Source organism: Frigoribacterium sp. PhB107, from assembly GCF_003751515.1.
Lineage (GTDB): Bacteria > Actinomycetota > Actinomycetes > Actinomycetales > Microbacteriaceae > Frigoribacterium.
Window position 1 is genome coordinate 961541 of sequence record NZ_RJKU01000002.1, and the last position, 56443, is coordinate 1017983.

Below are 56443 nucleotides of genomic sequence, written 5' to 3' on the forward strand. Positions count from 1 at the left end.
CCCGACGCCGGGTCGACCGCCGCGTCGTCGACCGCGTCCGACTCCGCGCCCACCGCCTCCTCCGCCGGCACCCAGCCGACGGCGCGCTAGGCTGGACCCTCTGCCCGAGGTGAAGGGAACCCCCCGAACGTGACGTATGTGATCGCACTGCCCTGTGTGGATGTCAAAGACCGTGCCTGCATCGACGAGTGCCCCGTCGACTGCATCTACGAGGGCGAACGCTCGCTCTACATCCACCCCGACGAATGCGTCGACTGCGGCGCCTGCGAGCCCGTGTGCCCCGTCGAGGCGATCTACTACGAGGACGACCTGCCCGACAAGTGGGCCGAGTACTACAAGGCCAACGTCGAGTTCTTCGACGAGATCGGCTCGCCCGGCGGTGCGGCGAAGGTCGGCGTCATCGCGGGCGACCACCCCGTGATCTCCGCCCTGCCCCCGCAGGGCGCGCAGGCCTAGGCCCCGGTCGATCGTGGCGCTGTCGCTGCCCGACTTCCCCTGGGACTCGCTCGCGGCGGCGGCCGCCGTCGCCCGTCGGCACGAGGGCGGCATCGTCGACCTCTCGGTCGGCTCGCCCGTCGACCCGACCCCCGAGGTCGTCGCCAGGGCCCTCTCGGCCGCGACCGACGCCCACGCCTACCCCCAGGTCGCCGGCACCCCCGCGCTGCGGGCGGCCGTCGCCGAGTGGTACGAGCGCAGGAGGGGCGTGTCCGGCCTGCAGGACGCGAACGTCCTGCCCACGATCGGCTCCAAGGAGCTCATCGCGGGCATGGCCCTCTGGCTCGGCCTCGGCCCCGGCGACACCGTCGTGCACCCCGTCGCCGCCTACCCGACCTACGCGCTCGGCGCGGCGCTCGTCGGCGCCGACGTGCTGGCCAGCGACGACCCCGCCGAGTGGCCTGGGTCGACCCGGCTGATCTGGGTGAACAGCCCCGGCAACCCCGACGGAGCCGTCCTCGACCACGAGCACCTGCGTGCCGTCGTGGCGCGCGGCCGCGAGCTCGGCGCCGTCGTCGCCGGCGACGAGTGCTACGCGGAGCTCGGCTGGGAGGGCGAGTGGGCCGACAGCCCGACGCCCTGCATCCTCGACCCGAGGGTCGTCGGCGACGACCTGCGCGGCGTCGTCAGCGTCTACTCCCTCAGCAAGCAGTCGAACCTCGCGGGCTACCGGGCCGGCTTCGTGGCCGGCTGCGACCACGTGATCGGCCAGCTCCTGGCCGTGCGCAAGCACGCCGGCCTCATGCCGCCCGCCCCGGTGCAGGAGGCCATGCGTGCAGCCCTCGGCGACGAGGCGCACGTGCGTGAGCAGAAGGAGCGCTACCGGGCCCGTCGCGCGGCCCTGGCACCGGCGCTCGAGGCCGCGGGGTTCCGCATCGACCACAGCGAGGCCGGGCTCTACCTGTGGGCCACCCGCGACGAGGACTGCTGGACGAGCGTCGACTGGTTCGCCGAGCGCGGCGTGCTCGTCGCCCCGGGAAGCTTCTACGGCGTGGACGGCGGGCGCCACGTGCGGGTCGCCCTCACGACGACGGACGAGCAGATCGCCGCGGCCGTGGAGCGCCTCCAGGGCTGACCGCTAGGGTGACAGGGTGACTGATCCTGCCAACGACGCCCAGAAGGCCACGCTGCAGTTCCCGGGGGGGACGGCCGAGTTCCCGATCGTGCCGAGCACCCAGGGTGCCTCGTCGATCGACATCTCGAGCTTCACCAAGCAGACCGGCTACACGACCCTCGACACGGGGTTCGTGAACACGTCCGCGACCCGCTCGAAGATCACCTACATCGACGGTGACGAGGGGATCCTGCGCTATCGCGGCTACCCGATCGAGCAGGTGGCCGAGAACTCGACCTACCTCGAGACCGCGTGGCTGCTCATCTACGGCGAGCTGCCCACCGCCGACGAGCTCGCCGACTTCGACGCCCGCATCCGCCGCCACACCCTGCTGCACGAAGACCTCCGCCGCTTCTTCGACGCGCTGCCGCACAACGCGCACCCCATGTCCGTGCTCTCGAGCGCCGTGGGCGCGCTCGGCACCTTCTACGAGGGGTCGATGAGCGTCAGCGACCCTGCCCAGGTCGAGCTGCAGACCATCCGCCTGCTCGCGAAGTTGCCGGTCATCGCCGCGTACGCGCACAAGAAGAGCCTCGGCCAGGCGTTCCTCTACCCCGACAACTCGCTGAGCTTCGTCGACAACTTCCTCAAGCTGAACTTCGGCACGATGGCCGAGCCGTACGAGGTCAACCCCGTCCTCTCGAAGGCGCTGGAGCGCCTCCTCATCCTGCACGAGGACCACGAGCAGAACGCGTCGACGTCGACCGTCCGCCTCGTCGGCTCGACGCAGGCGAACATGTTCTCGTCCATCTCGGCCGGCATCAGCGCGCTCTACGGCCCGCTTCACGGCGGCGCGAACGAGGCCGTGCTCACGATGCTCGCCGAGATCCGCGACAGCGGCCAGGGCGTCGAGCGCTTCGTCGAGCGGGTCAAGAACAAGGAAGACGGCGTCAAGCTCATGGGCTTCGGCCACCGGGTGTACAAGAACTTCGACCCCCGCGCCCGCCTCGTGAAGGAGAGCGCGACCGAGGTGCTGGCCGCCCTCGGCGTCAAGGACGACCTGCTCGACATCGCCATGGAGCTCGAGGACATCGCCCTCGCCGACGACTACTTCGTCGAGCGCAAGCTCTACCCCAACGTCGACTTCTACACCGGCGTGATCTACAAGGCGATGGGCTTCCCTCCGCGCATGTTCACGGTGCTGTTCGCCATCGGCCGCCTGCCGGGCTGGATCGCCCACTGGCGCGAGATGAACCAGGATCCCGCGACCAAGATCGGCCGCCCGCAGCAGCTGTACCTGGGCGAGACCCAGCGCGACTGGCCGCAGCGCTAGCAGCGGCACCAGCAGCGCAGACGGGCGGGTCCGTCGTGACCGGGCGTCGACGACGACCCGGGGACGACGGACCCGCCCGTCCTGTCCTCGCGGCTACGCGTGCAGCTGCGAGTTGAGCGTGATGCCGTGGCCCTTGCGCGGCAGCACCTCGACGGCGCCGGTCACCGAGTTGCGGCGGAACAGCAGCCCCGGGCGGCCCGAGAGCTCGACGGCCTTGACCGTCTGCTGCTTGCCGTCGTTCGTCGGCGTGCCGCCCACGACGACGACCTTGGTGCCCGCCGTGACGTAGAGGCCGGCCTCGACGACGGTGTCGTCGCCGATCGCGATGCCGATGCCGGCGTTGGCGCCGAGCAGCGCGCGCTCGCCGATGGTGATGCGCTGGGTGCCGCCTCCCGACAGGGTCCCCATGATGGAGGCGCCGCCTCCGATGTCCGACCCGTCGCCGACGACGACGCCCTGCGAGATGCGGCCCTCGACCATCGACGCGCCGAGCGTGCCCGCGTTGAAGTTGACGAAGCCCTCGTGCATCACGGTGGTGCCGGGCGAGAGGTGGGCGCCGAGGCGCACCCGCGAGGCGTCGGCGATGCGCACGCGGTCGGGGGTGACGTAGTCGAGCATCCGCGGGAACTTGTCGATGCCCGTGGTCGCGATCCCGGCGCGCTGCAGCGACGGGCGGAGGCGCGTGAAGTCGTCGGGGTGCACCGGTCCGGCGTTGGTCCAGACGACGATGGGCAGGTGGCCGAAGACGCCGTCGAGGTCGATGGTGTTCGGCGCGACGAGCAGGTGGCTCAGGAGGTGCAGCCGCAGGTAGGCGTCGGGGGTGGACGCCGGAGGCGTGGCGAGCTCGATCTCGACGGTCACCGGGACGAGGTCGACGCCTCGACGGGCGTCGGGCCCGGCGGCGTCCGCGATCTCGGCGGGCACGAGGGCCGGGTCGCGGTCGGCGGGCAGCCGGCCGAGCGACGGCGCGGGGAACCAGGTGTCGAGCGTGCTGCCGTCGCTGGCGACGGTGGCGAGCCCGTACCCGTGGGCGTGGGTGGCGGCGGGGGTGTCCGTGGTCATGCCCTCGATCGTAGGGCGGCGGGGAGGCGCCGCCCGGCGACCTGCCGGGCACCGGCCCTACACTCGGGTCCATGCCGCCCTTCGACCTGAGCGTGTCCGCCGTCGACGTCACCCGCCAGCTCTGCGACGTCGAGTCCGTCTCCGGGAACGAGCAGGCGGTGGCCGACTCGATCTGGCAGACCCTCGAGGGGCACGAGCACCTCACGCTGTTCCGCGACGGCGACGCGATCGTCGCCCGGACGGAGCTCGGCCGCGACAGTCGCGTGGTCATCGCCGGACACATCGACACCGTGCCGCTGAACGACAACCTGCCCACCCGGTTCGAGACCGACGACGACGGGGTCGAGTACCTGTGGGGCCGCGGCACCGTCGACATGAAGGCGGGCAGCGCCGTCCACCTCCGCCTCGCGGTCGAGCTCACGGAGCCCGTGGTCGACGTCACGTGGGTCTGGTACGACCACGAAGAGGTGTCGGACGCCCTCAACGGGCTGGGGCGGCTCGCACGGCTGCACCCGCACCTCCTCGAGGCCGACTTCGCCATCCTCGGCGAGCCGACCCGCAGCGAGGTCGAGGGCGGCTGCAACGGCAACCTGCGGGCAGAGATCCGCACCTTCGGCGCCCGGTCGCACAGCGCGCGCTCGTGGGTGGGCTCGAACGCCATCCACGCGGCCGCCCCGATCCTCGACCGCCTGGCCGCGTACGAGGCGCGCGAGGTCGAGGTCGACGGCCTCGTCTACCGCGAGGGGCTGAACGCCGTCGGGATCACGGGCGGCGTGGCCGGCAACGTCATCCCCGACGAGTGCATGGTGCACGTCAACTACCGCTTCGCGCCGAGCCGCAGCGCGGACGAGGCCGTCGCGCACGTCCGCGAGCTCTTCGCCGACTTCGACGTGACGATCGTCGACCTCGCCCCGGGCGCCCGCCCCGGCCTCGACGCCCCGCTGGCCCGGCAGTTCCTCGAGGCCGTCGGCGGCGAGGCGAAGCCGAAGTACGGCTGGACCGACGTCGCCCGCTTCTCCGCCCTCGGCGTGCCCGCGGTCAACTACGGCCCCGGCGACCCGCTGCTGGCCCACCACGACGACGAGCGCGTGCCCGTGCAGCAGATCCTCGACAACGAGCGCGGACTGCGGGCGTGGCTGACGGCCTGACCACGCGGCCGTCCCCGGCGTCGTCGACCCGTCCGGCGTCGTCGGGCCGTCCGGCGTCGCGTGCCTCCGACGCGCGCCGCTGGCTGACCGTCCGCTGGCGGCTGCTGCCGTGGTGGGCCCGCGTGCTCGGCGTGTTCGTGCTGTCGCGCGTCGTCAGCACGGCGCTGCTGGTCAGCTTCGCGCAGCGGCAAGGCGCCAACGCCTGGACGCTCGCGAGCCCGGACTACGCGAGCTTCGCCAGCATCTGGGACGGCCACTGGTACTACATCATCGCGGCCGTGGGGTACCCGTCGGCCCTGCCGCTCACCGAGACGGGCCACGTCGCCGAGAACGCGTGGGCGTTCATGCCGGCCTACCCGTTCCTCGTGCGCGGTCTGATGGAGCTGACCGGCGCCTCCTTCGCGACCCTCGCCGTCGTCGTGTCGACCGTCTTCGCGGGCGGCACGGCCCTCCTGTTCTACAAGCTCCTCCGACGTGTGCTGCCCGAGGGCACCGCGCTCTTCGGCGTGGTGCTGTTCTGCGCCTCGCCGCTGTCGCCGCTGCTGCAGGTCGCGTACGCCGAGTCGATGTTCCTGTTCCTGCTCTGTGCGGCCCTGCTGCTGCTCCTGCAGCGGCGATACGTGGCGATGCTGCCGGTGGTGCTGGTCATGTCGTTCACGCGGCCGGGCGCCCTGCCGCTGGCCCTCGCGCTCGGCCTGCACACGATCTGGCGCTGGTGGCGCCGACGCGACGACCCGTTCCCCGGCCGCGAGATGCTCGCCGCAGGGACGGCCACGGTGGCGACGGCGGTCTTCGGGGTCGGCTGGCTGCTCGTCGCCGGACTCGTCACCGGCAGGCTCGACGCGTACACCGAGACGGAGCTCGCCTGGCGCTCGGCGTACATCGGCTACGGCCCGCTGGTGCCGTTCACGCCCTGGATCGAGGGTGCGAACTGGTGGTTCCCGGGTGGTCTGGGGGTGGCTCTGCTGGTGATCTCGGTGATCGCCCTCGGAGTGCTCCTGCTCAGTCCGTGGGGACGCCGACTCGGTGTCGACCTGCGGCTCTGGAGCCTCGCCTACGCGCTCTACCTGCTCGCCGTGTTCTTCCCGCAGTCGAGCACCTGGCGCCTGCTGATGCCGCTGTTCCCGCTGCTCGGCGTGCTCGCGCTGCCGCGCTCGAGGGTCTGGCGAGTCGCGATCGTGCTGCTCGCCGTGGCGGGCCAGTGGCTCTGGATCGACTGGTGCTGGTGGGTGGACGGGTACGACTGGACGCCCCCGTGAGCCGGGTGACGCCTCCTCTTGTTTAGGTGTCAGCCGCAGAATCACGGATAATGGGATCTGAATCTTCGCGAAAGGGGACTATCTGATGGCAGCCATGAAGCCGAGGACCGGCGACGGGCCTATGGAGGCCGTGAAGGAGGGCCGTCTCATCATCGTGCGCGTTCCGCTCGAAGGTGGCGGCCGCCTCGTGGTGTCGGTCAACGACGACGAAGCACGAGAGCTCCACGACGCGCTGGCGAACGTCGTCGGCGACTAGGCACGACCTCCCGCATCACCCTCGACGCCCCGTCGGCCCAGGCCGGCGGGGCGTCGGCGTGCGTGCGGACGGCGTCGGCGTGCGTGCGGACGCCGTGCGCCCAGCGACGGGCTCGGGGCCGTCAGCGCTTGACGAGCTGGAGGAGGCCGTCGCCGGCCGTCGACAACGAGCTGATGACGGCGGGCGAGGTCGAGACCTCGGTGAGCAGGGTGCGGAACCCGGTCGTCGTCGCATCGCGCCTCGCCGGGTTGGCGACCGCGCCGTGCCACAGCGCGTGCGCGACGAGCACGAGGCCGCCGGGGCGGGCCATCCGGAGGCCGTGCTCGACGTACTCGATGACCGAGCCGGGGTCGGCGTCGACGAAGACGACGTCGTAGCTGTTCTCGTTCATGCGCGGCAGCACCTCGGCGGCGCGGCCGGTGATCAGGCGCACCCGGGCGGCGGGCACGCCGCCGCGCAGGTAGGCGTCGCGCGCCGCCTGCTGGTGCTCGATCTCGCGGTCGATGGAGGTGAGCGTCGCGTCGGGCGCGCCGGCGAGCAGCCAGAGGCCGCTGACGCCGACCCCGGTGCCGATCTCGATGATGCTGCGGGCCCGCGACGAGGCGGTGGCGACGGCCAGCTGCGCGCCGACGGCGGGGGAGACGGCCTCGACCCCGACCTCGAGCGAGTGCTGCCGAGCCTCGGCCAGCGGTCCGCTCTCCGTCACGAGTTCTTCCGCGAACTTCCAGCTCGATTCGATCTGCGACACACTCACTCCTCGGTGCCCAAGCCTAGGGGCTGGCTGTCGGGGGCAGACGTTAGTCTGCATGCGTGTCCCTGTTCGGTCTGACGTTCGACAAGCTCTTGGTGATCGGCGTGCTCGCCGTCTTCCTCCTCGGCCCCGAGCGGCTGCCCGGCTACGCCTCGAAGCTGGCCCAGCTCGTCCGCAGCCTGCGCGACATGGCCAACGGTGCCAAGGCCCGCATGCGCGACGAGATGGGGCCCGAGTTCGACGAGGTCGAGTGGCAGAAGCTCGACCCGCGGCAGTACGACCCGCGGCGCATCATCCGCGACGCCCTCCTCGACGCCCCCGAGGCCGCCACCAAGCCCGTGTCGGGCGCGATGGCCCCGGCGACGGCGGCTGCCGTGTCGGTCGGGCTCCCGGGCGGCGGCCCGCGGCCGGCGCCCGAGCCGCTCGCCGTCGGCGAGGTCCCCCCGTGGGACGCCGAGGCGACCTAGCCCTGCCCCGCCCCCGGTCGCGCAGCTCGGGTCCTGCAGCACCGCGTCAGACCCCGCCGTGCAGTGCGGCGACCCGCGAGGCCTCCGCGCGCAGGGCGTCGACGACGCGGCGGACGGACGGGCGCTCCGCCCGGTCGCGACGCATCAGCACCGAGACGTAGCGGACGGCGCGGATGCTCTCGAGTGGCAGCAGGACCATGTCGTCCCGCGCCTCCTTCGCGGTGAACCGCGGCAGCACGGCGATGCCGAGGCCGGCGCCCACCAGCGACTCGGTCACCTTGGTGTCGCTGAAGCGCTGGGCGACGCGCACGGGGCTGCCCGTGACGCGCTCGATCTCGCGGTAGACCCACTCGAACGGGAAGTCGGTCGGGACCCCGATCCACGTCTCGCCCTCGAGGTCGCCCGGCGAGAGCGAGGCTCGTCCCGCGAGTCGGTGGTCGGCCGGCAGCGCCACGTCGAGGGGCTCCGTGAGCAGCGGGACCGTCACGAGTCCGCGCCCGCGCCAGGCGCGCCCATCGGGGGAGTGCGCGACGACGACGTCGTGGTCGGCGGCGAGGTCGGCGAACTCGAGGATGGACGGGTCGTGGTCGGTCGCCACGACCGTGAGGCCCGGCGTCTCGGCGATGGTCCGGAGCAGGCCAGGCAGCAGCATCTGCCCGCCGGTGGGGAAGGTCGCGAGGGTGACCTCGCCCTGGGGCGTCGCGACGAAGTCGGCCCAGACGGCCTGGGCGCGCTCGAGGGCCACGGCCACGTCGGTGGCGGTCTGGGCGAGGACGCGGCCCGAGCCCGTCAGGACGACGCCGCGGCCCACCCGCTCGGTCAGGGCGACCCCGGCCTCCTTCTCGAGGACCTTCAGCTGCTGCGAGACGGCCGAGGGGGTACGGTGCGTCGCCTTGGCGACCGCGGCGATGCTGCCCCGCTCGGCGAGTTCCCGGAGCAGTTCCAGCCTCTTGACGTCCATGTAGTGATTCTACGGTGTCACGGTAGAAAAGCATGGTTGTACTTCCCTTTGTGAGGGCGCAGACTTGACCTTGTCATCAGAGGGACCCCATGCCCTCTCCGCTCGGTCGACCTGGTCCCGAGCATCCGCAACGAGGCTGACCGACCGCCTACGAGACCCGTCGTCGTGCCCAGCACGACCTGGTCCAGGATGCGGTCGATCGTCCTGCCCACACCGCGCGACAGCGCAGACAAAGAGAAGAACATGTTCACCGGAATCATCGTCCTGGCCGTCGCTGCGAGCATCGGCATCGTCGGATCCGTCGTCGCGGTCGCCCGCGACGGCTACCGCGCCATCCCGACCCGCACCTTCACCCGCTGGTCCTAGTCGGCTCGTCGCCGCCTCCCCTCGCCGTCGGTCCGTGCTGGAACCGATGACGAGCCGGCGGGCAGGCCGCGTCTCCTCCTGAGCGCGCCAGCCCGCGAGAGGCGAGCGATCGAGACACCCGAGAGGCCCCCGTGCACCTGCACGGGGGCCTCTCGTGCACCCGGATGCCGTCCGCCGACGCCGTCAGCTGACGCTGAGGCCCAGCCGGCGACCGACGAGGCTGCGCGGGCGCACCGCGAGCGTGCCCGCGAGCGCGTCGATGACCCGCGCCGCGGGGTCGTCGGGCGCCGCGACGACGACGGGCGCGCCCTGGTCGCCGCCCTCGCGCAGCCCGAGGCTCAGCGGCACGCTGGCGAGCAGCGGCACGTCCGCCTCCTGTCCGGCCGAGAGCCGGCGTGCCGTCTCGGCGCCGCCGCCCGTGCCGAACAGCTCGAGCACGGAGCCGTCGGGCTGAGCCAGCCCGGCCATGTTCTCGACCACGCCGAGGAGGCGCTGGCCGGTCTGGCGGGCCACCACGCCGCTGCGCTCGGCGACGTCGGCCGCCGCCGGCTGCGGCGTCGTCACGACAAGCACCTCGGCGTGGGGCAGCAGCTGCCCGACCGAGATCGCGACGTCGCCCGTGCCGGGCGGCAGGTCGAGCAGCAGCACGTCGAGGTCGCCGAAGAACACGTCCGTGAGGAACTGCTGGATGGTGCGGTGCAGCATCGGGCCGCGCCAGGCCACCGCGACGGACGAGTCGTCGACGAACATGCCGATCGAGATCACCTTCACCCCGTGGGCCACGGGGGGCAGGATCATGTCGTCGACCTGCGTGGGCTTGACGGCGGCGCCGTCCGGGCCGACCAGGCCGAGCAGGCCCGGGATGCTGAAGCCGTAGACGTCGGCGTCGACGATGCCGACCGAGAGGCCGCGGGCCGCGAGCGAGACGGCGAGGTTGGCGGTCACGGTCGACTTGCCCACCCCTCCCTTGCCGCTCGTGACCGCGATGACGCGGGTGAGCGAGTCCGGCCCGAACTGCTGCACACGGGCGCCCCGGCCGGCTCGGAGCTTCTCGGTGAGTGCGTGCCGCTCCTCCTTCGTCATGACGGTGACGGCGACCGTCACGTCCGTGACGCCGTCGACCGAGGCCGTCGCGGCCCGCACGTCGCGCTCGATCGTGTCGGCCGCGGGGCAGCCCACGATGGTCAGCTTCACCGAGACCGTCGCCGCGCCCGCCGCGTCGACCGACACGTCGCCGATCATGTCCAGCTCGGTGACCGGTCGGCGGATCTCCGGGTCGAGCACCGACCCGAGCGCGGTCCGCACGCGATCGGCGGCGGAGCTCGTGCCGGCAGCCGAGGAGGCGCCTCCTGCGAGCCCGGTGCCGGTGTCAGCCACGGGACGCGTCGTCCGTCGTGGTCGCCGCCGCCGACTCGTCCTCGCGGCGGTCGATCTCGTCGAGCAGGCTGCGCAGCTCGGCGCGGATGAAGTCCTTGCTGGCCATGTCGCGGATCGCGATCCGCAGGGCCACGACCTCGCGGGCGAGGTACTCGGTGTCGGCGAGGTTGCGCTCGGCGCGCTGGCGGTCCTGCTCGAACTGCACGCGGTCGCGGTCGTCCTGCCGGTTCTGCGCGAGGAGGATCAGGGGCGCGGCGTACGACGCCTGCAGCGACAGGATCAGGGTCAGCGCCGTGAAGCCGATCGCGGCGCTGTCGAAGCGGATGCTCTCGGGCGCCGTGGTGTTGTAGACCATCCAGAGGACGCAGAAGCCCGTGAGCGCGAGCAGGAACTGCGGCGTGCCCATGGCCCGGGCGATGGCCTCCGTGGCGCGGCCGAAGCGATCGCGGCCCGCACGGCGCCGTCCCGGCAGCACCCGCGTGCGGAGGCCCTTGGGGGAGTCGAGTCGGACCGTGCTCCGGTTATCGCGTGCCACCGGTGGTCCTCCTCGGGGTCGTCGTCGGGGTCGTGGTCAGGGGGGCGCGGCGGGCACGCGCCCGGGACCGGCTGAGCGGTCTGTCCTGGTCGTTGCTGCGCCAGTCGTCGGGCAGCACGTGGTCCAGGACGTCGTCGATGGTCACCACCCCGACGAGGCGGTGGGCGGCGTCGACGACGGGCACGCTGACGAGGTTGTACGTCGCCATGACCCGCGTCACCTCGAGGGCCGTCGCGTCGACGCGGACCGGTTCGAGCTGCTGGTCGAGCAGGGTGCCGAGGCGCTCGTTGGGCGGGTAGCGGAGCATCCGCTGGAAGTGCACCATGCCGAGGAACCGGCCGGTGGGCGGCTCGTACGGCGGCAGCGTGACGCAGACCGCGGCGCCGAGCGCCGGCGCGAGCTCGTGGCGGCGGATGAGCGCGAGGCCCTCGGCCACCGTGGCGTCGGCCGAGACGATCACCGGCTCGGTGGTCATCAGGCCGCCGGCGGTGTCGGCGTCGTAGCTGAGCAGCATGCGGACGTCGTCCGCCTCCTCGGGCTCCATCAGCTGGAGCAGCTGCTCCTTGCGCTCGTCGCCGAGCTGGGACATGAGGTCGGCGGCGTCGTCGGGCTGCATCTGGTCGAGCACGCCCGCGGCGCGCTGGTCGTCGAGCTGGGAGAAGATCTCGACCTGCTCGTCCTCCGGCAGCTCCTCGAGCACGTCGGCCAGGCGGTCGTCGGACAGCTCGGAGGCCACCTCGAGGCGGCGCTCGGGGGTGAGGTCGAGCAGCGTGTTCGCGAGGTCGGCGGGCACGAGGTCGGAGTAGGCGGCGATGAGGTGCTCGGCGCTCTGGGCCTCGCCGGGCTCGTTCTCCTCGACGACCTCCTCCCACGTGGCGAACGCGGTGGGGCCCTTGCCGAAGGGCGACGGCGTGGTCTTCGGGCGGCGCAGGAACAGCTGGCCGATCTCCCAGTCGCCCTCGCTGACCTCGTCGATCGCGACGTCCTCGACCACGGCGCGGCCGCCGTCACGGCGCAGGGAGACCCGTCGGCCGAGCATCTCGGCGATGACGCGGGTCTCGCCGCCGCGCTGCTCGAAGCGACGCAGGGTGATCGTGCCGCTCGTGATGATCTGCCCCGAGCCGATGCTCGTGACGCGGCCGATGCTGACGAAGACGCGGCGCTTGCCGGGCACCTCGACGATCAGGCCGACGACCCGAGGCGGGTCCTCACGGCGGTAGACGACGAGGACGTCCCTCACCTTGCCGACCTTGTCGCCGGCGGGGTCGAAGACGGAGCACCCGGCGAGACGGGCGACGAAGACTCTGGTGGCGCTCACGCCTCCAAGTTAGTCGCTCAGCCCGACCGCGCCGCGTGCTGCCGTCCATGCCGACGTGTTTCACTGCTCTCATGACGAACCCGAGCCCGTGGGGCCGCCGAGCGCCGAGCATCCCGACCCTTCCCCGCGGCGACGTCCTCGGGACGTACGCCAGCTACCCCGAGGCCCAGGCCGTCGTCGAGCGCCTGTCGCACGCCGACTTCCCCATCAAGCAGCTCGCGATCATCGGGAACGAGCTCACCACGGTCGAGCGGGTCACCGGCCGGCTGACCTACGGCCGTGCGGCGCTGGCCGGCGCCGTCACGGGCCTCTGGATCGGCGTCTTCTTCGGGGCCGTCATGCTCCTCTTCTCGCCCGACACCGCCTCCGTCACGACGATCCTCGCGGCCTCGCTGATCGGCGCCGGCTTCGGCATGCTCTACGGCCTCGCCAGCTTCGCGATCAGCCGGCGCCGCCGCGACTTCACCTCGACCCACCAGGTGCTCGCCCGCAGCTACCAGATCGTCGTCGACCCGGAGCTCACCCACCGCGCGCAGCAGATCCTGGCCGGGCCGCAGACCGGGCGCTGAGGCGACCAGGCGGTCGGCGGGCCCGGTCAGCCGCGCAGCAGGCCCGCGAGGTCCTCGGGGAGGGACCTGGCGCCTCCGTCGCTCGTCAGCAGCCGCCCGCACCCGTCCAGCTCCGCGGTGAGCCGCGGATCCGTCGGCAGGGAGCTGCCCGGCGCGTGGTCGGGGAACGTCACGAACGACGTCGCGGTCGCGTCGCACCGCTCGAGTCCGGGCGTCGACGGCTGCCCGGCGGCGAGCACCAGCCGCGGCCCGACGCCGTCAGCGAGCGGCACGACCCGCGTGAACGTCCCGCTCGTGACCGACTTCGTGGGCATCCCCGGCGCGGCGGCTGAACCAGAACCGGCGCCGAACGGGCTGTCGGCAGGCACGGTCGGGTCCGGGAGCGGCGGGGCGACCGCGTACACGCACGCGCGATCGAGGTCGGAAGGGTCGGGCAGCTCGGTCGCGATCCCCGAGCCGCCGAGCATCCACGGCAGTGAGGCCTGCATGCTGCAGCCGGCGTCCAGCGCAGCCCGGCTCTGGACCAGCGAGACGCGGACGAGCCGCTCCTCCTCGACGGGGAGCGCGTCGAGGACGTCGTGCGTGCCGGGCAGCGTCTTGCCGCACGCGGTCAACGGCCACGCCGCACGCATCGACCGCCCGTCGGCGGAGGTCAGCCAGAGGTCGGGCACGATCTCCATGTCGGCGGTGCACATGCCCGACCCGCCGGTCTCGTCGGGCACGGCGAGGGCGGACAGCAGCCGGTCGAGGTCGTCCGTCCAGGTCGTCTCGAGCCGGGCGGACCAGCGCCCGTCCGCGTCGTCGACGCTGTCCGTCGTCCCCGCGCACCGCACGGCGGAGTCCGGCGTGAAGCCCTCCGGCACCGACCCGGCCAGGGGAGGCGGAGGGGCCGACGGCGCGGTGCCCGGCTCGGGCACGATCCACGCGTCGGCGCTCAGCGCACAGTCGGGCGCCCCGTCGACGACCTCGGCCACGGGCCTCGGCGGGGCCGTGGTGTCGAAGGCGCAGCCCGCCGTGGCCAGCAGCACGGCGAGCACCGCCCCGGTCGTCGTGGTCGTGCTCAGCCGCCCCATGGGCCGAGCGTAGGAGGCGCCCGACCTGTCGTGCGGGATCGTTGCCGTCCCGTGACCCCGCTGTCCCGCAGCGGCAGCGGCAACGGCAACGGCAAAGGCAGGTGCCGCCCTCGCCGGCCTCCCCGCCGCGACAGGCAGGCGAGGTCGTTCGGCGTCGACGGACCTGCCTCGTCCCGGCCCGTGGCCGACCCCGGCCCCCGGTAAACTGGCGCCACCGTCCCCGACCCCGAGAGAGCGCCATGGCCCCGAGATGGACGCGGTTCGTCCGCGGCTGGCTGACCGCCGGCTTCTCCGTCGTCGTCGCCGCCTTCTCGCACGTCGCGGGCGGCGGTGCCGAGCCCGGCACGCTCGGGGTGGTGCTCGCGCTCGCCTTCTCGGTGCCCCTCTGCATCGCGTTGACCGGCCGCCGGGCCTCGCTGCTCCGTCTCGCCGTCTCGGTCGCCGCCAGCCAGCTCGCGTTCCACCTCCTGTTCTCGCTGGGCTCCGCCGCCGGCTCCGGCGCCTCGTCCGTGGGCGGGCACCACTCGCCCCTGGTCGTCACGGTCGGTGCGTCCGACGTGCTCGCCGCGCCCGACGGGCACCACATGGCCATGGCCGGCGGGCTGATGTGGGCCGCCCACGCGGCCGCCGCGCTCGTCACCGTGGTCGGGCTGCGCTGGGGCGCCCACTGCCTCGAGCGCCTGGCCGTCGTGGCCGCCCACGGTCTCGCCCGCGTGCGCCGCGCGCTCTCCGGGGCCGTGCCGCCCGTGAGCACGGGCCCGCGCCTCCGTCCCGTCCTCGCCCTGCCCGGTCGGCGCGCGCCGCCCCTCCGGGCGATCAGCGCGAGGCCCCTCCGCGGTCCGCCCCTGCCCGTCTGACCACCGCACCGGCGTCGACTCCCGACGCCGGTGCCCGGCCCGCCGTCCGCTCGACGACGAGGCCCGAGACCAGACGACACCGGCCGCCGCCGCGCGGCCAGACAGGACCACCACCATGACCACCACCCGCTCCTCCTCGCGTCCGGCCGCAGCCGCGCGCGTCGCCGCAGCCCTCGGCGCGGCGGCACTTCTCACGCTCGCCGCGCCCCTTGCGGCGTCGGCGCACGTGCGCGTGAACCCCGCCCAGGTCGACGCCGGCTCGTACGCCACCCTCACCTTCAAGGTGCCGACCGAGTCGGCCACGGCCGGCACCGTCGGGCTCACCGTCGACCTGCCGACCGACACGCCCTTCACGTCGGTCACCTACCAGCCGCTGCCGGGCTGGACGACGGTCGTCACCACGAGCACCCTGCCCGAGCCCGTCGAGCTCGACGGCGCGACCGTGACGGAGGCGCCCACCGAGGTCACCTGGACGGCCGACCCCGGCACGCAGGTCGGCCCGGGGGAGTTCCAGCAGTTCGTCATCTCCGCGGGCGCGGTGCCGGAGACCGGCTCGATCACGCTGCCCGCTCACCAGACCTACTCGGACGGCTCGGTCGTCGACTGGGCGGACGAGACTCCCGCCTCGGGCGAGGAGCCGGAGTTCCCGGCCCCGGTGCTGTACGTCGAGGACGCCCCGCCCGCCGACGAGCACGGCGGCCACGACATGTCGGACGAGGCGGACGGCGCGGCCGTCGCGGCGGGCGACGACTCGTCGTCCGGCGACGCCGGCTCCGCCTCGGACTCGGTCGCCGTGGGCCTCGGCATCGGCGGTCTCGCGCTCGGCGCCGTCGCGCTCGTCGTGAGCGTCGTGGCGCTGACCCGACGGCCTCGCGCCGCGGGTGCGACCCGACCCGGCACGGACGCGGCGGGGGAGCGCCGGTGATCCGCGCCTCCTCGACCCTGCCCGGTCGCGCGCCGGCCGGCCGGCGACCGTCCCGTGCCGCTCTCGTCGCCGGTGTCGTGGGCGTCGGGGCGGCGGGCCTGCTCGCGCTCGCACCGGTCTCGTCCGCCTCGGCGCACGACTACGTCGTGAGCAGCACGCCCGCCGAGGGCAGCACGCAGTCCGCCGAGCTGACCGAGGCGTCGATCACCTTCAACGACGTGATCCTCGACCTGTCGGGAACCGGCTCGTCGAACGTGCTCGAGGTGACCGACGCCTCCGGGCGGCACTTCGAGGACGGCTGCTCGGCCACCAGCGGGGCCACCCTCAGCACCGGGGTCGCGCTCGGCGCGGCGGGCGACTACACGATGACGTACCAGGCCGTCTCGGCCGACGGCCACACCGTGTCGGCGTCGCTGCCCTTCACCTGGGCGCCGCCCGCGGGGGCGAGCGTCGCGGAGGGAGCCGCCACCCGGCCCGCCTGCGACACCTCGGACGAGGGCGCGGGCGGGGACGGTGCGGGGCAGCCCACTGCCTCGGAGGAGCCGGGAGGCGCGGAGTCGACGGGCGCAGTCGTCTCGTCGGCCTCGGCCGACCCGACCGACGCCGCCACCGGCGAGGCCCTCGTCCAGAGCGCCGACCCGGACGAGTCGAACCTCGGCCTCGTCGTGGGCATCGGGATCGGCATCGTCGTGCTGGCCCTCGTGGCCGTGGTCGTCGTGCTCGTGACGAGCCGGCGACGCGGCGACGACGTCGCCGGTCCCGCGGGCGAGGTGGACCGGACGGACGGGGTGGACGGCGCAGGACGCGCTGACGGCGTGGACGGGGTGGACGGCACGGAGTCGGGGCCCGGCGCCGGACGCGACTGACGCAGCTGCCCGGCACGCGCCTCCTGCGGGGCCCGTGCTCCGGGCACACGAGAGCCCCGGCCCCCTGAGGGGACCGGGGCTCTTCTCGTGGGGGCCGGGGCTCTCCCCGCGGACACGGTGCTACGGGCGAGCGATCCAGGCCTCGACGTCCGCGACCGTGCGCGGGATGCCGACCGAGAGGTTCTCGGCACCGTCGGCCGTCACCAGGATGTCGTCCTCGATCCGGACGCCGACGCCTCGGAACTCCTCGGGCACGGTGAGGTCGTCGGGCTGGAAGTACAGCCCGGGCTCGATGGTGAACACCATGCCGGGCTCGAGGACGCCGTCGAGGTAGAGGTCGCGACGCGCGGCTGCGCAGTCGTGCACGTCCATGCCGAGGTGGTGGCTCGTGCCGTGCACCATGTAGCGGCGGTGGTACTGGTGGTCGGGCTCGAGGCTCTCCGCGGCGCTGACGGGCAGGAAGCCCCACTCGGCGGTGCGCTCGGCGATGACCTGCATCGCGGCGGCGTGGATCTCGCGGAACGCGATGCCGGGGCGCACGATGGCGAACGCCGCGTCGGCGGCCTCGAGCACGGCCTCGTAGACGAGTCGCTGCACGTCGCTGAAGCGGCCCGACACCGGCAGCGTCCGGGTGATGTCGGCGGTGTAGAGGCTGTCGAGCTCGATGCCGGCGTCGATCAGGATCAGGTCGCCGTCGGCGACCGGGCCGTCGTTGCGGGTCCAGTGCAGCACGCAGGCGTGGTCGCCGGAGGCCGCGATGGTGTCGTAGCCCACCGTGTTGCCGTCGGCCCGGGCGCGACGGTTGAAGGTGCCCTCGACGAGGCGCTCGCCACGGGGGTGGGCGACGATGTCGTCGAAGTCCGCGATGACGTCCGAGAAGCCGCGGCCGGTGACGGCGACCGCCTGCCGCATCTGCGCCACCTCCCACGCGTCCTTGACGAGGCGCAGCTCGCTCGCGTCGCGGGCCAGGACGTCGACGGCCGCGGCGGACGTCGGGTCGGCGTCGGTCGCGTCCGCGCCCGTCTCGTCCGTGCCCGTCTCGTCGACGCCCGTCTCGTCCGGGCCGGCGGAGTCGACGGCGGCCGCGACGACGGCGTCGACGCGCGCGGTCAGCTCGGGGTCGGCCTCGCGGAGCACCAGGGTGGTGCCGGTCGACGAGGCGACGACGGCGTCCAGCTCGGCGAGCTCACGGGTGGCGAGGTCGAGGTCGGCGCCGACCTGCGCGAGCGAGGGGCGAGGTCCCGTCCAGAACTCCCCGATCTCGGGGTCGGCGTAGAACTCGTCCGATTCGCGACCGGCACTGGCGCGGAAGTACAGCGTGGCGTCGTGTCCGTCGCCGGCGGGCTCCAGGACGAGCACCGAGCCGGGCACGGTGGCGGAGCCCCAGCCGGTCAGGTGCGCGAAGGCGGAGTGCGCCCGGAACGGGTAGTCGCAGTCGTTCGAGCGGACCTTCGCGCGCCCGGCCGGGACGACGAGGCGCTCGCCCCGGTGCAGCTCCGAGAGGCGAGCCCGCCGCGCGGCGGCGAACGCGGCTTCCTCGCGGGCCGCGGGCATCACCTCGTCGCGATCGGCCCACTGGGACGAGATGTAGTCCTTGAACGAGTCCGAGCGGGGGGTGGTCGATCGGTTCGTGGTGGCACGGGGTGCCTTCTGTGCGTCCATGCCGCCATTCTCCCGCGAAGTCGCGGGCCGGCCAACCCGGTACGGCGTCAGGCGCCCGTCATGGTGAGCTGGGCGACGACGGGGCGGTGGTCGCTGCCGGCCTCGTCCTGGTCGGTGACGACCTTGTAGCCGGTCGGCATCCAGGAACGCGTCGCGAGGACGTGGTCGATGGGGGTGCCGAGCAGCGGCGGGAGATCGGTGGGCCAGGTGCCCAGGCCGGCGTTCGCGGTCGTCACCCCGACGTCCCGGCACCGGCCGAGGGCGCCGCCCGCGGTCCCGAGGCCGGCCATGTGGTCGAGGGTCGCGTTGAAGTCGCCCGCCATGATGACGTTCCCGTCCGTGCAGGCGTCCGCGAGGTACCGGAGGCCCGCCTCCCACGGGTCCATCTGCGCGGTCGTCGGTGCGACGGGGTGGGCGGCGACGATGGTCGGCCCTGTCCCCGAGACCGGGGTGGCGACGACCGAGGGCATGAGCGGCGTCGTCTCGACGGCGGTGCCGTCCTCGGCCAGGGCGACCGTGTACTCGCCGAGGGCCGCCGCGATGAGCAACGACGTCGGCTCCGAGCCGCCCCGGGCGGGGTACTCGACGGTCTTGACGGTCATCGGCAACCCGGCCACCGCCATGGCGTCGGCCACTGCGGTCGCGGTCTCGGCGCTCGTCTCGGGGAGGCTGACGATCTCCGCGCCCTCCTCGACGGCCAACGCGGCGATCGCCTCGGCGCCGGGCGCGCCTCCCTCGGTGTTCCAGACGACGACCGTCAGGTCGGTCGGCAGCGCCTCGACGAAGTCGTCGCGGCCGAGGCCCCTGGCGGCGGCCACGCCGATGGACACGGCCCCGAAGACGAGCAGCAGCACCCCGAGGGAGGCGGCGATCGACCGGAGCGGACGGGCGGCGATCCCGACGACGAAGAGGACCACGGCCAGCGCACCGGCGACGGCCGCCGCTGCCCCGCGGAACGAGACCAGCTGGGCGACGGGCCACGTCCGCTGGAGGTCGAGCTGCTGCGGCCAGAGCAGGACGAACAGGGCGGCGGCGACCGCGAGGACGATGACGAAGGCGACGAGACGACGGATCATGGCGGGACCGAGCATAGGCGACCGCCCGTCCTGTGCAGGGAGGACGCTCGGGCGGGCCGGAGCGGGGTCGGCCTACGATGAGAGGATGCCCCACCGTCCGATCGACCTGCACACCCACAGCAGCGTCTCGGACGGCACGGAGACCCCCGCCGAGCTCGTGGCCGCGGCCGTCTCCGCGGACCTCGCCGTCGTGGCCCTCACGGACCACGACTCGACGGCCGGCTGGTCCGAGGCCACCCGGGCCGTCGCGGGCAGCGGCCTGACGCTCGTCCCGGGCATGGAGATGAGCACGAGGCTCGGCATGAACAGCGTGCACATGCTGGCCTACCTGTTCGACCCCGAGGACGCCGCCCTCGTCGCCGAGACGGCACGCCTGCGCGACAGCCGGCTGCACCGCGCCGAGCGCATCGTCGAGCGGATCGCGGCGGACTACGACGTGAGCTGGGCCGACGTCCTGGCCCAGTCGACGCCGGGCGCGACCCTGGGACGGCCCCACATCGCGGACGCACTCGTCGCCAAGGGCCTCGCGCCCGACCGCAGCGCGGCGTTCGCCGGCATCCTGCACTGGCGCTCCGGCTACTACGAGCCGCACGAGGCGCCGAGCCCGATCGACGCGATCCGGCTCATCCGTGCAGCCGGCGGCGTCCCCGTGATCGCCCACCCGGCGACGCGCGGACGCGACACGAACATCTCGGCGCGGTCGTTCGAGCAGCTCGTCGAGGCGGGCCTGCTGGGCGTCGAGGTGCGGCACCGCGAGAACACGGAGGCGGGCGCCGAGCGCCTGCGCGAGCTCGCGTCCCGGCACGACCTCATCACGACCGGCTCGAGCGACTACCACGGGACGGGCAAGCCCAACCGGCTGGGCGAGAACAGCACCGACCCCGAGCAGCTGGCGCGCATCGTCGACGCCGCGACCGGTTGGCGGCCCGTCGAGGGCTGATCGTCCCGAGGTGCGCCGGCGGGCGCGGTCGGCCCGGCCGACGAGCGGGGCGGGCGACGACGGAGGCCCCGCACCGTGACGGTACGAGGCCTCTCGGGTCGACCGGGCTCGGTCTACGACGCGGGGGCGTCGCCGGCCGGGCGCCGACGACGCGTGCGGCTGCGTCGGCGAGGGGCCTCGCCGTCGCCGGCGGGCGCTGCCGTCGGGGCCTCGGCGGGCGCCTGGTCGCGGCGGGGCGCCTGCTCGCGTCGCGACGACTGCTCGCCTCCACGGCGACCGGAGTCGCCCTCGCCTCCGCGACGACCGGACAGGCCCTCGGCACTGCGCGACCGGCTGCGCGAGCCGGGGTTGCGCTCGCGGGCCGTGGCGGCGCCGCCCTCGACGGCGGCCTTCGGAGCCGACTTGAGGCGGCCCTTCGTGCCGACGGGGATGTCGAGGTCCTCGAAGAGGTGGGGGCTCGACGAGTACGTCTCGACGGGCTCGGGCTGGCCCATGTCGAGGGCACGGTCGATGAGGGCCCACTTGTGCAGGTCGTCCCAGTCGACGAACGTGACCGCGATGCCGGTCTTGCCCGCGCGGCCCGTCCGGCCGGCGCGGTGCAGGTACGTGTCGTGGTCGTCGGGGACCGTGTGGTTGATCACGTGCGTCACGTCGTTGACGTCGATGCCGCGTGCCGCGACGTCGGTCGCGATCAGGATGTCCTTCTTGCCGGCCTTGAAGGCCGCCATCGCGCGCTCGCGCTGCTCCTGGTTCAGGTCGCCGTGCACGGCGGCGGCGTTGAAGCCGCGGTCGTTCAGCTCTTCGACCAGCTTCGCGGCGGCGCGCTTGGTGCGGGTGAAGACGACGGTCTTGCCGCGGCCTTCGGCCTGCAGGATGCGCGCGATGACCTCGTCCTTGTCGAGCGAGTGGGCGCGGTAGACGACGTGCTTGATGTTCGCCTGCGTCAGGCCCTCGTCGGGGTCGGTGGCGCGGATGTGGATCGGTTTCGTCATGAAGCGGCGGGCCAGCGCCACGATCGGCCCGGGCATCGTCGCGGAGAACAACATGGTGTGGCGCGTCGCCGGCACCTGCTGGAAGATCTTCTCGATGTCGCTGAGGAAGCCCAGGTCGAGCATCTTGTCGGCCTCGTCGAGCACGACCTCCTTCACGCCCTTGAGGTCGAGGAGGCGCTGGCCGGCCAGGTCGAGGAGGCGCCCGGGGGTGCCCACCACGATCTGCGCGCCGGCCTTGAGCTGCTCGACCTGGCCCTCGTAGGCCTTGCCGCCGTAGATGCTGACGACCTTGGTATCGCGGTTCGACGTGGCCACCTCGAGGTCCTCGGCGACCTGGACGCAGAGCTCGCGGGTCGGGACGACGACCAGCACCTTGACGCCGGGCTCGGGCGAGAGGCCGATGCGCTGGACGATGGGGAGACCGAAGCCGAGGGTCTTGCCGGTGCCCGTCTTGGCCTGGCCGATGATGTCCTGGCCGGAGAGCGCGAGCGGGATGGTCTGGGTCTGGATGGGGAACGGTTCGAGGATCCCCTTCGCAGCCAGTGCGTCGACCATGTCCTGGTCGATCTGAAGATCGGTGAAAGTCACGTAGTTGCCCTGTCTCATGTGTAGGCGGATCGCGGACAGTTTAGCCCGTCGTGCGGCCGCGACCCCCGGACCCCGTAAGCTTGCGGCGTGGTGTCATGGAAGGGCCGGAGGTCTCAGCGCGGCGTCCCGTCCATCCAGTGGCCGCGGCCCGCCTCCAAGGCCGTGCCCGTGAACCGGGTCGAGCTCGGCGACTTCACCCCCGACCTCGACGTCTACCTCGGTCAGGCCGCCTACCTCGAGCTGTCGCTCTTCGAGGGCCTCGGCCGTGCCGCAGAGTCCGCCCCGCACGTGCGCGCGCAGCGGATGACCGCCCGCGTGGCCGGCAGTACCCTCGACCGGCACCGGGGCCTGCTCGCCGAGATCGAGCGCACGGGAGGCGACCCGACGGTCTCGATGGAGCCTCACCGCCACGCCGTGGACGAGTTCCGACGACGCACCGAGGGCGCCGACTGGCACGAGGCGATCCTCGCCTCCTACGTCGCCGCAGGTCTGCTGAACGACGTGTTCGTCCGACTGGCGGCGGGCCTGACCGCCGATCACCGCGAGCGCATCGTGCGGGTGCTGGAGGCGGGCGACGACGAGTCCGCCATCGTGGCCGAGCTCTCGGCGGCCATCGAGGACGACCCGCAGCTCGCCTCGCGCCTGGCCCTGTGGGGCCGCCGACTCGTCGGCGACACGCTGCTCGTGGCCCGCGCGGCGATCTCCGCGTCGCACGAGTCGGCCGACGACGAGCGGCTGGAGCCGGTCTTCACCGAGCTCGTGGCGGCGCACACACGCCGGATGGACGCCCTCGGCCTCACGGCCTGACGGCACCCCGCTGCGGGGGCAGCGCGCGGCGTCAGCCCCGCAGGAGGCGGGCGAGCAGGTCGCCGTCGCGGCGCCTCCTCGCCGTCGCCGCGACGCGGCAGACCACGATCGCGACGACGCCCGACAGCACGAGCGAGACGACCCAGATCCAGCCGCCGTCGGCCGTCAGGCCCGCCAGGAGGAGGACCTGCCAGGCGACGGCGGCGACGGACGCCGCGGCCGCGGGCGCCAGGAGCACCCCGCGGGTGTCGGCGGCCGGCAGCGCGAAGTGGGCGACGAAGCCCAGCAGAGCGCCGCCGAGCACGACGAAGAGGAGCTCCATGTCAGCTGACGAAGCCGACGCGGCGGTTCTCGTCGGAGCCGACCTCGACGTAGGCGAGGGAGGCGGTCGGCACGAGGTAGGTCTTGCCCTTCGAGCCGGCGAGGGTGACGTACGTCTTGCTGCCGTCGAGGGCGTCGGCGACGATCGCCTCGACCTCGGCCGCGGTCTGCGACGTCTCGAAGCTGATCTCACGGGGGCTGTTGGTGATGCCGATGCGAATGTCCACGACGTCACGATATCCGACCGGGCCCCGTGCGGCCTGACGCGTTCACCGAGAGCGCAAGCGGCGTCGCGGCAGCAGCCCGCGTCGCTCCTCGGTGTCGGCGGCAGCCGCTAGCGTCGAGCGCATGGTGACGACTTCCTTCCGCCCGGTCTCGGGCACCGACACGCGGTCGGCGGTCGAGCTCGACGCGTCCCAGCGGGCGGTGCTCGACCTGCCCGACGGCGTCTCCGCCGCGGTGATCGGGGCCCCGGGCACCGGCAAGACGACCGCCCTCGTCGAGTTCGTCGCCGACCGGCTCGAGACCCGCGGCTGGGCGCCCGGCTCCGTGACGGCGCTGACGCCGTCCCGCACGACGGCCACGCGCCTCCGCGACGTCCTGGCCGCCCGGCTCGACGTGCCCACCCCCGGCCCCCTTGCGCGCACCGTCTCGTCCCTCGCCTTCGACGTGGTCGGCCACGCCGCCCGTCTCGCTGGCGCCGAGCCGCCCGCGCTCCTGACCGGCGGGGACCACGACTCGGTCGTGCGCTCGATGCTCGAGGGCCACGAGGCCGACGGCACGGGCCCTCGGTGGCCCGACGTCCTCGGCCCCCGCGTCCGCGTGCTGCGGGGGTTCCGCACCGAGCTGCGCGAGGTGATGATGCGCGCGACCGAGCAGGGCCTCTCGCCCGACGACCTGCGTCGGCTCTCCGCGGCGCGCGACCGGCCCGAGTGGGCCGCCGTCGCCGACTTCGTCGACGAGTACCACGGCGTCGTCGACGCCATGCCGGGCCGCCGACTCGACTCGGCGGAGCTCGTCGACTGGGCCGTGGCGGCGCTCGACCGCGGCGAGACCGCACCGGTCGTCGACGGCCTCCGTGCCGTGCTCGTCGACGACGCGCAGGAGGCCACCGAGTCCACCGTCGCCCTGCTGCGAGCCCTCGCGCGCCGCGGGGTCGCCGTGATCGCGCTCGGCGATCCCGACCTCGCCACGAGCGCGTTCCGCGGCGGCAGCCCCGACGTGCTCGGCCGGCTCGGCCAGCGGCTCGGCCTGCCCGACGCGCGGACGCTGTGGCTCTCGACCGCGCACCGGCACGACGCGCCGCTCCGCGAGCTCGTGCAGCGGGTGACGGCGCGCATCGGCACGGCCGGCGCCGGGCGCCAGCACGCCGCCGAGCCGGGGCGGCCCGCGGCGGGAGCGCCGGGCGCTCCCGGCGCGCCGGGCCCTCGTCCGGACGGGCTGCCTCGCCGTGACGTCCCTCCGGTGCTCTCCGTCCAGGCCGACAGCCCCGCCCACGAGCTCTCGACCGTGGCGCGGGTGCTGCGCGAGCACCACCTCGTCTCGGGCGTCCCGTGGTCGAGCATGATGGTCGTCGTGCGCAGCGGCGGCCAGGTGCCCGGCGTCGCCCGCGGCCTCCAGCTCGCCGACGTCCCCACGCGCACCTCGGCGGCGGGCCGCGCGGTCCGCGACGAGCACGGGGCGCGCCACCTCCTGCTGGCCGCCTCGGTGGCCGTCGGGCGGGACGAGCTCACGGCCGACCTGGCGGCCGAGCTCCTGCTCGGCCCGCTCGCGGGCTTCGACGCGCTGTCCCTCCGCCGCCTCCGGCTCGCCCTGCGGGCGGACGAGCTCGCGGGGGGAGGCACGCGCTCCGCCGACGCCCTGCTCGTCGAGGCGCTCGCCGGGCCGGGACGCTTCGCGACGATCGACTCGAGGCCGGCGGCCCGGGCGGGCCGCTTCGCGGCCAGCCTCGACGGCGCCCGTCGCGAGGCCGCGGCCGGCGCCAGCATCGAGGAAGTCCTCTGGGGGCTCTGGGACCGCAGCGGCCTCGCGCGCGAGTGGAGCGCCCGCGCCGCGGGCCGGGGGATCGTGGCGGCCGAGGCCGACCGGCACCTCGACGGGGTGGTCGCGTTGTTCACGGCCGCGAAGCGGTTCGTCGAGCGCACCCCGGAGGCCCCCGCCGTCGGGTTCCTCGACGCCCTGCTCGGCGCCGAGGTCCCCGAGGACACCCTCTCGCCGCAGGCGTCCGCCGAGTCGGTGCTCGTCTGCACCCCGTCCGCCGCGGTGGGCCTCGAGGTCGACGTCGTCATCGCAGCCCGCCTGCAGGACGGCGTGTGGCCGAACCTCCGGGTTCGCGGTGCCCTGCTCGGCCCCGACGACCTGGTCGACGCGGCGCAGGCGGGCGAGGGGCCCGACCAGGGGCCGACCCCGGTCGACGCCCGTGCCGCGGTGCTCAGCGACGAGCTGCGCATGTTCGCGCTCACGGTCTCGCGAGCGCGTCGCCAGGTCGTCCTCTCCTGCACCTCCGACGACGACGAGGGGCCGTCGGTCTTCTTCCGGCTGCTGCCGACCGACGCGCCGTCGCCGTCCGGAGGGCACCCGCTCTCGCTCCGCGGCCTCGTGGGGCATCTCCGTCACGTGGTGGTCGAGTCGACCCACCAGGGCCGCGCGGAGTCGGCGACGGCGGGCCTCGCCCGTCTCGCCGCGGCCGGCGTCGCCGGGGCGCACCCGGGCGAGTGGTACGGCCTCGCCGAGCCGAGCACGTCTGTTCCCCTGGTCGACCTCTCCGAGCCCGAGGCCCACGTCGCGGTCTCGCCCTCGCAGCTCGGCTCGTTCGAGGAGTGCCCGCTGCACTGGTTCGTCGACCGGTTCGGCGGATCGGCGCCGAACGCCTCGATGGGCATCGGCACGGTCCTCCACTCGGTCATGGAGCACGCGCTCGACACCGACGTCGAGGCACTGTGGAACGCGGTCGAGGAGCGCTGGGACGAGCTCGACTTCGAGTCGCCCTGGATCGCCGAGGCCGAGAAGCGCCGAGCCCGGCAGATGACCGAGAGCCTCGCCTCCTACCTGCGTGACTTCGCGCAGTCGGGCGGCGAGCTGATCGGCGCGGAGTCGACCTTCACCCTCGACACCGGTCCTGCGCGCCTCCGTGGCTCGATCGACCGGGTCGAGCGCACCCGCGACGGCGCCGCGGTCATCGTCGACCTCAAGACCGGGCGGGCCGCGCCGACGTCGTCGGCGGCCATCGCCGCCCACCCGCAGCTCGGCAGCTACCAGCTCGCCCTCGCCGACGGCGCGGTCGAGAGCGTGCCGGAGGGGACGCCGCCGGGCGGAGCGAAGCTCGTCGTCGTGTCGTCCGGCGTGCGGGGCAAGCTCTACCGGGAACCCGCCCAGGCCGCCTTCGACGCCGAGATGCTCCAGGAGTTCCGCGGCCGCGTCGAGACCGCGGCCGAGGGGATGGCGGGGCAGGTCTTCCTGGCCCGCCTCGACGAGCACTGCGAAGGCCGGACCGGCGGCTCCTGCCGCATCCACGTCGTCGGCGAGGTCAGCTCGTGAGCCTGTCGGCGGTCGACGTCGCGGTGCGCCTCGGCCTGCCCGAGCCGACGCCCGAGCAGCAGGCCGTCATCGAGGCGCCGCTCGTGCCCGCCCTCGTGGTCGCGGGCGCCGGCAGCGGCAAGACCGAGACCATGGCCAACAGGGTCGTCTGGCTGCTCGCCAACGGCCACGTCGAGGTCTCGCAGGTGCTCGGCCTGACCTTCACGCGCAAGGCCGCCGGCGAGCTGGGCGAACGCATCGAGAAGCGCATCCGCCAGCTCGGCGAGGCGGGGCTGCTGGGCGACGACCCCGACCCGTTCGACGTCCCCACCGTGTCGACGTACAACGCCTTCGCCAACGGGGTGTTCCGCGACGACGCGCTCCGCGTGGGGCGCGAGCCCGAGTCGCAGGTGCTCGGCGAGGCCTCGGCCTGGCAGCTGGCCCGGTCGCTGGTCGTCGCGAGCCGCGACGAGCGCCTCGCCGGGCTCGGACGCAGCGTCGACTCCTTGACCGAGGCGGTGCTCCGGCTGAGCCACGCCCTCAGCGAGAACGTGGCCGACGGCGACGACGTGCTCCGTCTCAGCGACCGGTTCCTCGACCTCGCGGGCCTGCCCTCGACCAAGGGGTCGGCCTACAGGTCGGTCACCGACGCGGTCGCCGCGGTGTCGGCGCTGCCGCCGCTCGTGGCGCTCGCCGAGCAGTTCGCCGACGAGAAGGCGCGTCGGGGCCTCGTCGAGTACTCCGACCAGGTGGCGCTCGCCCTCGACGTCTGCGACACGGCCCCCGAGGTCGTCGACGCGATGCGCGCGCGCTTCCGCGTCGTGCTCCTCGACGAGTACCAGGACACGAGCGTCGTGCAGACGCGCCTGCTGTCGCGCCTGTTCGCCACCACGGGCGTGATGGCGGTCGGCGACCCGCACCAGTCCATCTACGGCTTCCGGGGTGCCTCCGCGGCGAACCTCGGCCGGTTCCCCGTCGACTTCGGGGCCGAGTCCGACGCCGTCTACAGCCTGTCGACGAGCTGGCGCAACTCCCGAGGCGTGCTCGACGCCGCCAACGTGGTGGTGGCCGAGCTGGCGGCGGCGTCCGAGGTGCCGGTCGGCGAGCTGCGAGCCCGGCCCACGGCCCCCGACGGCCGGGTCGAGACGCTCTTCGAGCAGACCCTGCCGGCCGAGGCGGACCAGGTCGCGGCCTGGTTCGCCCGCGAGCTCGCCGACCCGCCCGTCGTCGACGGCGTCCCGTCGCCGCGCACGGCGGCGCTGCTGTTCCGGTCAAAGAAGACGATGCCCGCCTTCGTCGAGGCGCTCGCCGAGCGCGGGGTGCCCTACCGGGTCCTCGGCGTCGGCGGGCTCCTGCAGCGTCCCGAGGTCGTCGACCTGGTGTCCTGCCTCCGGGTGCTCCACGACCCCTCGGCCGGGTCCGAGCTCATCCGGCTCATGACGGGTGCGCGCTGGCGGATCGGCCTGCACGACGTCGCGGCGCTCCGGTCCGTCGCCTCCTGGCTGTTCGCCCACGACCACGCGCAGCAGGTGCTGGGCGACGAGGTCGCCGCGGGGTTCCGCGCGTCCGTCGCCGTGGGCGAGCACGGCTCCCTGGTCGACGCGCTCGACTTCGTGGCCACGGCGCCCGACGGGCACGGACAACTGCGCGGGCTGAGCGACGAGGGCCTCGCCCGGATGCGGCGGCTGGGCTCGCAGCTGGCGTTCCTGCGCGGGCGCACGGGCCTCGACCTGGTCGACCTCGTGACGCTGGTGCAGCAGGAGATGCTGCTCGACGTCGAGGTCGCGGCCGCCACGGGGCAGGGCCACGGCGGCGCGTGGCTGCAGGCCTTCGAGGACGAGCTGACAGGCTACGTCGCGGCGGACGAGAACGCCGCCCTCGGCGGCTTCCTCTCCTGGCTGGCCGCGGCCGAGCGGCGTGACGACATGGGGCCGAGGTCGGACGACGGCGAGCCCGGCACCGTCCAGCTGCTCACCGTGCACGGCTCCAAGGGCCTCGAGTGGGACCTCGTCGCCGTCCCCCGCCTCGTCGAGGGCGAGCTGCCCGGCACGTCGCGCGAGGGCGTCGGCTGGCTCGGCTTCGGCGAGCTGCCCTACGAGTTCCGCGGCGACGCCGCCGAGCTGCCGGACCTCGCCTGGCGCTCCGTCGACGACCAGAAGGAGTTCGACCAGCGACTCGCGGCCTTCAAGGACGACCTCCGGCGTCGGCACCTCTCTGAGGAGAGGCGCCTCGCGTACGTCGCGTTCACCCGAGCGAAGGAGGCCCTGCTGCTCAGCGGGTCGTTCTGGTCGTCGACCGTGAAGCCGCGGCAGCCGAGCAGGTACCTGGCCGAGCTGGTGGAGGCGGGCCTCGTCCCGGCCGAGGCGGTGCCGGTCGAGCCCGACGACGAGTCCGACCCTCTCGCCCAGTCGTCGCGCGAGCTGGTCTGGCCCGTCGACCCCCTGGGCCCGAGGCGCGCACGGGTCGAGCGCGCCGCCGTGCGGGTCGGGCGCACCCTCCGAGCTCGCGAGTCGGCGGAGGACGGCACCGGCGAGGTGGTCGACGCGGCGGCCCGGCGGCGAGAGGACGTGGGGCCGTGGGCCGACGACATCGACCTGCTCCTGCTCGAGCGAGAGGCCGTCCGTCGGCGGGCCGGCAGCATCGACCTGCCGCAGCGCATCCCGGCGTCCCGCTTCAAGGACTACGTGAGCGACCCCTCCGGCGTCGCCTCGTCCCTGCGACGTCCGCTGCCGGAGCGCCCTTACCGGGCGACGCGCCTCGGCACCCTGTTCCACGAGTGGGTCGAGCAGCGCTACCGGCCGACCGGCCGCGCCGAGCTGCTCGACGCGTGGGGTCTCGAGCTCGACCTCGACGACGACGAGGAGCGAGGCGGGAACGGACTCGTCGATCCCGACGACGCGCGCCGTCTCGTCGAGCTCCAGGCCACCTTCGAGGGGTCTCCCTGGGCACGGCTCGAGCCGGTCGAGGTCGAGCTGGAGGTCCACCTGCCGCTCGGGCGGCGGACGGTCATCTGCAAGATCGACGCCGTCTTCGAGCGGGAGGGGCGCCTCCAGGTGGTCGACTGGAAGACCGGTCGAGCCCCGACGGACGACGCAGACCTCGAGCTGCGGCAGCTGCAGCTCGCCCTCTACCGCGAGGCATACTCCGCGTTCCGCGGCGTGCCGGCGGACGACATCGACGCGGCCTTCTACTTCGTGGCGGACGACGTCGTGGTCGAGCCCCGGCACATCGCGGACAGGGACGAGCTGACGGCCCTCTGGGACGTGGTGGAGGCAGGGGGCCAGGTCGAGTAGCCCGCCGCCCAGGCCCAGGCCCAGGCACAGGCGCCAGGCACAGGCGCCACGGGCAGCTCGGTCGAGCCGAGGGTCAGCCCGACCGGGTCTCCGCCGGTCCGACCGTCAGCCCGAGCGGGCCTCAGCCGTGCCGGCGCTCGGTGGTCGAGAGCAGCTCCTCGACGCCGTCGAGGTCGAGCGCGGCCGTCGAGTCCGACGAGATCGACACCCCGTCGGGAGACTGCAGCCGGTCGACCAGGGCGGCCATCATGCCGACGGCGTCGTCGACGACGGCGGTGTTCTTCGTGGCGGTGCCGTGCAGCAGCCACTTCGCCGTGTCGAGCTCGCGGTAGAGGGTCGCGCGGCGTCGGAGCTGGTGGTCGCTCGTGCCCCGGGCGTCGTTGTAGGCCGAGAAGGCGGAGTCGACGGCCTCGGGGCCAGCGCCGAGCAGCCAGGCGAGATCGCGGGCAGGGTCGCCGACCTGCAGGTCGTGCCATCCCAGCACCCCGGTGACGGCGCCGTCCAGGACGAGGAAGGACGCCGCGTCGAGGGAGCCGTTGACGACGGTGGGCTGGAACTGCCACAGCACGTGGTCCTGGATCGCCGCCTCCCACCGCTCGAGCAGTGCGGCGGGCAACAGCCGGGTGGAGGCGGCGCGGTCGACGAGCGAGGCCGTGGAGCGCATCGCCTCGAACGGCGTGTGGCTCGTGAGCCCCGCGTCGGTGACGAAGCTGGTCGGCAGGGCGTGGATCGCGGCCACGCCTCGGCCGAGGGCCGTGGGCAGGCCGGAGCCGCCGGTCACCTGGGCCGTGCGGAGGTGCGTGCCCGCGATGAAGTCGTAGACGATCCCGCGGGTACGGCCGACGGGGGCCTGGCCCCGGTAGGACGGGACGGCGAAGGGCAGACGCCCGCGGACGCCCGCGCTGAGGGCACGGAGGGCGACCAGGTCGGCGGACTGCTGTGCCTCGGCACGCTGCGACCGGGGGACGCGCACGATGAGCTCGTCACCGGCCCCCGTCGAGAGCAGCGCGGAGTCGACGTCGCCGGTCGAGGAGCCGTGCGGGGAGGTCGTGCGCACGTCGAGGTCGGCGACGGCGGCCGTGGCCAACGCGGCTAGAGTGAGGTGAGATCTGGCCATGCCCTCAGGGTAGGCCGCAGTGTCCGGTGCTCCGCCGTTCGCCACGCTGTCAACTCGCGATGATTGGTCGTCCGATGTCCTCGCCGCTCACGTCCCGGCTGCCCCTCGCCCGACACCAGGTCGACCGTGACTACCTCACGCGAGAGAGACCCGACGCGATCCCCGAGCTCCTCGCCGAGTCGAGCACGCGCGTGCTCCCCGTGTGGGGCACCCGCCTGCTGATGGCGGGCGGCGACCGTCTCGCCCTCCTGCCTCCGAGCGAGGTCCCCGAGGCGGCCGGTTACCTCTACCTCGGCCGGTCGCTCGACCCCGACGCGGCCGAGCCCGTGGGCACGCCCCTGGTCGCGGCCCTGCTCGGCGACGAGGCCTCGGCCCGGCTGTCGGCGACCGACGACGACTGGGGCAGCGTCCGCATGTTCGGCACCCGGCTGAGCGACCGGGACGCCGGCCTGGCCGTGGAGGCCGTGGCGCTCGCGAACTGGCACGACTCGCACCGGTTCTCGCCCCGCACCGGCCGTCCCCTCGTCCGCGACAAGGCCGGGTGGGTCGGTCGCGACGCCGACGACGGCCACGAGGTCTTCCCCCGGACCGACCCGGCGATCATCGTGGGCGTCACGGACGCCGAGGACCGCCTCCTGCTCGGCTCGAACGCCCTGTGGGAGTCCAACCGCTGGTCGCTGTTGGCGGGCTTCGTCGAGCCGGGCGAGTCCCTCGAGCACGCGGTCCAGCGCGAGATCTTCGAGGAGAGCGGCGTCAAGGTCGTCGACCCGCGGTACGTGGGGTCGCAGCCCTGGCCGTTCCCCGCCAGCCTCATGCTCGGCTTCACGGCGCGCGTCGACGTCGACGACCCGGGCACCCTCGAGCCCGACGGCGCCGAGATCCTCGACCTGCGCTGGTTCAGCCGCGACGAGCTGGCCGCCTCGCTCGGCGAGGTCCTCCTGCCCGGCCGCACCTCCATCGCACGCGCCATCATCGAGGACTGGTTCGGCGCCGAGCTCGACCAGTGAGCGACGCCGCGTCGCTGATCGCGGGCCTCGACGAGCAGCAGCGCGAGGCGGCCAGGCGACTGCTCGGCCCCGTCTGCCTGCTGGCGGGGGCCGGTACGGGCAAGACCAGGGCGATCACCCACCGCATCGCCTACGGGGTCGCCACGGGCGTCTACGCGCCTGGGCGCGTGATGGCCCTCACGTTCACGTCGCGTGCCGCGGCCGAGCTCCGGGGGCGCCTCCGCCAGCTCGGTGCGGGCGGGGTCTCGGCTCGTACCTTCCACGCCTCGGCCCTGTCGCAGCTGTCGTACTTCTGGCCCCAGACGATGGGCGGGCAGATGCCGCGGCTGATCGACAGCAAGGGGAAGCTCCTGGCCCACGCGGCCGAGCGCGTGGGCCTGAAGCTGGACACGGCGTCCCTGCGCGACACGGCGGGCGAGATCGAGTGGCGCAAGGTGTCGCGGCTGACGGTGGAGCAGTACGCCGTGAAGGCGCACTCGCGGAACCTGCCGCAGGCGCTCACCGTCGAGAAGGCCGTCGACCTGCACCGTGCCTACGAGGACATCAAGGACGAGCGCCGGCAGCTCGACTTCGAGGACGTCCTCCTGGCGACCGTCGGCATGATGCAGCTCGAGCCCCGCGTCGCGCAGCAGGTCCGTGAGCAGTACCGCTTCTTCGTCGTCGACGAGTACCAGGACGTCTCCCCGCTGCAGCAGGAGCTGCTCGAGCTCTGGCTCGGCGACCGCAACGACCTCTGCGTCGTGGGCGACGCGAGCCAGACGATCTACTCGTTCGCCGGGGCGTCGGCCGACTACCTCCTGGGCTTCGGCTCGCGCTACGACGACGCGACCGTGGTCCGGCTCGAGCAGAACTACCGGTCGTCGCGCCAGATCGTCGACACGGCGAACCAGCTGATGCGGGGCCGGCCCGGCGCGCTGCACCTCCACCCCGCGGTCGAGTCGACGGGGCCGGTGCCGCCCGTCGTCCAGTACCCGACCGACATGGCCGAGGCCCGCGGCGTCGCGCAGACGATCGCCGACGAGATCCGCAGCGGGGTCGCGCCGGAGGAGATCGCGGTGCTCTACCGGGTCAACGTGCAGGCCGCGGCCCTCGAGCGCGCCCTGGCCGACGTGGGAGTCTCGACGCGGATCCACGGGGCCACTCGGTTCTTCGACCTCCGCGAGGTCAAGGAGGCGGTGATGATGCTCAAGGGAGCATCGGTCAGCATCATCGGCGAGCCCCTCTTCAAGACGGTCAGCGACGTGTTGCGCTCCCTCGGCTGGACGCAGGAGGCGCCGGAGCAGCGAGGCGCCCTCCGCGACCGCTGGGAGTCGCTGAACGCCCTGATGGGCCTCGCCGAGGCCTCGCCGGAGGGGACGACCCTGGTGCAGTTCGTCGAGGAGCTGCTGGCGAGGCAGGCCGGGCAGCACGAGCCGACGATGGCCGCGGTCACCCTCGCCACGCTGCACTCGGCCAAGGGCCTCGAGTGGCGGAGCGTCTACCTGATCGGCCTCAGCGAGGGTCTGGTGCCGATCAGCTACGCCCAGGGACTCGAGGCGATCGACGAGGAACGACGCCTGCTCTACGTCGGCATCACCCGGGCGCGGGAGCGACTGCGTCTCTCGTGGGCGCCGACCGGCCAGGGCCGGGGCGGCGAGCGTCGACCGAGCCGGTTCCTGGAGGAGCTCCGCACCCGCAGTCGGGATGGGGCCGCACGACCGACGAGCTGACCTCGTAGGTGTCGAGGTCGATGCGGACGACCTCCGCCGGGTCGGAACCGCCGACGCGGCCGCCGCCGTCGCCTCCGGCCAGGGACGTCGTCGCCGCGAGGACGCGACGGACGGTCCGGACCGCGGCGTCCCGCAGGACGAGCAGGGGAGGCGCGGCGACGGGGAGCGCGGCCAGCTGCCCCGCGACGGCCGGCCACGCACGGTCGCGGTCGCCGTCGTGGAGGTGCAGGCACCGCGCACAGGCCGTGACCCCGGGGACCACGACCGGACCGACGCGGACCGAGCGGTCGCCGATGCGCACGAGGACGTGCGGCACGTCCCGGCGCAGCCACTCGGACACGACGACGGGGTCGAGGGCGAGGCCGCCGACGACGACGCCGACGTGCTGCCGCGCCCCGTCGACCCGACCCCGACCCGGCGTCGAGGCGGCCGAGGCGGCCGACTCGCCGTCCTCGAGGAGCACGCCGAGGCCGCAGGACTCGAGCAGGCGCCCCACCTCGTCGGCCAGCGCGCCGCGCCCCGCGAGCCGGACGACCGGGCGGGGCGTGAGGGCGAGCTGTGCCGAGGGGCCGGGGAGGAGGACGGGCCCGAGCCGCCTCACGAGGTCGAGGGCCTCGGACCTGTCGCAGCCCACCTGGACCACCACCGCCGAGATGCCGCCGGCCCCGAGGCCGGCCGAGACGGCGGCCAGGAACTCCGCCTGCCCCGCCGTGACGCGGTAGACGACAGCGTGCACGTGCTCCACCCCGATCTGGAGCGACGACGGATCACGCCAGACGACGGGAGCACGGGCAGGGAGGCGGAGCGGCGAGGAACGGGGCACCTGACGAGACTGGACCACGCCGTCCGGCCCCGCGGGGTTGTCCACAGGAGCTCTGGGGCTGCCGTGGTCCTCAGAGGGCGGGGGAGGAGCCGGGCTCGTCGGCCGAGCCGTCCTCCGCCTCGCGGGGACGGTCGTCGCTCGTGTCGTTCAGCAGGTCCTCGATGGCCTGGTCGACGTCGTCGAAGGCCGGCTCGCTCGACGTGAGCCGGGCGATCAGCGCCTGCGGGTCGTCGACGTCCGCGCTGGTGGGCACGATGTCGGGGTGCGACCAGAGAGCGTCGCGCTGCTCGGCGCCCACCGCCTCCGAGACGGCCGACCACATGGCCGCGGCCTCTCGCAGTCGGCGGGGCCGCAGCTCGAGTCCCACGAGCGTGGAGAACGCGGACTCGGCCGGCCCGCCCGCGGCTCGGCGACGGCGCACCGTCTCGGCGATGGCGGCGGAGCGGGGGAGGCGCGCGGTGGCCTGGGCGGTGACCACGTCGACCCAGCCCTCGATCAGGGCGAGGGTCGTCTCGAGCCGGCCGAGCGCGGCGAGCTGCTCGTCGGTCTTCGGCGGGATCAGCGCGCCGCTCGCCAGCGCGTCGCGCAGCTCGCCCGGGTCGGAGGGGTCGAAGTCGACCGCCAGCTCCTCGAGCCGGGCCGTGTCGATGCGGATGCCCTGGGCGAACTCGCGGATGGACGAGATGAGGTGCAGGCGGAGCCACCGAGCGTGCCGGAACAGCCGGGCGTGGGCGAGCTCCCGCACAGCGAGGTAGAGCTGCACCTGGTCGGTCTCGATGTCGAGGCCCTCGCCGAAGGCGGCGACGTTCTGCGGCACGAGCGCGGCCTGCTGGTCGTCGAGGAGGGGGATGCCGACGTCGCCGCCGGAGACGACCTCGGTCGAGAGCTGGCCCACGACCCGGCCGAGCTGCATCGCGAACAGCGTGCCGCCGACGCTCCGCATCACCTGGCTGGCACCGGCGAGCAGCTGCTGCATCTCTTCCGGGGCCTGCTCGCGGAGGACGTTCGTGAGGGAGTCGGCGATGGACTCGGCGACCGGCTCGGCGAGCTGGGTCCACACCGGCATCGAGAGCCGTGCCCACTCGGCGCGCGTGAGGAGGCGAGGCGCGACCGTGAGCTCGGAGACGAAGGTGACGTCGTCGAGCCAGAGGGCCGCGACGTGGAACGCCTGCTCGAGGGCCCGCTCGTCGGCCGGGCTGGTCGCGACGGCGGACTGCGTGCCCACCGAGGCGGCCTGGTCGGTGGCGACCGACCAGTCGATGCCGTCGCCGCTGCGGGCCACCGCGGACTGCAGTTGGCTCATCAGCTGGGCCACGAAGGCCGGGTCGTTCGGCAGCCCCGCGGCACCCGCGAGCTGCGACGGATCGATCTCGGAGTCGCCGGACAGGAACTGGCGGAGCATGTCGCGGAACTCGTCCTCAGGCTCGCGCTGCGGATCATCGGTCATGGTGGCTACGCTAGCTCGTGGCCCCAGGAACAGCCTGGATCCCGGCCGATGCCCCAGGGTCCTTCGCTGCGCCCGTGGCGAACAGCGAGAGGAACACCCGTGGCCTTGTTCACGCCCCCGACCCGAGCCGCCACGGCCGGTCGCCGCTCCGGCCGTCTCGGCTGGTCCCTCCTCGGCGTCGCCCTCGTCTCCGGCCTCGCCCTCACCTTCATCCCGTCGCCGTACCTGATCGAGCAGCCCGGCCCCGTCTTCGACACCCTGGGCACCGCCGAGTACGAGGGCGAGGACGCCCCGCTGATCACCGTCGACGGTGCGGAGACCTACCCCACTGCGGGTTCCCTCGACCTCCTCACCGTGAGCGTCCAGGGCAACGAGTCCGTCCGCCCGAGCTGGATCGAGGTCGTCGGCTCCTGGTTCTCCCCGAGCCGCGCCGTCGTGCCGGTCGAGGCGATCTACCCCTCCGGCGTCTCGAACGAGCAGGTCGACGAGCAGAACGCCGTCGACATGCAGAACTCCCAGAAGTCCGCCGTCGCGGCCGCCCTGGTGCACGAGGGGTACCAGGTCCCCAGCACGGTCTCGGTGAGCCAGGTCTCGCCCGGCGGCCCGTCCGAGGGCGTGCTCGAGGAGGGCGACGTGCTCGTGAGCGTCAACGGCCAGGACCTGACGACGAACGGCGACGTCGACGCCCTGCGCTCGATCGTGGCCGACAACGGGGCGACGTCCCCGGCGGAGGTGGTGGTCGAGCGGTCGGGCCAGCGCGAGACCGAGCGGATCACGCCCCAGGAGGTGCAGGGCACCTCCTTGCTGGGGGTCGGCGTCAGCGTCGACTACACGTTCCCCTTCGACGTCACCCTGCGCCTCGACAAGGTGGGCGGCCCCAGCGCCGGCATGATGTTCGCCCTCGGCATCATCGACAAGACGACGCCCGGCGAGCTCAACGGCGGCGAGCGGGTCGCGGGCACGGGCACGATCACCGCGTCCGGCACGGTCGGCCCGATCGGCGGCATCCGCCAGAAGCTCTACGGCGCGCGCGACGCCGGCGCCACCGTGTTCCTCGCGCCGAGCTCGAACTGCGACGAGGTCGTCGGACACGTGCCCGACGGGCTCGACGTCTACTCGGTCGCCACCCTCGACGACGCCGTCACGGCGCTCGAGACCGTGGCCGACGGGGGCGACACCGGGGCCCTGCCCACCTGCTCGGCGCAGTAGGCGCGAGGGGGCGCGTCCAGCTCCCTCATGGACGCGTCGAGGACGATGGGCGGGCTCGCAGCCTGTTCAGGAGCGGCCCCCGTAGGATGGCCGTCCACGTCCCCTGATCCAGGAGCAACCACTTGACGTCACCTGCATCGTCGCGACCCGTACGACGCTCGCCCCGATTGCCCGTCCTGGTGACGGTGGCGGTCCTCGCCGCCCTGGTCATCGCCTTCTTCATCTTCTCGTCGCTGCTGACGGACTACCTCTGGTACGACCAGCTGGGCTTCGCCAACGTGCTGACGACCCAGTGGCTGGCCGGGGCGGCGATGTTCTTCGTCGGCTTCGTGGCCATGGCCGTGCCGGTGTGGGTGAGCATCGAGGTCGCGTTCCGGTTCCGGCCGGTCTACGCCAAGCTCAACTCGCAGCTCGACCGCTACCAGCAGGTCATCGAGCCGCTGCGCCGTGTCGTCGTCATCGGCGTCCCCGTGGTCCTCGGCCTGTTCGCCGGCATCGCCACGTCCACCAACTGGCAGACGACCCTCCAGTGGCTCAACCGCACGCCCTTCGGCCAGACCGACCCGCAGTTCGGCCTCGACGTGGGCTTCTACGTGTTCGAGCTGCCCTTCTACCAGGGCGTCGTCGGCTTCGCGTCGGCGGTCGTGCTGATCAGCGGCATCGCCGCGGTCGCCACGAGCTACCTGTACGGAGCGCTCCGCTTCTCGGGCCGCGACGTCCGCATCTCGCGGGTCGCGCGGATCCAGTTGGCCGTGACCGCCGCCGTCTACCTGCTGCTCCAGGGCGTCAGCCTGTGGCTCGACCAGTACGCCACACTCTCCGACGGCACCAACAAGCTCATCACGGGTGCCACCTACACCGACGTCGCGGCCGGCATCCCCGGAAAGCAGATCCTCGCGCTCGCCGCGGCGGTCGTCGCCGTGCTGTTCGTCGTGACCGCGATCATCGGCCGCTGGCGCCTCTCGGTCATCGGCACCGCCGCGTTGATCATCATCAGCATCATCGTCGGCGGCATCTACCCGTGGATCGTCCAGCGCTTCCAGGTCGAGCCCAGCGAGCGCACCGTCGAGTCGACGTACATCGACCGCAACATCCAGGCCACCCGGGACGCATACGGCGTCTCCGACGTCGAGGAGCAGCCGTACGACGCCGTGTCCGACGCCGAGGCGGGCGCCCTGGCCGGCGACGCGGTCACGACCGCGAACATCCGCATCATCGACCCGGCCCTCGTGACCGACGCCTTCGCCCAGCTGCAGCAGTACCGCCAGTACTACAGCTTCCCCGAGCAGCTCTCCGTCGACCGCTACACGATCGACGGAGCGACGCAGGACACGGTGATCGCCGTGCGCGAGCTCAACACCGACCAGCTCGGCAGCTCGGCCACGCCCTACAACACGACGTTCGTCTACACCCACGGCTACGGCGTCGTCGCGGCCTACGGCAACCAGCGCTCGGCCGACGGCCAGCCCGTGTTCCTCGAGTCGGGCATCCCCGTCAACGGCGCGCTCGGCGACGCGGACGAGTACGAGCCGCGGATCTACTTCGGCCAGGAGTCGCCCGCCTACTCGATCGTCGGCGGCGAGGGAGGCGACGACATCGAGCTCGACTACCCCTCGGGCAGCAACGACAACGGCACGAACCAGACGACGACCTTCAGCGGCGACGGCGGGCCCAAGCTCGACAGCGCCTTCAAGAAGCTCATCTACGCCATCAAGTTCCAGTCCGAGCAGGTCTTCCTGTCCGACGCCGTCAACGACGGCTCGCAGATCCTCTACGACCGCGACCCGGCGCAGCGGGTGCAGAAGGTGGCTCCGTACCTGACCATCGACAGCGCGCCCTACCCGGCCGTGGTCGACGGCAAGGTCAAGTGGATCGTCGATGCCTACACGACGACGCGCGAGTACCCGTATTCGAAGCCGCAGGCCCTGTCCGACGCGATCGCCGACACCTACACCGAGCGTCCCGTCTACGCGTCGAACGAGATCAACTACATCCGCAACTCGGTCAAGGCGACGGTCGACGCCTACGACGGGTCGGTCGACCTCTACGCCTGGGACACCGAGGACCCGATCCTCAAGACCTGGGAGAAGATCTTCCCGTCGACGGTCAGCCCGCTCAGCGACATGAGCGTCGAGCTCATGCAGCACGTCCGCTACCCGCAGGACATGTTCAAGGTGCAGCGCGCCATCCTCGGCACGTACCACGTCACCGACGCGGACTCGTTCTACTCGAGCGACGACGCGTGGGTCACGCCCAACGAGCCGACGAGCAACGCGGCCAGCCCGCCGCTGCAGCCGCCGTACTACCTGACGCTCCAGCTGCCCGACCAGGATCCGGCCTTCTCCATCTACTCGACGTACATCCCGCAGCAGTCGGGCGAGAACGCGAGGAACGTGCTGACCGGGTACCTGGCGGCCAACGCGGACGCCGGCTCGACGCCGGGGGAGATCTCGGAGAACTACGGGAAGCTCTCGCTGCTGACCTTGCCGAAGACCGACACGGTGCCCGGCCCCGGACAGGTGCAGAACAACTTCAACACCGACACGGCGGTCGCGAACCAGCTGGCGCTCCTCACCCGAGGTGACACGAGCGTCGTGCGGGGCAACCTGCTCACGCTCCCCGTCGGCGGGGGCCTGCTCTACGTCCAGCCGATCTACGTGAAGTCGAACTCCGAGACGTCGTACCCGGTGCTGCAGAAGGTGCTGGTCTCGTTCGGCGAGAAGATCGCCTTCGAGGACACCCTGAACGGCGCGCTCGACTCGCTGTTCGGCGGCAACTCCGGGGCGGTCGCCGGAGACGACGCCGTGCCCGAGACGGACGACGGCACGTCGACGGACACCGGCGGCGACACGGGCACCGACTCGGGGACCACCGACCCGGGCACGGCGACGCCGGCTCCGGACGCGGGCACCGACACGGGCAACTCGGCGCTGGACGCGGCCCTGGCCGACGCTCAGTCCGCGCTGGACGACCGTGCGGCGGCGTACGCGTCGAACGACCTGGTGGCGGCGGCGGAGGCCGACCAGCGCCTCCAGACCGCCCTCGAGGACGCGGTGGCCGCCAGCGGCCAGTGACGTCCTGACCTGACGGCGACGGCCGCCCCTCGACGAGTCGAGGGGCGGCCGTCGCCGTCTTCGCAGGCGCTCTGCGGATGACCAGGCTCGCCCGACAGCACCTCGCGCGACCTCGATTTGTGGCGCGTCAGATGGCGTGATAAGTTTCTTCTCGTGCCGCGGGGTGGAGCAGTTCGGTAGCTCGCTGGGCTCATAACCCAGAGGTCGTAGGTTCAAATCCTGCCCCCGCAACCAACGCAGCACCACGACAGAAGCCCTGATCACTCGATCAGGGCTTCTGTCGTTCCCGGCGTCCGACTCTCCCGTGCCTGGCGCCCGGTGTGCCAGCATGTCCCTGTGCCAGGCCTCGCCGTCGTCGTCGCGCCCGACTCCTTCAAGGGGACCGCGGGCGCCGCCGCCGTGGCCGCCTCCGTCGCCGAGGGGTGGCGCTCCGTGCGGTCGGGTGACCACGTGACCGAGCTGCCCCTGGCCGACGGCGGGGAGGGCACCCTCGATGCCCTCGAGTCCGCGCTCCCGACCTGCACGCGTCACGAGGTCGTCGTGCCCGGCCCCGACGGGCGGGCTGTCACCGCGTCCTGGCTGATGCTCCCCGACGGCACGGCCGTGGCCGAGCTCGCGTCGTCGAGCGGCCTCGGGCTCATGTCGGCGCCCGCGCCCCACGACGCCCACACGCGCGGCCTCGGCCGGGTGCTCGCCGACGCGCTCGACGCAGGTGCGCGGCGCCTCGTCGTCGGGCTGGGCGGCAGCGCGTCGACCGACGGGGGAGCCGGGCTCCTCACGGAGCTCGGCGCGCGCCTCCTCGACTCCCTGGGCGAGCCCGTCGTCGACGGGTCGCACGGGCTGGCCGCGACCGTGCGGGTCGACCTGTCCGGTCTCCGGCCCCTGCCCGCGGGCGGGGTCGAGATCTGGTCCGACGTGACGGCGCCGTTGCTGGGGCCGTGCGGCGCTGCTGCCGTGTTCGGTCCACAGAAGGGCGCCGGGCCCGACGACGTCCTGGCCCTCGAGCGTGCGCTCGAGGGCTTCGCCGTGCTGGTCGACGCCGATCCGTCGACGCCGGGCGCCGGGGCCGCGGGCGGGACGGGCTTCGGGCTCCTCGTCTGGGGCGCGACGGTCGTCTCCGGCGCCGAGGCGGTCGCCGAGGTCGTGGGGCTCGACCGCCTGGTCGCCGAGGCCGACCTCGTCGTCACCGGGGAGGGGCGGTTCGACGAGCAGACGGCGGGCGGCAAGCTCGTCTCGTGGGTCGCCTCCTCGGCTCGTGCCCTCGACGTGCCGGTCGCCTTGGTGGCCGGCCAGGTGGCAGCGGACCCGGCCGGGTTCGTGGACGTCGTCGACACGTCCGTCCTGGCCGGGGGAGCCGCCGCCTCGTGGGCGGAGCCGCAGCGGTGGCTCGCGGAGGCCGGCGCCGTGCTCGCCGAGCGCGCCACGGCACGCAGCGACACGGCCGGCGCGCGCCACGCGGCCGGTGCGGCCGGCGAGACCCCGTGAGTCGAGGAGGCGCCCTGCCCGCCCCTCAGACGCGCAGGGCCGCCAGCTGACGGGCCGCCTGCTCGAGCACCTCCGTGCGCTTGCAGAACGCGAACCGGATGCGCGACGCGTGCTCGACCGCCGCCTCCTCGTGGCAGAAGGCGCTGACGGGGACGCCGACGACGCCGGCGAGCTCGGGCAGTCGCCGGCAGAGGTCGGCGGCGTCCGGGAAGCCGAGCGGGGCGGCGTCGGCGACGACGAAGTAGCCGCCTCGGGACGGCGCGACCGAGAAGCCGGCTGCGGCGAGGCCGTCGGCGAGCACGTCCCTCTTGCGCTGCAGGCCGGCGGCGAGCCCCGCGAACCACTCGTCCGGCAGGCCCAGCCCCACGGCGATCGCGGGCTGGAAGACCGAGCCGTTCACGAACGTGAGGTACTGCTTCACCGTCATCACCTTCGACACGAGGTGCTCGGGGCCGGTGAGCCAGCCGATCTTCCAGCCCGTCGTGCTGAAGGTCTTCCCGCCGCTGGAGATGCTCAGGGTGCGCTCCGCGGCGCCCGGCAGGGTCGAGAGCGGCACGTGCGCGGCACCGTCGAAGAGCAGGTGCTCGTAGACCTCGTCCGTGACGAGGACGGCGTCGTGGCGGCGCGCGAGGTCGACCACGAGCTGCCTCGTCGCCGCGTCGCGCACCGTCCCCGTCGGGTTGTGCGGGTCGTTCACGATCACGAGGGCCGTGCGGTCGGAGAACGCCGCGCGCAGCTCGGCGTGGTCCACCGAGAACTCGGCCCCGCGCATCGTGACGGTGCGGTGCACCCCGCCGGCGAGGCCGATCACGGCTCCGTAGGCGTCGTAGAACGGCTCGAGGGTGACGACCTCGTCACCGTCGTCGACGAGGGCGAGGACCGTCGCGGCCAGTGCCTCGGTGGCGCCGGCCGTGACGAGCACCTCGCGTCCCGGGTCGAGCTCGATGCCGTAGAAACGCCGCTGGTGCTCGGCGACGGCCTCGAGCAGCTCGGGCCTGCCGCGACCGGGCGGGTACTGGTTCAGGCCGGCGTCGAGGGCGGCGTGGGCGGCGTCGAGCACGACCCGGGGGCCGTCCTCGTCGGGGAACCCCTGGCCGAGGTTGATCGCCCCGGTGCGGGCCGCCAGCGCGGACATCTCGGCGAAGACGGTGGGCGCGGCGCGGCCGGCACCGTCGAGCAGCATCGCGCCGCGCGCGGCACGTTCCCAGGGGGCAGGTGCAGTCATGGTGCTGTCACGGTACCCGCACGACCGGGCACCTCAGCGGGGGCAGGCCGACCCTCACCGGCGGACGCATAAGCTGACCGCAGCCCGCTCCCAGGCGGGTCTTATGCGCTGCACAGCTTCCGCGACCAGGCTGTCAGGGCTTGGAAGGAGCACACCCTCATGAACGAGACCCCCCGAGGCGCGGACGACCACGTCGGTCCCCACCACGACCACGACGCCGACGCGACGAACGAGGCGCCGACGACCGGGGGCCCCGCCGAGGAGGCGCGGGCCGACCGACCGGACGCCGCAGGCCTTCCCGAGACGGCCGCCACCGCCCCGCGCGGGCAGGAGCCCCCGGTGACGTTCGGCGCACCGCCCCTGCCGGGCAGCACGCCGGGATCCCTCGCCGACGAGGCGGCCGCGCGCGCCGGTTCGGCCGACGGGCGCCCTGCCGCGCCGCAGCAGCCTGGGACCTACCAACAGCCGGCGTCGTACCAGCAGCCTGCAGCCCAGCAGCAGCCGGCGTCGTACCAGCAGCCCGCCTCGTACCAGCAGCCCGCGGCCCACCAGCAGCCTGCGTCGTACCAGCAGCCTGGTTCCTACCAGCAACCTGGTTCCTACCAGCAACCGGCCTCGTACCAGCAGTCCTCGTCGTACCAGCAGGCGCCGCAGGGGTCGCAGTACGCGCAGGCGTCGTCGCAGCAGACGGACGCCTTCGGGCGGCCCGCCACGGGCGGAGCTCCCCAGGGTGCCGCCTCCTGGGCGCCTCCCACCTCGACGACGACGAAGCGCCGCGGCGGCAAGGGCGTCCTCGCGGCCGCCCTCGCCGTCGGCCTGATCGCGGGCGGCGCGCTCGGCGGAGTCGTGGGAGGAGTGGTCGCCGACGGACGCGGCGGCACGACCGCCTCGAGCGGCCCGTCGCGTGAGCTCACGGTCAACGACTACGACGACGCCACGGCCATCACGGCCGTCGCGGCCAAGGCCACGCCGTCCGTCGTCACCATCAACGTCGCGAGCGGATCGTCGGGCGGTACAGGGTCCGGCGTCATCGTGTCCGACGACGGCTACATCGTCACCAACACGCACGTCGTGACCCTCGACGGCGCGAGTGCCTCGGGCACGGTGACCGTCACCCTCAGCGACGGCAACATCCTGCCCGCAGAGGTCGTCGGCCTCGACCCCACCGTCGACCTCGCCGTCCTCAAGGTCGACGCCACGGGCCTCAAGCCCATCACCTTCGCCGACTCGTCCAAGCTCAACGTGGGCGACACCGCCGTGGCCATCGGTGCGCCCCTGGGCCTCTCGAACACCGTGACCGACGGCATCGTGTCGACCCTGAACCGCAGCATCACCGTCCAGTCCTCGGCCGCGCCGAGCGACGGCAGCGACCAGGGCGACCAGGGCGACAACAACGGCCAGGGGCCGTTCTCGTTCAACAACGGCGACGGGAGCACCCAGAACCAGGCGAGCAGCGTGATCTCGCTGCCGGTCATCCAGACCGACGCGTCGATCAACCCCGGCAACTCGGGCGGCGCGCTGCTCGACGCCGAGGGCGACCTGATCGGCCTCAACGTGGCGATCGCCAGCTCCGGCTCGTCCTCGGGCAGCATCGGCGTGGGCTTCTCCATCCCCTCCGCCCTCGTGCAGCGGGTCTCGAAGGAGATCATCGCGAACGGCAGCGCCACCCACGGCCTCCTCGGCGCGAGCGTCGACGACGCGGCCACGGCGCAGGGCGCCGACCGTGTCGGAGCGCTCATCGTCGAGATCAGCCAGGGAGGCGCGGCCCAGGAGGCGGGCCTGCGGGCCGGCGACGTGGTCACCGAGTTCAACGGCATCGCGGTCACGAGCCGCACCGACCTGACCGCCCAGGTCCGGTTCCTCGCCGGGGGCGCCACGGCCGAGCTGACGTACGTGCGGGACGGCGCGGAGGCCACCGCCCAGGTGACCCTGGACACGCTCACGAGCTGACCTCGGGGACGACACGGCTCCTCCTCAGGGCGGACCGGGGCACCTGTTGCCCCGGCCCGCCCTGCGGCCTTGGTAGGCTCGGCGGGATCTCCGCGGGGCTCCGGTCTCGTCCGCCAGCGCGTCAGCGCCGCATCCCGAGGCCCCTCCATGACCTTCCCCGACAGCTCGGCGCCCGGCGTGTCCTACGTCATGCCCGTGCTCAACGAGGAGCGCGAGATCCGCGCCGCGGTCGAGAGCCTCGTCGACCAGGACTACGAGGGGCCGTTCGAGGTCCTCCTGGCCCTCGGTCCGAGCGTCGACGGCACCAACGAGGTCGTCGCGGCGATGTCGGCCGCCGACCCCCGCATCCGCACGCTGCCCAACCCGGTCGGCTCCACGCCGGCGGGCCTGAACGTGGCCATCCGCGCCAGCGTCCACCCGATCACGGTGCGGGTCGACGCGCACTCGGTGCTCCCGCGCGACTACACGCGGCTGGCCGTCGACGCGCTGCGCCGCAGCGGCGCCGACAACGTCGGCGGCATCATGCTGGCCGAGGGGCGCACCCCCTTCGAGAAGGCCGTGGCCCGCGCGTACGGCAGCCGGGTCGGGCTCGGCGGCACCCCCCACCACGTCGGAGGTGCGGAGGGGCCGACCGAGACGGCCTACCTGGGCGTGTTCCTGCGCCACCGCCTCCTCGAGGTCGGGCTGTTCGACGAAGGCGTCAAGCGCGGCCAGGACTGGGAGCTCAACCGCCGCCTCCGCGCCACCGGGGGCACCGTCTGGTTCACGCCCGAGCTCGTGGTGACGTACCGTCCGCGACCCAGCCTCCGCAAGCTCGCCCGGCAGTTCGTCGCCACGGGGCTGTGGCGGGGCGAGCTCGCGCGGCGGTTCCCCAAGGCCAACACGCTCCGCTACCTCGTGCCGCCCGCGATGGTGGTGGGCGTCGCCCTGGGCGTGCTGGCCGGGCTGGTGGGCCTCGTCGGCGCGCTGACGGGGACGGCGGCGGCCTGGGCACTGCTCGGGCTCGTCGTGCCCGGTCTCTACGCCGCCTTCGTGGTGCTGGCCGCCGTCCTCGTGGCCCGGGGCGACGGTCTCCGCACGCGGCTGTGGTTTCTCGTAGTCTTGCCTTCCATCCACTTCGGCTGGGGGCTCGGCTTCGTGGCGGGGTTCCTCGACCTGACGGGGAACATCACCGCGCACACGGGAAGATAGCCTCACGCCATGACCGCGCTGCCCACGCGTCCCACGTCCATCGCCGAACTGCGACGGGTGGCTCAGCCGCCCGAGGTCCGCAGCCGTGCCAACGCCGAGCACTGGACGGCCTCGCTCTACCTGCGCGACGTCTCGCCCTACCTCACGTGGTGGCTGCTCAAGACGAGCGTCACCGCGAACGGCGTCACCGGGCTCATGATCCTCACGGGGTGGGCCACCGCCGCAGCGCTGCTCGTGCCCGGGATCGGCGGCGCGATGCTCGCCCTCGTCCTCGGCCAGCTGCAGATGCTGTTCGACTGCTGCGACGGCGAGGTCGCCCGGTGGCGGGGGACGAGCTCGCCGGCCGGGGTGTTCCTCGACAAGGTCGGGCACTACTCGACCGAGGCCCTCATCCCCCTGGCGCTCGGGGTCCGGGCGGCCGGCTGGCCGTTCGACGTGCCCGCCGACTGGCTCTGGACGACGCTCGGCACGGCGCTCGCGCTCGTCATCGTCCTCAACAAGGCCCTCAACGACATGGTGCACGTGGCCCGGGCCAACGCCGGCCTGACGCGCCTCGAGGACAAGCGCGGCGGCGCGACCGTCCCCAGCGGGCGCCTCCTGTCACGGCTCCGCTCCGCCGCCCGCTTCGTCCCGTTCCACCGGCTCTACCACTCCGTCGAGCTGACGATGCTCGCCTTCGTCGCCGCCCTCGTGGGGCTGGTCGCCGGCGAGCCCCTGGCGGACCGCGTGCTCGTGTCGCTGCTGCTGCCGTTGTCCGTGGTCGCCCTCGTGGGCCACTTCGTGGCCATCATGGCGTCGAAGAGGGTCCGCTCCTGAGCGGCGAGGCGGCTCGGTCGACACCTCGGGTCGGGGTCGTCAGCCTGACCCAGGGCCGCCGGCCCGACGACCTGCGCCGCGGCCTCGAGAGCGTCCTCGCGCAGGTCGGCGTCGAGGTCGACGTCGTGTGCGTCGGGAACGGCGGGGGCCCCGGCCCCGTGCCCGAGGGCGTGTCGGTCCTGACGCTCCCCGAGAACGTCGGCATCCCCGCAGGTCGCAACCGCGGCGCCGAGCGCGTGTCGGGCGAGTGGGTGTTCTTCCTCGACGACGACGCGAGCATCCCCTCCCCGACGTTCCTCGCCGACGCGATCGAGCTGATGCGGCGCGAGGGCGACGTGGGGCTCGTCCAGCCCCGGGTCGTCGACGCCTCCGGGGCCACCTCGCCCCGCCGCTGGATCCCGCGGCTGCGCAAGGGCGACCCTGCGGAGCCGAGCGACGTCTTCTCGGTCTGGGAGGGCGCCACGGTGATGCCTCGCCGGGTCTTCGACGCCTGCGGGGGCTGGGGCGAGCCCTACTTCTACGCCCACGAGGGCATCGAGCTCGCCTGGCGGGTCTGGGCGCAGGGCCTCCGGGTCCGGTACGAGGGCGGACTCGTGGCGCACCACCCCGCGATCGACCCCGCGCGCCACGCCGAGTACCACCGGCTCAACGCCCGCAACCGGGTGTGGCTCGCCAAGCGGAACCTGCCGTGGCCGCTCGTCCCCGTGTACGTCGGCAGCTGGACGGCGGTGCAGGTGCTGCGCTGGGCCTCGACGCCGGCCCGCCTCGGGGCCTGGTTCGGCGGCTGGGCCGAGGGCTGGCGCACGTCTCCCGGCGGCCGTCGGTCCATCGGTTGGGTAACGGTCCTGCGCATGTCCAGGTCCGGTCGACCCCCGGTGATCTAGCCTGGAACACCCCGGTGCGCGACGGTCGTCGGGCACATCAGCACCACAGGAGGACCCTCCGTGCCCTTGAAACGGGATCTCTCGCTCGCCAGGGGATTGGCCTCGCGCGCCTGGAAGTCGCGGCGTCAGCGCCGGCAGCTCGAGCGTCTCGGCGACGACCGCCGGCGCCCGGCGCCCGGGACGGTCCGCGTCGCCGTCTACTTCGCGGACACGGCGGTGAACATGTACCAGATCAGGCAGTGGTACGCGCCGCTGGCTCATCTCGCCGAGACCGTCCCCGTCGCCATCGTCGCGCGCTCGCCCGGCGCCATGCTCGCCCTGCTGGAGGAGTCGCCCGTCCCCGTCGTCTACGCCCGTCAGGTCGTCGACCTCGAGGACTTCGTCGGGTCGCATCCCCTGGCCATGACCCTGTACGTGAACCAGAACGCCAAGAACTTCCAGATGATGCGCTACGGGCGCATGTGGCACGTCTTCGTCAACCACGGCGAGAGCGACAAGATGTACATGACCACGAACCAGTTCAAGGCGTACGACTACGCCTTCATCGCAGGCGACGCCGCCCGGGCACGGCTCGAGGCCGCCCTCTGGGACTACGACCTCGACCGCCGTGCCGTGCCCATCGGCCGGCCCCAGGCCGACCACGCTGCGGGGACGCCCCCGTTCGAGCCGGACGACCGCATCGTCGTGCTCTACGCCCCGACCTGGGAGGGCGACCGTCCGGCGGCCACCTACGGGTCGATCGCGACGCACGGCGTCCGTCTGGCCGAAGCGCTGCTGGCGTCGGGGCGCCACCGGCTCGTCTACCGTCCGCACCCTCGCAGCGGGGTGGTCGACCGTGACTACCGTCGCGCGCACGAGGCGGTCGTCGCGGCGATCGAGGCCGCGAACGCGGCGACGCCCGGAGCCGGCCACGTCTACGACACCAGCCCCCAGCTCGGCTGGCAGCTCACGACCGCGGACGTCGCGATCACCGACGTCTCGGCGATGATCTACGACCGCCTCGCGACGGGCCGGCCCCTCCTCGTGACGAGGCCGGCGTCCGCCGAGGCCGACGTCGACGAACGAGGCTACCTCGGGGCCGCCGAGTGGCTCGAGGCCGCCGAGGCCGGCGACGTCGTCGACGTGGTGGACCGCGTCCGTGACGACCCGGAGGCCCGTCGACGCCTCGAGCACTGGGTCCGCCGGTATTTCGGCGACACGACTCCCGGCGCCGCCACGAGGCGGTTCGAGGAGGCGGTGCTGCAGCTCGTCGAGAGGAGGGACGACTTCGCCCGACGCGCCGATGCGGCGGACATCGACGCATCGGACACCGAGTCCTCGGGCGGCACGACCGCCTCCTAGGCTCGGTCCTTGGTCGTAGTCAGAGGCATGCAGCGCTCGTTGCCGTGGCATCCAGGCGTCTGGAATCTGGCACCGCATCGCTGAGGGGCGTATCCATGAGGCATGCCCGATCCCTCGTCGCCCGCCGCCCTGCTCTTCGGTGAACGTGTCCGCGGCGAGCGTCAGCGCCTCGGGCTCAGCCAGGACGAGGTCGCCCACCTCGCGGGGATGAACGTGTCGAACTACGGCAAGATCGAGCGCGGCGTCGGCAACCCCGTCCTCCACACGATCGTGCGACTCGCGGCGGTGCTCGGCGTCGACCCGGCCGTGCTGGTCGGCGGCATGTCGGGCGACCACCTGCCGCCTGTGCTCGAGGCGTTCTCGGCTGCCGACTACGTGGCGGAGCGGCGCGCCCGCGCCGTCAGAAGCTGAACCGCCAGAGGTACTCCTCCCGGGACGGCCGGAACCACCGCACGACGGCGATCGAGCTCGCCACGAGCTCGGGGCCGATGACGCTCAGGGCGAGGGACTGCCCTGGGGCCAGGGTGCCGGTGCTCACGGGCACCAGGAGGCCGGAGCCGAGCAAGGTGACCCTCAGGGACGACACGGTCTCGCTGCCGTCGTTGACGATGCGGACGACCCGCGGCCCGCGCGAGCGGTCGAGACGGAAGGGGACGCTGTAGGCGGTGGGAGCTGTCACGGTCATGCCGTGACGGTAGGTCGGACCCGCGACCCTTCCCGCTCCGCCCTGTGGAGTGCGCCCTGTCGGGGGAGGAACGACCTCGCGCCGCACGACGACGCCGCGGCGGTCCGTCGGGCCGCCAGGTGCGTCAGGCCCCGAGCTCGACCGGGAAGGAGGCGGGAGCCGGTCCGAACGCGTCCCTCGCGCTCGCGACGACCTTGCGCCCCAGCAGGTGGTTGCCGGTGCCGCCGACGACCGCGCCGATGCCGAACGGGACGGCCCTGCCGAGGACCGTGGCGGTCTGCGACGCGGCGAAGCGCCGGACGAAGTGCTTGCGGACGGTGTCGGTCAGTCCGCTGATGGCGGTCTTGGGGAGCTTCTGCGTGACCAGCTCGCCCCAGAACGCACTGCGCGCAGGGGCCGTGCCCAGCGCCTCCCCGGCGAACTGCCGGACGAGGGTCGCGCCGGGGGCGCCCATCATCATCGTCATGACGAGTGCCCGGGCGCGTTCCGGGTCGGTGACGGCGATGCCGTGCACCTCGGTGACGGACTGGGCGAACAGGGCGCTCGCCTCGAGGAACCCCGCGGTCTCCACCCCGGAGAGGGCGAGGGAGATGCCCCAGCCGACGCCGGGGATGACCGCGCTCGCCCCGACGGCCGCCCCGCCGGACGTGACGGCCGTCAGGTACTCGCGCTCGAGGATGCGGATGAGCTTGGCCGGGTCCGCCTTGCGGTGGCGGCGCCGCAGGGCCGCGACGTGCTTGACGACCACGGGCCGCTGGACGGCGAGGAGGCGGTCGAGACGACGCAGCCACGCCGAGTCGACGACCTGGCCGTCCTGCGACGCGGCCCGGTACGGCTCGGGAGACCCGGTAGCGGGATCGATGCGGACGATGTCGTCCTCGGCGGGACGGGGCGAGACGTGGCGATCGGGCATCACCGGATGCTACGCCGCGGGCCGGGGAGGATGATCGGAGGCATAGCGGGCGAGGGCCTCGTCGAGCGGGCCGTCGAAGACCAGCTCGCCCTTGTCGAGGTAGAGGCCCCGGGCGCAGAAGCGCTTGAGGTCGCGTTCGTTGTGCGACACGAGGAACAGCGTGCGGCCGTCGGCCAGCATCTGCTCGATGCGCCCGTAGCACTTCTCGCGGAAGGCCTTGTCGCCCACCGCGAGGACCTCGTCGACGAGGATGACGGGCTCCTCGAGCCGGGAGATGACGGCGAACGCGATCCGGACCTTCATGCCGCTCGAGAGGTGCTTGTAGGGGGTGTCGACGAACGCGGCGATCTCGGCGAAGTCGATGATCTCGTCGAAGCGCTCGTCGATCTCGTCCCGGCGCATGCCGTGCAGCCCCGCGGTGAGGTAGACGTTCTCGCGCACGGTGAGGTCGGCGACGAAGCCGCCGGTGATCTCGATGAGGGGGGCGACGCCTCCCGAGACCGAGACGGACCCCGTGTCGGGGAGGATGACCTCAGCCACGAGCTTGAGCAGAGTCGACTTGCCCTGCCCGTTGCGGCCCACGACCCCGATCGCCTCGCCCGCACGGACGTCGAACGAGACGTCGCGGAGGGCCCAGAACTCGCCGGGGCGCGACCGCCGGCTCGAGTCGGAGAAGAGGTCCTTGAAGGAGCGGCGTCCGCGACGGTTGCGGCGGAACCGGATGCCGACGCCCTCGACGCGGATCACGGGCTGGTCGCCGGTGGGGGGAGTCATCAGATCTCCTTCAGCACGGCGCGCTCGCTGGCCCGGAACACCGCGAGGCCGACGGCGAGGAGGAGCAGGCACATGCCGCCTCCGACGAGGACCTCGAGCAGGTCGAGCTGCTCGGGGAAGAACGCGGACCGGTAGAGGCCGAAGATCCCGCTCAGCGGGTTGAAGGCCGCGAGGAGGTGCAGGCTCTCGGGCAGGTCGCGGGTGCCGTAGATGATCGGGGACGCGTAGAAGAGGAACCGGAGGGCGAGCTTGGTCGCGCGTTCGAGGTCGCGGAAGAACACGACCAGGGGGGCGACGATCAGCCCCACGCCGGCGACGAGCACGGTCTGCATGACCATGGCGAGTGGCAGGAAGACCACCTGCCAGTGCAGCTCGGCTCGGCCGAGCACCGCGAACAGGGCGAGCACCGGCAGGCTCAGGGCGAACTCGATGCCCTTGGAGCCGACGAGGCGGAACACCCAGATCGTGCGGGGGATCTTCGTGGACCGCACCAACTTCGCCTCGCGGATGAAGGCGCGCGTGCTGTCGGAGACTGCTCCGTTGAACCACATCCACGGGAGGAGCCCGCTCAGCAGGAAGACGATGTACGGGTCCTCGCCGACCGATCGCTGGAACACCACCTGGAAGACGAAGAAGTAGATCCCCGCCATCACCAGCGGGTCGAGGATCGACCAGACGTAGCCGAGCGCCGACGTCGAGTACCGGACCTTGAGGTCGCGGCTGGTCAGCAGCCACAGCGTCTGCCGGTAGCGGGCGGCCCCGGTGCGCCGGGGACGATCGGCCAGGGCTGTGCTCACGGGTGTCCTCGGTCTCGGGGGACATCCCGGCCGACGGGGCGGGCCCCGGTCACACGAAGAGGTTCGCGCGCTCCAGGTCCTCGGCGAAGTCGACCTCGACGGCGTAGAGGTCGGAGATGTCCACGGGCTCAAAGAGTAGCCCGTCCTGCTCGATGGCCAGTTCGATGCCGCGCTCGAAGTAGTCCTGCGCGTCGACCTTGGCCAGCTGGCGCATGAGGACGGCCTTGTCGGCCTTGGCGACGAAGTTGATGCCGACCGCCTCGCCCAGGCCGCCCACGACCTGCTTCGACAGCTGCGCGATGTAGCCCTCGGCGGTGGTCGTGTACTTGACCTCTTCGTCGGAGACCTTCGAGGTGTTGACGGCGACGAACGACTGCTCGTCGCGGACCTGACGCGCGGCGCGGCGCAGCGCCTCGGGGTCGAACACGACGTCGCCGTTCATCCAGAGGACGCCGCCGGACGTGCTGGCACGCAGCGCGCGCAGCAGGCTCTTCGAGGTGTTCGTCTGGTCGTACTGCTCGTTGTAGACGAAGGAGGCGGTGGGGAACGCCTCGACGATGTGCTCGAACTTGTAGCCGACGACGACGGTGATGCGGGCGTCGGGCCCGAACGCCGACCGGATGTTGTCGAACTGCTGCTGCATGATGGTGCGGCCGTCGCTCAGCTCGGTGAGCGCCTTGGGGAGCGAACGACCGAGGCGGCTGCCGAGGCCGGCGGCCAGGATCACGATCTGGGGGGCGGTGCTGTCTGTCTTGCTCACGTCTGTCTCCTCGTGGGGCTGACTGTCTGCCTGTCGTTCCGTGCCGGCCGGTGGTGAGGGCCGTCACGGTGCGCCGCCTGGACCTCGGATCGGAGATCCGTGGGGCGGGCCCCGGGTCTGGACAGGTGTCGGTCGTGCTTCTGGGTCGTGCCCCGGGAGGTGCGGTCGGGCGCCGTCTGTGGCGCCCCTCCGTCTGGTGTTCGGGCGGCGTTCACCCTCGGGACTCGATGCGGACACGTCGTCGTGCTCGCCCAGACTACAGCGAGCGGTCGCTCAGCGGCAGGTGCTGGTCGAGGTCGTGTCCCTTTCGTGATCGTCCTCAGGGCGGGCGTGCCGGGCTCGCTCGCTTGGTACGGTGGTGCGATGGCTTCCGCGCGCGACGACCAGGAGGGTGCCCTGCATCCCGACGAGGCGACGCGCAGCGGCGGGGACGTGCTTCACCGGGGGGATCAGATGGACGACGAGGCGACGCCGACGGACGCACCGGACGGGGTGGCGACGGTCGACGGGCCCGGCCAGGGCACGACGGGCCAGCGGGAGCAGCCGGGACGCGAGCGGACCCCCTCCCGAGGAGGCGCGTCTCCCGCCCCGAGGAGCCCTCGGACCACGTCGGCCGGTCGCAAGCCCGCCTCGACCCGCACGGCTGCCGACCGGTCGGCCGCCGCCAAGAAGGCCGCGGCCACGCGGGCCGCGAACGCACGCGCCCGGGCGGCGGCTGCTGCCGCCGCGGCGGCCGAGGAAGCTGCCGCCGCCGAGGCCGCCGCCCAGGAGGCGGCCGTCGCCGAGGAGGCCGTGGCCGAGCTCGACGGCGTGCCCGCCGCCGAGGAGCAGGCCGTGGTCGAGTCCGACGACGTCGACGAGAGCGTGCCGGGCGTCGCCGTCGCCCTGCCGGCCGACGCCGACGGCGCGCCCGACGAGGCGGAGCCCGTCCAGGCCGACGACGATGGCGTCGCACTGGCGACCGCGCCCGACGAGCCGGCGGTCGAGACGGACGACGAGTCCGGGTCGGTCGACGCGGGCACGGACGACGAGTCCGGGTCGGTCGACGCGGGCACGGACGACGACGAGCTGCCGGCCGTGGTCACGGACGACGCGACGGGCCCCGACGAGGCGACCGCGCCTCCTGCCGACGACGCGGAGCGCCCCGTGGTCCTCTCGATCAAGGGGATCGCGAAGAGGTACGGCAGCACGGTCGCCGTCGAGGGCGTCGACCTCGAGGTGCGGGCCGGCTCGTTCTACGGCATCGTCGGCCCCAACGGCGCGGGCAAGACGACCACCCTCTCGATCGTCACCGGGCTCCTGCGACCCGACGCGGGCACCGTCTCGGTGCTCGGCTCCGACGTGTGGGACGACCCTGCGGCCGCCAAGCGCGCCCTCGGGGTGCTGCCCGACCGCCTCCGGCTCTTCGACCGACTCACGGGCGCCCAGCTCCTCTACTACTCCGCGACCCTCCGGGGACTCGACGGGGCCACGGCCCGCAAGCGCTCGGCGGACCTGGCGGCCGCCTTCGGGCTGCAGGACGCGCTCGGCCGTCTCGTCGCCGACTACTCGGTCGGCATGACGAAGAAGATCGCCCTCGCGGCGGCCGTCATCCACTCGCCCCGCGTGCTCGTGCTGGACGAGCCGTTCGAGTCGGTCGACCCGGTGTCGGCGGCCACGGTGACGGACGTGCTCCAGCGCTACGTCGCCGGCGGCGGCACGGTGCTGCTGTCGAGCCACAGCATGGACCTCGTCGAGCGCATCTGCGACAGCGTCGCGGTGATCGTCGACGGCCACGTACTCGCGAGCGGGACGGTCGACGAGGTCAGGGCCGGCCGATCCCTCGAGCAGACGTTCGTCGAGCTGGCCGGCGGCCGAGCCGTCACGGAGGGCATGGAATGGTTGCAGAGCTTCTCCGACTGAGGCTCCAGACGATCGCGAACACCGTCCGGCACGAGCCGCGCCGGCTGCTCGTCACGGTCGTGTCGGTCCTCCTCGTCCTCGGCGCCTCCTTCGCCGTGTCCGCCCTCGCGGGCTCGCTGCGCGACGATCCGCTCAGCGACGTCCGTGCGCTCGTCGTGGGCGCCGGGGCGCTCGTCCTCGTCGCCTACAGCGTGCTGCCGTTCGCGCGGGTCCGGCCCCCGTGGAGCGACCCCCGCCGCCTGGCCGTCCTGGGCGTGCCCGAGGGGTCGGCGGCCGTCGGACTCGCCCTCGGCGGTGCGGTCGGCCTGCCCGTGCTCGCCCTCGTCGCGGTCGCTCCCGGCTACGTGCGCTCGTGGGGCGAGGGCCAGGGCATCGCGTCGCTCGCGGTCCTCGCCGTCGTCCTCGCCGGTGCCACGGCCTACCTCGCGTCACTGGTGGCGGCGACGATCAACAGCGTCGTCCTCACCACCCGCCGGGCTCGTCAGTTCCTGGTCGCGGGGGGCGTGGTGGTCGCGGTGCTGCTCGTGCCCCTCGTCATCGACCTGGTCCGTGCCACCCTCCCCGGCGGCAGGACGAGCGGGGTCGTCGCCGACGTGCTCGCCTGGACCCCGTTCGGCGCCGCCCTCGCCCTCCCGGGTCACGCCGCGGTCGGCGAGACGGGCCGGGTCGTCGCGGACCTCGTGGTGGCGGTCGTCACCCTCGTCGCCCTCTGGCTCGCGTGGCGGGCGCTCGTGGCCCGCGCCTTCGTCGACCAGCCCGAGCCCGACGTCGCGGACGACGCGGCCGGCCTCGGCTGGTTCGAGTTCGTCCGGGCGAGCCCGACCGGTGCCGTCGCGGGCCGGAGCCTGACCTACTGGATGAGGGACGCGCGCTACCGCATGTCCCTCGTCATCATCCCGATCCTGCCGCTGCTCGTCGTCCCGCTCGGCATCGCGGGGATCAGCTGGCACTGGCTCGCGCTCCTGCCGGTGCCGCTCATGTGCCTCATCCTCGGGTTCCTCCCGCACAACGACGTCGCGTACGACAGCACCGCCCTGTGGCTGCACGTCGCGGCCGGCACGCGGGGCCTCGCGGACCGCGTGGGCCGCCTCGCGCCTCCTCTGCTCATCGGGGTGCCGCTCGTCGTGCTCGGCTCGCTCGTCGCCACGTGGCTCTTCGGCGACCGGGGCGCCCTGCTGCCCGAGATCGGGGTGTCCGCCGGGCTGCTGCTGAGCGGCCTGGGGCTGTCGAGCATCGTCTCGGCCGCGATGCCCTACGCGGCGGTGCGTCCGCACGACGACCCGTTCCAGCAGCCCCAGGCACACGGCAGCGCCTCGGTGACGGCCCAGGTCACGATGATCGGAGGGGCTGTCCTCGCGACGTCCCCGTCGCTCTGGTTCGCCGGCCGCTACCTGCTGCAGGGGCAGCAGGACGCCGACATGTGGTCGTTCGTCACGGGGCTCGCCGCCGGCGTCGTCGTGCTCGTCG

The 56443-nt window shown here is 73.3% G+C and carries 50 protein-coding genes, 1 tRNA gene and 1 pseudogene (2 of these 52 cut by a window edge); 31 read left to right on the top strand and 21 right to left on the bottom strand.

All coding sequences use genetic code 11. The features are described 5' to 3' along the window. The 4 genes in view from EDF18_RS12715 to EDF18_RS12730 are tightly spaced (at most 39 nt apart) and all read left to right on the top strand, a layout consistent with a single transcriptional unit that may run on beyond the window. A protein-coding gene (locus EDF18_RS12715) for a PIG-L family deacetylase (RefSeq protein ID WP_123548126.1) crosses the window boundary here: on the top strand, positions 1-90 show its 3' end. It extends 1266 nt beyond the left edge of the window; 90 of the gene's 1356 nt are visible here — the last part of the coding sequence; its start codon lies beyond the left edge, outside the window; its stop codon occupies positions 88-90. 39 nt (positions 91-129) lie between these two features. After that, the gene (gene fdxA / locus EDF18_RS12720; protein WP_123548127.1) at positions 130-456 is read left to right on the top strand and encodes a ferredoxin; all 327 of its coding nucleotides are present in this window, start codon (positions 130-132) and stop codon (positions 454-456) included. A gap of 10 nt (positions 457-466) precedes the next feature. Beyond that, positions 467-1570 (top strand): succinyldiaminopimelate transaminase, encoded by a 1104-nt coding sequence (gene dapC, locus EDF18_RS12725; protein WP_369878358.1) that lies wholly within the window; start codon positions 467-469, stop codon positions 1568-1570. 16 nt (positions 1571-1586) lie between these two features. Beyond that, entirely contained in the window at positions 1587-2882 is a 1296-nt protein-coding gene (locus tag EDF18_RS12730; RefSeq protein ID WP_123548129.1) for a citrate synthase, read from the top strand. A gap of 93 nt (positions 2883-2975) precedes the next feature. Here EDF18_RS12730 and dapD read toward each other — a convergent pair whose 3' ends face one another. Further along, complete coding sequence (gene dapD, locus EDF18_RS12735) at positions 2976-3944, bottom strand: 2,3,4,5-tetrahydropyridine-2,6-dicarboxylate N-succinyltransferase (protein WP_123548130.1); 969 nt, start codon at positions 3942-3944, stop codon at positions 2976-2978. A gap of 71 nt (positions 3945-4015) precedes the next feature. Between dapD and dapE the strand changes: the two genes are divergently transcribed. From dapE to EDF18_RS12750, 3 genes are all read left to right on the top strand, one after another. Further along, complete coding sequence (dapE, locus tag EDF18_RS12740; protein WP_123548131.1) at positions 4016-5092, top strand: succinyl-diaminopimelate desuccinylase; 1077 nt, start codon at positions 4016-4018, stop codon at positions 5090-5092. Next, positions 5077-6351 carry a hypothetical protein gene (locus EDF18_RS12745; protein WP_233569126.1) on the top strand — a complete coding sequence of 425 codons (1275 nt, stop codon included), beginning with the start codon at positions 5077-5079 and terminating at the stop codon, positions 6349-6351. The genes dapE and EDF18_RS12745 overlap by 16 nt, the downstream gene beginning before the upstream one ends. 85 nt (positions 6352-6436) lie before the next feature. Further along, positions 6437-6607: a DUF3117 domain-containing protein gene (locus tag EDF18_RS12750; RefSeq protein WP_123548132.1), complete on the top strand. Its 171-nt coding sequence runs from the start codon at positions 6437-6439 to the stop codon at positions 6605-6607. Between the two features lie 121 nt (positions 6608-6728). Here EDF18_RS12750 and EDF18_RS12755 read toward each other — a convergent pair whose 3' ends face one another. Next, positions 6729-7355 carry an O-methyltransferase gene (locus EDF18_RS12755; protein WP_166644796.1) on the bottom strand — a complete coding sequence of 209 codons (627 nt, stop codon included), beginning with the start codon at positions 7353-7355 and terminating at the stop codon, positions 6729-6731. A gap of 68 nt (positions 7356-7423) precedes the next feature. Here EDF18_RS12755 and EDF18_RS12760 point away from each other — a divergent pair, with 68 nt between their 5' ends. Then, positions 7424-7825, top strand: a complete 402-nt coding sequence (locus EDF18_RS12760; RefSeq protein ID WP_123548342.1) for a Sec-independent protein translocase TatB — start codon at positions 7424-7426, stop codon at positions 7823-7825. Between the two features lie 46 nt (positions 7826-7871). Here the strand turns inward: EDF18_RS12760 and EDF18_RS12765 are convergent, their stop codons facing one another. Then, positions 7872-8786 carry a LysR family transcriptional regulator gene (locus EDF18_RS12765; RefSeq protein WP_123548134.1) on the bottom strand — a complete coding sequence of 305 codons (915 nt, stop codon included), beginning with the start codon at positions 8784-8786 and terminating at the stop codon, positions 7872-7874. 243 nt (positions 8787-9029) lie between these two features. Here EDF18_RS12765 and EDF18_RS16720 point away from each other — a divergent pair, with 243 nt between their 5' ends. Next, positions 9030-9152, top strand: coding sequence for a hypothetical protein (locus EDF18_RS16720; RefSeq protein ID WP_255416193.1), 123 nt, complete (start codon positions 9030-9032; stop codon positions 9150-9152). A 183-nt stretch (positions 9153-9335) separates the two neighbouring features. Here the strand turns inward: EDF18_RS16720 and EDF18_RS12770 are convergent, their stop codons facing one another. The 3 genes from EDF18_RS12770 to EDF18_RS12780 all read right to left on the bottom strand — a co-directional run bounded on the left by EDF18_RS12770 (position 9336) and on the right by EDF18_RS12780 (position 12382). Then, a complete protein-coding gene (locus tag EDF18_RS12770; protein WP_233569172.1) occupies positions 9336-10457 on the bottom strand; it encodes an Mrp/NBP35 family ATP-binding protein in 1122 nt (373 codons plus the stop codon). 64 nt (positions 10458-10521) lie between these two features. After that, complete coding sequence (locus EDF18_RS12775) at positions 10522-11064, bottom strand: DUF1003 domain-containing protein (RefSeq protein WP_123548135.1); 543 nt, start codon at positions 11062-11064, stop codon at positions 10522-10524. Further along, the gene (locus EDF18_RS12780) at positions 11051-12382 is read right to left on the bottom strand and encodes a magnesium transporter MgtE N-terminal domain-containing protein (protein WP_123548136.1); all 1332 of its coding nucleotides are present in this window, start codon (positions 12380-12382) and stop codon (positions 11051-11053) included. The genes EDF18_RS12775 and EDF18_RS12780 overlap by 14 nt, the downstream gene beginning before the upstream one ends. 71 nt (positions 12383-12453) lie before the next feature. On the opposite strand from EDF18_RS12780, the gene EDF18_RS12785 reads away from it, so the two are divergent. After that, positions 12454-12951 carry a general stress protein gene (locus tag EDF18_RS12785; protein WP_123548137.1) on the top strand — a complete coding sequence of 166 codons (498 nt, stop codon included), beginning with the start codon at positions 12454-12456 and terminating at the stop codon, positions 12949-12951. A 26-nt stretch (positions 12952-12977) separates the two neighbouring features. Here EDF18_RS12785 and EDF18_RS12790 read toward each other — a convergent pair whose 3' ends face one another. After that, positions 12978-14024, bottom strand: a complete 1047-nt coding sequence (locus EDF18_RS12790) for a hypothetical protein (RefSeq protein WP_123548138.1) — start codon at positions 14022-14024, stop codon at positions 12978-12980. 239 nt (positions 14025-14263) lie between these two features. Between EDF18_RS12790 and EDF18_RS12795 the strand changes: the two genes are divergently transcribed. From EDF18_RS12795 to EDF18_RS12805, 3 genes are all read left to right on the top strand, one after another. Beyond that, positions 14264-14881: a hypothetical protein gene (locus tag EDF18_RS12795; protein WP_123548139.1), complete on the top strand. Its 618-nt coding sequence runs from the start codon at positions 14264-14266 to the stop codon at positions 14879-14881. A 115-nt stretch (positions 14882-14996) separates the two neighbouring features. Continuing rightward, on the top strand, positions 14997-15806 hold the full coding sequence (locus EDF18_RS12800) for a YcnI family protein (protein WP_123548140.1): 810 nt from the start codon (positions 14997-14999) through the stop codon (positions 15804-15806). Beyond that, positions 15803-16672, top strand: a complete 870-nt coding sequence (locus EDF18_RS12805; RefSeq protein ID WP_233569127.1) for a copper resistance CopC family protein — start codon at positions 15803-15805, stop codon at positions 16670-16672. Before EDF18_RS12800 ends, EDF18_RS12805 begins: the two co-directional genes overlap by 4 nt. Before the next feature lie 120 nt (positions 16673-16792). Here the strand turns inward: EDF18_RS12805 and EDF18_RS12810 are convergent, their stop codons facing one another. After that, on the bottom strand, positions 16793-18334 hold the full coding sequence (locus tag EDF18_RS12810) for an aminopeptidase P family protein (RefSeq protein WP_123548141.1): 1542 nt from the start codon (positions 18332-18334) through the stop codon (positions 16793-16795). Positions 18335-18381: 47 nt separating this feature from the next. Next, the gene (locus tag EDF18_RS12815) at positions 18382-19410 is read right to left on the bottom strand and encodes an endonuclease/exonuclease/phosphatase family protein (protein WP_158614675.1); all 1029 of its coding nucleotides are present in this window, start codon (positions 19408-19410) and stop codon (positions 18382-18384) included. An 85-nt stretch (positions 19411-19495) separates the two neighbouring features. On the opposite strand from EDF18_RS12815, the gene EDF18_RS12820 reads away from it, so the two are divergent. Further along, complete coding sequence (locus EDF18_RS12820; RefSeq protein ID WP_123548143.1) at positions 19496-20350, top strand: PHP domain-containing protein; 855 nt, start codon at positions 19496-19498, stop codon at positions 20348-20350. A gap of 113 nt (positions 20351-20463) precedes the next feature. Here EDF18_RS12820 and EDF18_RS12825 read toward each other — a convergent pair whose 3' ends face one another. Beyond that, complete coding sequence (locus EDF18_RS12825) at positions 20464-21930, bottom strand: DEAD/DEAH box helicase (protein ID WP_123548344.1); 1467 nt, start codon at positions 21928-21930, stop codon at positions 20464-20466. Positions 21931-22017: 87 nt separating this feature from the next. Here EDF18_RS12825 and EDF18_RS12830 point away from each other — a divergent pair, with 87 nt between their 5' ends. Then, positions 22018-22737 (top strand): ferritin-like fold-containing protein, encoded by a 720-nt coding sequence (locus EDF18_RS12830; RefSeq protein WP_233569128.1) that lies wholly within the window; start codon positions 22018-22020, stop codon positions 22735-22737. 31 nt (positions 22738-22768) lie between these two features. Here EDF18_RS12830 and EDF18_RS12835 read toward each other — a convergent pair whose 3' ends face one another. After that, positions 22769-23059 carry a hypothetical protein gene (locus EDF18_RS12835; RefSeq protein WP_123548144.1) on the bottom strand — a complete coding sequence of 97 codons (291 nt, stop codon included), beginning with the start codon at positions 23057-23059 and terminating at the stop codon, positions 22769-22771. 1 nt (position 23060) lies between these two features. Beyond that, complete coding sequence (locus tag EDF18_RS12840) at positions 23061-23285, bottom strand: DUF3107 domain-containing protein (protein WP_123548145.1); 225 nt, start codon at positions 23283-23285, stop codon at positions 23061-23063. 121 nt (positions 23286-23406) lie between these two features. Here EDF18_RS12840 and EDF18_RS12845 point away from each other — a divergent pair, with 121 nt between their 5' ends. Next, positions 23407-26595: an ATP-dependent DNA helicase gene (locus EDF18_RS12845; RefSeq protein WP_123548146.1), complete on the top strand. Its 3189-nt coding sequence runs from the start codon at positions 23407-23409 to the stop codon at positions 26593-26595. Then, positions 26592-29867: an ATP-dependent DNA helicase gene (locus EDF18_RS12850; RefSeq protein ID WP_233569129.1), complete on the top strand. Its 3276-nt coding sequence runs from the start codon at positions 26592-26594 to the stop codon at positions 29865-29867. Before EDF18_RS12845 ends, EDF18_RS12850 begins: the two co-directional genes overlap by 4 nt. Positions 29868-29988: 121 nt before the next feature. On the opposite strand, the gene EDF18_RS12855 is transcribed toward EDF18_RS12850, so the two are convergent. Next, positions 29989-30984 (bottom strand): phosphotransferase, encoded by a 996-nt coding sequence (locus EDF18_RS12855; RefSeq protein WP_123548346.1) that lies wholly within the window; start codon positions 30982-30984, stop codon positions 29989-29991. A 74-nt stretch (positions 30985-31058) separates the two neighbouring features. On the opposite strand from EDF18_RS12855, the gene nudC reads away from it, so the two are divergent. Continuing rightward, complete coding sequence (gene nudC / locus EDF18_RS12860; RefSeq protein ID WP_123548148.1) at positions 31059-31991, top strand: NAD(+) diphosphatase; 933 nt, start codon at positions 31059-31061, stop codon at positions 31989-31991. Then, positions 31988-33700, top strand: a complete 1713-nt coding sequence (locus EDF18_RS12865; RefSeq protein WP_123548149.1) for an ATP-dependent helicase — start codon at positions 31988-31990, stop codon at positions 33698-33700. The genes nudC and EDF18_RS12865 overlap by 4 nt, the downstream gene beginning before the upstream one ends. On the opposite strand, the pseudogene EDF18_RS16820 reads toward EDF18_RS12865, so the two are convergent. Together EDF18_RS16820 and EDF18_RS12875 are read right to left on the bottom strand one after the other, a co-directional pair. Beyond that, positions 33699-34568 (bottom strand): annotated as a pseudogene (locus EDF18_RS16820) (hypothetical protein); the annotation flags it as partial. The gene EDF18_RS12865 and the pseudogene EDF18_RS16820 overlap by 2 nt on opposite strands. A gap of 25 nt (positions 34569-34593) precedes the next feature. Continuing rightward, positions 34594-35970 carry a zinc-dependent metalloprotease gene (locus tag EDF18_RS12875; RefSeq protein WP_123548151.1) on the bottom strand — a complete coding sequence of 459 codons (1377 nt, stop codon included), beginning with the start codon at positions 35968-35970 and terminating at the stop codon, positions 34594-34596. A gap of 99 nt (positions 35971-36069) precedes the next feature. Here EDF18_RS12875 and EDF18_RS12880 point away from each other — a divergent pair, with 99 nt between their 5' ends. The 4 genes from EDF18_RS12880 to EDF18_RS12895 all read left to right on the top strand — a co-directional run bounded on the left by EDF18_RS12880 (position 36070) and on the right by EDF18_RS12895 (position 41738). Then, positions 36070-37179: a PDZ domain-containing protein gene (locus EDF18_RS12880; RefSeq protein WP_233569130.1), complete on the top strand. Its 1110-nt coding sequence runs from the start codon at positions 36070-36072 to the stop codon at positions 37177-37179. Positions 37180-37346: 167 nt separating this feature from the next. Beyond that, a complete protein-coding gene (locus tag EDF18_RS12885) occupies positions 37347-40253 on the top strand; it encodes a UPF0182 family protein (protein ID WP_369878343.1) in 2907 nt (968 codons plus the stop codon). Positions 40254-40410: 157 nt separating this feature from the next. Next, positions 40411-40487 (top strand) — tRNA-Met (locus tag EDF18_RS12890). A gap of 102 nt (positions 40488-40589) precedes the next feature. Next, positions 40590-41738, top strand: a complete 1149-nt coding sequence (locus EDF18_RS12895) for a glycerate kinase (protein ID WP_123548154.1) — start codon at positions 40590-40592, stop codon at positions 41736-41738. Positions 41739-41763: 25 nt separating this feature from the next. Here the strand turns inward: EDF18_RS12895 and EDF18_RS12900 are convergent, their stop codons facing one another. Beyond that, positions 41764-42963, bottom strand: a complete 1200-nt coding sequence (locus tag EDF18_RS12900) for an aminotransferase class I/II-fold pyridoxal phosphate-dependent enzyme (protein WP_123548155.1) — start codon at positions 42961-42963, stop codon at positions 41764-41766. A gap of 159 nt (positions 42964-43122) precedes the next feature. Between EDF18_RS12900 and EDF18_RS12905 the strand changes: the two genes are divergently transcribed. The 6 genes from EDF18_RS12905 (at position 43123) to EDF18_RS12930 (ending at position 49556) form a co-directional block, all read left to right on the top strand. Further along, positions 43123-44913: a S1C family serine protease gene (locus EDF18_RS12905; protein WP_123548156.1), complete on the top strand. Its 1791-nt coding sequence runs from the start codon at positions 43123-43125 to the stop codon at positions 44911-44913. A 147-nt stretch (positions 44914-45060) separates the two neighbouring features. Beyond that, the gene (locus EDF18_RS12910; protein ID WP_123548157.1) at positions 45061-46104 is read left to right on the top strand and encodes a glycosyltransferase family 2 protein; all 1044 of its coding nucleotides are present in this window, start codon (positions 45061-45063) and stop codon (positions 46102-46104) included. Between the two features lie 9 nt (positions 46105-46113). After that, positions 46114-46920 carry a CDP-alcohol phosphatidyltransferase family protein gene (locus EDF18_RS12915; protein ID WP_123548158.1) on the top strand — a complete coding sequence of 269 codons (807 nt, stop codon included), beginning with the start codon at positions 46114-46116 and terminating at the stop codon, positions 46918-46920. Beyond that, positions 46917-47804 (top strand): glycosyltransferase family 2 protein, encoded by an 888-nt coding sequence (locus EDF18_RS12920; protein WP_123548347.1) that lies wholly within the window; start codon positions 46917-46919, stop codon positions 47802-47804. The genes EDF18_RS12915 and EDF18_RS12920 overlap by 4 nt, the downstream gene beginning before the upstream one ends. A 60-nt stretch (positions 47805-47864) precedes the next feature. Next, positions 47865-49145 carry a CDP-glycerol glycerophosphotransferase family protein gene (locus EDF18_RS12925; RefSeq protein WP_233569131.1) on the top strand — a complete coding sequence of 427 codons (1281 nt, stop codon included), beginning with the start codon at positions 47865-47867 and terminating at the stop codon, positions 49143-49145. A gap of 102 nt (positions 49146-49247) precedes the next feature. Beyond that, on the top strand, positions 49248-49556 hold the full coding sequence (locus EDF18_RS12930) for a helix-turn-helix domain-containing protein (RefSeq protein WP_123548159.1): 309 nt from the start codon (positions 49248-49250) through the stop codon (positions 49554-49556). Here EDF18_RS12930 and EDF18_RS12935 read toward each other — a convergent pair. From EDF18_RS12935 to EDF18_RS12955, 5 genes are all read right to left on the bottom strand, one after another. Continuing rightward, positions 49546-49830 (bottom strand): hypothetical protein, encoded by a 285-nt coding sequence (locus tag EDF18_RS12935; RefSeq protein WP_123548160.1) that lies wholly within the window; start codon positions 49828-49830, stop codon positions 49546-49548. The two genes, EDF18_RS12930 and EDF18_RS12935, sit on opposite strands and share 11 nt — an antisense overlap. A gap of 124 nt (positions 49831-49954) precedes the next feature. Further along, on the bottom strand, positions 49955-50743 hold the full coding sequence (locus tag EDF18_RS12940) for a hypothetical protein (protein ID WP_233569132.1): 789 nt from the start codon (positions 50741-50743) through the stop codon (positions 49955-49957). Positions 50744-50752: 9 nt separating this feature from the next. After that, positions 50753-51517: an ABC transporter ATP-binding protein gene (locus EDF18_RS12945; protein WP_123548161.1), complete on the bottom strand. Its 765-nt coding sequence runs from the start codon at positions 51515-51517 to the stop codon at positions 50753-50755. After that, the gene (locus tag EDF18_RS12950; protein WP_123548162.1) at positions 51517-52314 is read right to left on the bottom strand and encodes an ABC transporter permease; all 798 of its coding nucleotides are present in this window, start codon (positions 52312-52314) and stop codon (positions 51517-51519) included. The genes EDF18_RS12945 and EDF18_RS12950 overlap by 1 nt, the downstream gene beginning before the upstream one ends. A gap of 49 nt (positions 52315-52363) precedes the next feature. Then, positions 52364-53074, bottom strand: coding sequence for an NTP transferase domain-containing protein (locus tag EDF18_RS12955; protein WP_233569133.1), 711 nt, complete (start codon positions 53072-53074; stop codon positions 52364-52366). A gap of 363 nt (positions 53075-53437) precedes the next feature. Between EDF18_RS12955 and EDF18_RS16505 the strand changes: the two genes are divergently transcribed. Both EDF18_RS16505 and EDF18_RS12965 read left to right on the top strand, forming a co-directional pair. Beyond that, positions 53438-54976, top strand: coding sequence for an ABC transporter ATP-binding protein (locus tag EDF18_RS16505; protein WP_233569134.1), 1539 nt, complete (start codon positions 53438-53440; stop codon positions 54974-54976). Further along, positions 54952-56443, top strand: partial view of an ABC transporter permease gene (locus EDF18_RS12965; protein ID WP_123548163.1) — the 5' portion only. The gene runs 74 nt beyond the window's last position; the window shows 1492 of its 1566 coding nt (coding positions 1-1492); it begins with the start codon at positions 54952-54954; its stop codon lies beyond the right edge, outside the window. Before EDF18_RS16505 ends, EDF18_RS12965 begins: the two co-directional genes overlap by 25 nt.

What these genes read in the sequence shown, in the direction of transcription:
- EDF18_RS12820 (WP_123548143.1), top strand. Translation starts at nt 19,496, where the DNA reads ATGCCCCACCGTCCGATCGACCTGCACACCCACAGCAGCGTCTCGGAC.
- EDF18_RS12750 (WP_123548132.1), top strand. Translation starts at nt 6,437, where the DNA reads ATGGCAGCCATGAAGCCGAGGACCGGCGACGGGCCTATGGAGGCCGTG.
- EDF18_RS16505 (WP_233569134.1), top strand. Translation starts at nt 53,438, where the DNA reads ATGGCTTCCGCGCGCGACGACCAGGAGGGTGCCCTGCATCCCGACGAG.
- EDF18_RS12910 (WP_123548157.1), top strand. Translation starts at nt 45,061, where the DNA reads ATGACCTTCCCCGACAGCTCGGCGCCCGGCGTGTCCTACGTCATGCCC.
- nudC (WP_123548148.1), top strand. Translation starts at nt 31,059, where the DNA reads ATGTCCTCGCCGCTCACGTCCCGGCTGCCCCTCGCCCGACACCAGGTC.
- EDF18_RS12855 (WP_123548346.1), bottom strand. Translation starts at nt 30,984, where the DNA reads ATGGCCAGATCTCACCTCACTCTAGCCGCGTTGGCCACGGCCGCCGTC.
- EDF18_RS12930 (WP_123548159.1), top strand. Translation starts at nt 49,248, where the DNA reads ATGCCCGATCCCTCGTCGCCCGCCGCCCTGCTCTTCGGTGAACGTGTC.
- EDF18_RS12790 (WP_123548138.1), bottom strand. Translation starts at nt 14,024, where the DNA reads ATGGGGCGGCTGAGCACGACCACGACGACCGGGGCGGTGCTCGCCGTG.
- EDF18_RS12900 (WP_123548155.1), bottom strand. Translation starts at nt 42,963, where the DNA reads ATGACTGCACCTGCCCCCTGGGAACGTGCCGCGCGCGGCGCGATGCTG.
- EDF18_RS12800 (WP_123548140.1), top strand. Translation starts at nt 14,997, where the DNA reads ATGACCACCACCCGCTCCTCCTCGCGTCCGGCCGCAGCCGCGCGCGTC.
- EDF18_RS12915 (WP_123548158.1), top strand. Translation starts at nt 46,114, where the DNA reads ATGACCGCGCTGCCCACGCGTCCCACGTCCATCGCCGAACTGCGACGG.
- EDF18_RS12905 (WP_123548156.1), top strand. Translation starts at nt 43,123, where the DNA reads ATGAACGAGACCCCCCGAGGCGCGGACGACCACGTCGGTCCCCACCAC.
- EDF18_RS12845 (WP_123548146.1), top strand. Translation starts at nt 23,407, where the DNA reads ATGGTGACGACTTCCTTCCGCCCGGTCTCGGGCACCGACACGCGGTCG.
- dapE (WP_123548131.1), top strand. Translation starts at nt 4,016, where the DNA reads ATGCCGCCCTTCGACCTGAGCGTGTCCGCCGTCGACGTCACCCGCCAG.
- EDF18_RS12875 (WP_123548151.1), bottom strand. Translation starts at nt 35,970, where the DNA reads ATGACCGATGATCCGCAGCGCGAGCCTGAGGACGAGTTCCGCGACATG.
- EDF18_RS12945 (WP_123548161.1), bottom strand. Translation starts at nt 51,517, where the DNA reads ATGACTCCCCCCACCGGCGACCAGCCCGTGATCCGCGTCGAGGGCGTC.
- EDF18_RS12810 (WP_123548141.1), bottom strand. Translation starts at nt 18,334, where the DNA reads ATGGACGCACAGAAGGCACCCCGTGCCACCACGAACCGATCGACCACC.
- EDF18_RS12765 (WP_123548134.1), bottom strand. Translation starts at nt 8,786, where the DNA reads ATGGACGTCAAGAGGCTGGAACTGCTCCGGGAACTCGCCGAGCGGGGC.
- EDF18_RS12795 (WP_123548139.1), top strand. Translation starts at nt 14,264, where the DNA reads ATGGCCCCGAGATGGACGCGGTTCGTCCGCGGCTGGCTGACCGCCGGC.
- EDF18_RS12940 (WP_233569132.1), bottom strand. Translation starts at nt 50,743, where the DNA reads ATGCCCGATCGCCACGTCTCGCCCCGTCCCGCCGAGGACGACATCGTC.
- EDF18_RS12785 (WP_123548137.1), top strand. Translation starts at nt 12,454, where the DNA reads ATGACGAACCCGAGCCCGTGGGGCCGCCGAGCGCCGAGCATCCCGACC.
- EDF18_RS16720 (WP_255416193.1), top strand. Translation starts at nt 9,030, where the DNA reads ATGTTCACCGGAATCATCGTCCTGGCCGTCGCTGCGAGCATCGGCATC.
- EDF18_RS12835 (WP_123548144.1), bottom strand. Translation starts at nt 23,059, where the DNA reads ATGGAGCTCCTCTTCGTCGTGCTCGGCGGCGCTCTGCTGGGCTTCGTC.
- EDF18_RS12935 (WP_123548160.1), bottom strand. Translation starts at nt 49,830, where the DNA reads ATGACCGTGACAGCTCCCACCGCCTACAGCGTCCCCTTCCGTCTCGAC.
- EDF18_RS12815 (WP_158614675.1), bottom strand. Translation starts at nt 19,410, where the DNA reads ATGATCCGTCGTCTCGTCGCCTTCGTCATCGTCCTCGCGGTCGCCGCC.
- dapD (WP_123548130.1), bottom strand. Translation starts at nt 3,944, where the DNA reads ATGACCACGGACACCCCCGCCGCCACCCACGCCCACGGGTACGGGCTC.